This window comes from Ferriphaselus sp. R-1, assembly GCF_000746095.1.
Lineage (GTDB): Bacteria > Pseudomonadota > Gammaproteobacteria > Burkholderiales > Gallionellaceae > Ferriphaselus.
The window spans coordinates 1-40,785 of record NZ_JQKP01000019.1 but is presented as its reverse complement, the minus strand read 5'-3'; the positions used below and the strand labels follow the sequence as shown (position 1 = coordinate 40,785).

General features: G+C 61.1%; 35 protein-coding genes, 3 tRNA genes and 3 rRNA genes. 16 read left to right on the top strand and 25 right to left on the bottom strand.

What is annotated here, in order from left to right:
- From DM08_RS10565 to DM08_RS10505, 13 genes are all read left to right on the top strand, one after another.
- Nucleotides 1–1,446: MBOAT family O-acyltransferase (locus DM08_RS10565; RefSeq protein ID WP_237560274.1), on the top strand; the 1,446-nt coding region annotated here is incomplete at its 5' end.
- 1 nt (nucleotide 1,447) lies between these two features.
- Entirely contained in the window at nucleotides 1,448–2,488 is a 1,041-nt protein-coding gene (locus DM08_RS10560) for a hypothetical protein (RefSeq protein WP_051938137.1), read from the top strand.
- A 5-nt stretch (nucleotides 2,489–2,493) separates the two neighbouring features.
- The gene (gene thiL / locus DM08_RS10555; protein WP_035384623.1) at nucleotides 2,494–3,447 is read left to right on the top strand and encodes a thiamine-phosphate kinase; all 954 of its coding nucleotides are present in this window, start codon (nucleotides 2,494–2,496) and stop codon (nucleotides 3,445–3,447) included.
- Complete coding sequence (locus DM08_RS10550; RefSeq protein WP_035384622.1) at nucleotides 3,431–3,931, top strand: phosphatidylglycerophosphatase A family protein; 501 nt, start codon at nucleotides 3,431–3,433, stop codon at nucleotides 3,929–3,931. Before thiL ends, DM08_RS10550 begins: the two co-directional genes overlap by 17 nt.
- Nucleotides 3,928–4,671, top strand: a complete 744-nt coding sequence (locus DM08_RS10545; RefSeq protein WP_237560273.1) for a thermonuclease family protein — start codon at nucleotides 3,928–3,930, stop codon at nucleotides 4,669–4,671. The genes DM08_RS10550 and DM08_RS10545 overlap by 4 nt, the downstream gene beginning before the upstream one ends.
- A gap of 58 nt (nucleotides 4,672–4,729) precedes the next feature.
- Nucleotides 4,730–5,563, top strand: coding sequence for a pantoate--beta-alanine ligase (panC, locus tag DM08_RS10540; protein ID WP_035384621.1), 834 nt, complete (start codon nucleotides 4,730–4,732; stop codon nucleotides 5,561–5,563).
- A 41-nt stretch (nucleotides 5,564–5,604) separates the two neighbouring features.
- Nucleotides 5,605–5,985 (top strand): aspartate 1-decarboxylase, encoded by a 381-nt coding sequence (gene panD / locus DM08_RS10535; protein ID WP_035384630.1) that lies wholly within the window; start codon nucleotides 5,605–5,607, stop codon nucleotides 5,983–5,985.
- Nucleotides 5,982–6,944 (top strand): glycosyltransferase, encoded by a 963-nt coding sequence (locus DM08_RS10530; protein ID WP_035384620.1) that lies wholly within the window; start codon nucleotides 5,982–5,984, stop codon nucleotides 6,942–6,944. The genes panD and DM08_RS10530 overlap by 4 nt, the downstream gene beginning before the upstream one ends.
- Nucleotides 6,945–7,129: 185 nt before the next feature.
- Complete coding sequence (locus DM08_RS10525) at nucleotides 7,130–8,152, top strand: formyltransferase (protein ID WP_035384619.1); 1,023 nt, start codon at nucleotides 7,130–7,132, stop codon at nucleotides 8,150–8,152.
- Nucleotides 8,153–8,161: 9 nt separating this feature from the next.
- Nucleotides 8,162–9,202 (top strand): bifunctional UDP-4-keto-pentose/UDP-xylose synthase, encoded by a 1,041-nt coding sequence (locus DM08_RS10520; RefSeq protein WP_035384618.1) that lies wholly within the window; start codon nucleotides 8,162–8,164, stop codon nucleotides 9,200–9,202.
- 146 nt (nucleotides 9,203–9,348) lie between these two features.
- Nucleotides 9,349–10,260 (top strand): polysaccharide deacetylase family protein, encoded by a 912-nt coding sequence (locus DM08_RS10515; RefSeq protein WP_035384617.1) that lies wholly within the window; start codon nucleotides 9,349–9,351, stop codon nucleotides 10,258–10,260.
- A gap of 48 nt (nucleotides 10,261–10,308) precedes the next feature.
- A complete protein-coding gene (gene crcB, locus DM08_RS10510; RefSeq protein ID WP_035384616.1) occupies nucleotides 10,309–10,692 on the top strand; it encodes a fluoride efflux transporter CrcB in 384 nt (127 codons plus the stop codon).
- A gap of 8 nt (nucleotides 10,693–10,700) precedes the next feature.
- Nucleotides 10,701–11,006: a DUF190 domain-containing protein gene (locus DM08_RS10505; protein WP_035384615.1), complete on the top strand. Its 306-nt coding sequence runs from the start codon at nucleotides 10,701–10,703 to the stop codon at nucleotides 11,004–11,006.
- Nucleotides 11,007–11,066: 60 nt separating this feature from the next.
- Here DM08_RS10505 and DM08_RS13270 read toward each other — a convergent pair whose 3' ends face one another.
- From DM08_RS13270 to queF, 3 genes are all read right to left on the bottom strand, one after another.
- On the bottom strand, nucleotides 11,067–11,567 hold the full coding sequence (locus tag DM08_RS13270; protein WP_051938135.1) for an outer membrane lipoprotein: 501 nt from the start codon (nucleotides 11,565–11,567) through the stop codon (nucleotides 11,067–11,069).
- Nucleotides 11,568–11,645: 78 nt separating this feature from the next.
- On the bottom strand, nucleotides 11,646–13,454 hold the full coding sequence (locus DM08_RS10495; RefSeq protein ID WP_081908867.1) for a GIY-YIG nuclease family protein: 1,809 nt from the start codon (nucleotides 13,452–13,454) through the stop codon (nucleotides 11,646–11,648).
- A 27-nt stretch (nucleotides 13,455–13,481) separates the two neighbouring features.
- A complete protein-coding gene (gene queF / locus DM08_RS10485) occupies nucleotides 13,482–13,901 on the bottom strand; it encodes a preQ(1) synthase (protein WP_035384628.1) in 420 nt (139 codons plus the stop codon).
- 49 nt (nucleotides 13,902–13,950) lie between these two features.
- Here queF and smc point away from each other — a divergent pair, with 49 nt between their 5' ends.
- Nucleotides 13,951–17,445 (top strand): chromosome segregation protein SMC, encoded by a 3,495-nt coding sequence (gene smc / locus DM08_RS10480; RefSeq protein WP_035384612.1) that lies wholly within the window; start codon nucleotides 13,951–13,953, stop codon nucleotides 17,443–17,445.
- 28 nt (nucleotides 17,446–17,473) lie between these two features.
- On the opposite strand, the gene DM08_RS12360 is transcribed toward smc, so the two are convergent.
- The 10 genes from DM08_RS12360 to DM08_RS10430 form a co-directional block, all read right to left on the bottom strand.
- Nucleotides 17,474–18,901: an HD-GYP domain-containing protein gene (locus DM08_RS12360; protein ID WP_051938134.1), complete on the bottom strand. Its 1,428-nt coding sequence runs from the start codon at nucleotides 18,899–18,901 to the stop codon at nucleotides 17,474–17,476.
- Between the two features lie 143 nt (nucleotides 18,902–19,044).
- Nucleotides 19,045–19,233, bottom strand: coding sequence for a hypothetical protein (locus DM08_RS10470; RefSeq protein WP_035384611.1), 189 nt, complete (start codon nucleotides 19,231–19,233; stop codon nucleotides 19,045–19,047).
- 102 nt (nucleotides 19,234–19,335) lie between these two features.
- The gene (gene panB / locus DM08_RS10465) at nucleotides 19,336–20,127 is read right to left on the bottom strand and encodes a 3-methyl-2-oxobutanoate hydroxymethyltransferase (RefSeq protein ID WP_035384610.1); all 792 of its coding nucleotides are present in this window, start codon (nucleotides 20,125–20,127) and stop codon (nucleotides 19,336–19,338) included.
- A 25-nt stretch (nucleotides 20,128–20,152) separates the two neighbouring features.
- On the bottom strand, nucleotides 20,153–20,791 hold the full coding sequence (locus tag DM08_RS10460; protein WP_035384609.1) for a deoxynucleoside kinase: 639 nt from the start codon (nucleotides 20,789–20,791) through the stop codon (nucleotides 20,153–20,155).
- Nucleotides 20,778–21,278, bottom strand: a complete 501-nt coding sequence (gene folK, locus DM08_RS10455) for a 2-amino-4-hydroxy-6-hydroxymethyldihydropteridine diphosphokinase (protein WP_035384608.1) — start codon at nucleotides 21,276–21,278, stop codon at nucleotides 20,778–20,780. The genes DM08_RS10460 and folK overlap by 14 nt, the downstream gene beginning before the upstream one ends.
- Nucleotides 21,275–22,630, bottom strand: coding sequence for a polynucleotide adenylyltransferase PcnB (gene pcnB / locus DM08_RS10450; RefSeq protein WP_035384607.1), 1,356 nt, complete (start codon nucleotides 22,628–22,630; stop codon nucleotides 21,275–21,277). Before pcnB ends, folK begins: the two co-directional genes overlap by 4 nt.
- A gap of 43 nt (nucleotides 22,631–22,673) precedes the next feature.
- On the bottom strand, nucleotides 22,674–23,432 hold the full coding sequence (locus tag DM08_RS10445) for an ABC transporter ATP-binding protein (RefSeq protein ID WP_035384606.1): 759 nt from the start codon (nucleotides 23,430–23,432) through the stop codon (nucleotides 22,674–22,676).
- Nucleotides 23,429–24,388, bottom strand: a complete 960-nt coding sequence (locus DM08_RS10440) for a FecCD family ABC transporter permease (RefSeq protein WP_035384605.1) — start codon at nucleotides 24,386–24,388, stop codon at nucleotides 23,429–23,431. Before DM08_RS10440 ends, DM08_RS10445 begins: the two co-directional genes overlap by 4 nt.
- A 55-nt stretch (nucleotides 24,389–24,443) precedes the next feature.
- Nucleotides 24,444–24,737, bottom strand: a complete 294-nt coding sequence (locus DM08_RS10435) for a PsiF family protein (RefSeq protein WP_035384604.1) — start codon at nucleotides 24,735–24,737, stop codon at nucleotides 24,444–24,446.
- A gap of 130 nt (nucleotides 24,738–24,867) precedes the next feature.
- Complete coding sequence (locus DM08_RS10430; RefSeq protein ID WP_035384603.1) at nucleotides 24,868–25,527, bottom strand: histidinol-phosphatase; 660 nt, start codon at nucleotides 25,525–25,527, stop codon at nucleotides 24,868–24,870.
- A gap of 177 nt (nucleotides 25,528–25,704) precedes the next feature.
- Here DM08_RS10430 and DM08_RS12355 point away from each other — a divergent pair, with 177 nt between their 5' ends.
- A complete protein-coding gene (locus tag DM08_RS12355; protein ID WP_051938130.1) occupies nucleotides 25,705–27,462 on the top strand; it encodes a type IV pilus assembly protein FimV in 1,758 nt (585 codons plus the stop codon).
- Between the two features lie 12 nt (nucleotides 27,463–27,474).
- On the opposite strand, the gene hda is transcribed toward DM08_RS12355, so the two are convergent.
- Both hda and DM08_RS10405 read right to left on the bottom strand, forming a co-directional pair.
- Nucleotides 27,475–28,131 carry a DnaA regulatory inactivator Hda gene (hda, locus tag DM08_RS10410; protein WP_035384599.1) on the bottom strand — a complete coding sequence of 219 codons (657 nt, stop codon included), beginning with the start codon at nucleotides 28,129–28,131 and terminating at the stop codon, nucleotides 27,475–27,477.
- A 3-nt stretch (nucleotides 28,132–28,134) separates the two neighbouring features.
- Complete coding sequence (locus DM08_RS10405; RefSeq protein WP_035384598.1) at nucleotides 28,135–29,184, bottom strand: AI-2E family transporter; 1,050 nt, start codon at nucleotides 29,182–29,184, stop codon at nucleotides 28,135–28,137.
- A gap of 60 nt (nucleotides 29,185–29,244) precedes the next feature.
- Between DM08_RS10405 and purM the strand changes: the two genes are divergently transcribed.
- Complete coding sequence (purM, locus tag DM08_RS10400) at nucleotides 29,245–30,285, top strand: phosphoribosylformylglycinamidine cyclo-ligase (RefSeq protein ID WP_035384597.1); 1,041 nt, start codon at nucleotides 29,245–29,247, stop codon at nucleotides 30,283–30,285.
- 237 nt (nucleotides 30,286–30,522) lie between these two features.
- On the opposite strand, the gene DM08_RS10395 is transcribed toward purM, so the two are convergent.
- The 10 genes from DM08_RS10395 to DM08_RS10350 form a co-directional block, all read right to left on the bottom strand.
- Nucleotides 30,523–30,601 (bottom strand) — tRNA-Ile (locus tag DM08_RS10395).
- Between the two features lie 8 nt (nucleotides 30,602–30,609).
- The gene (rpoD, locus tag DM08_RS10390; protein WP_081908866.1) at nucleotides 30,610–32,556 is read right to left on the bottom strand and encodes an RNA polymerase sigma factor RpoD; all 1,947 of its coding nucleotides are present in this window, start codon (nucleotides 32,554–32,556) and stop codon (nucleotides 30,610–30,612) included.
- Nucleotides 32,557–32,619: 63 nt separating this feature from the next.
- Nucleotides 32,620–34,353 (bottom strand): DNA primase, encoded by a 1,734-nt coding sequence (gene dnaG, locus DM08_RS10385; protein WP_035384596.1) that lies wholly within the window; start codon nucleotides 34,351–34,353, stop codon nucleotides 32,620–32,622.
- A gap of 59 nt (nucleotides 34,354–34,412) precedes the next feature.
- On the bottom strand, nucleotides 34,413–34,859 hold the full coding sequence (locus tag DM08_RS10380; RefSeq protein WP_035384595.1) for a GatB/YqeY domain-containing protein: 447 nt from the start codon (nucleotides 34,857–34,859) through the stop codon (nucleotides 34,413–34,415).
- Nucleotides 34,860–34,896: 37 nt separating this feature from the next.
- Nucleotides 34,897–35,109, bottom strand: a complete 213-nt coding sequence (gene rpsU, locus DM08_RS10375) for a 30S ribosomal protein S21 (RefSeq protein WP_035384625.1) — start codon at nucleotides 35,107–35,109, stop codon at nucleotides 34,897–34,899.
- Between the two features lie 170 nt (nucleotides 35,110–35,279).
- A 5S ribosomal RNA gene (rrf, locus tag DM08_RS10370) occupies nucleotides 35,280–35,393 on the bottom strand.
- Nucleotides 35,394–35,506: 113 nt separating this feature from the next.
- Nucleotides 35,507–38,392: ribosomal RNA gene (locus DM08_RS10365) — 23S ribosomal RNA — on the bottom strand.
- Between the two features lie 274 nt (nucleotides 38,393–38,666).
- Nucleotides 38,667–38,742, bottom strand: a tRNA-Ala gene (locus DM08_RS10360).
- Between the two features lie 7 nt (nucleotides 38,743–38,749).
- Nucleotides 38,750–38,826 (bottom strand) — tRNA-Ile (locus DM08_RS10355).
- 132 nt (nucleotides 38,827–38,958) lie between these two features.
- Nucleotides 38,959–40,496: ribosomal RNA gene (locus DM08_RS10350) — 16S ribosomal RNA — on the bottom strand.
- Together the 16S, 23S and 5S rRNA genes with 2 tRNA genes alongside form the textbook arrangement of a ribosomal RNA operon.
- Nucleotides 40,497–40,785 lie beyond the last annotated feature (289 nt).

Sequence of the window (40,785 nt, the reverse complement as noted above, 5' to 3'; positions counted from 1 at the left end):
CTGTACCTGCCGGTGGTGCTGGCGGGGTTCTTCTGGCTGGCGCGATGGAGCGAGCGGTATGCCGCCGGGTGGCTGGCCCTCGCCTCGCTGTTCTTCTATGGCTACTGGAACCCAGCCTACGTCGGCCTCCTGCTCGGCTCCATCGCCTTCAATTACACCCTCGGGGTCTGGATCGCCCAGGCCGGAGCTCGGCAACAGCACCGGCGACAGCGCCATCTGCTGGTCTTCGCCATCGCTGCCGACCTCGCCCTGCTCGCCTATTTCAAGTACGCGAACTTCTTCCTGGACAGCCTGAACGCCGTCGCCGGGTCGAAACTCTCGCTCGGCGAAATCATCCTCCCGCTCGGCATCTCCTTCTTCACCTTCACACAGATCGCCTTCCTCGTCGACACCTTTCAGTCCAAGGTCAAAGAGTTCAACTTCGTCCACTACACCCTCTTCGTCACCTATTTCCCTCACCTCATCGCCGGACCCGTGCTACACCACAAGGAAATGATGCCCCAGTTCGCCCCGGCGGCGGCCTACCGGGTCAACTGGGAGAACGTCGCACACGGCCTGATGCTGTTCACCGTAGGTTTGTGCAAGAAGACGCTGGGTGCGGATGCGCTGGCACCCTACGCCAATGGTGTGTTCGACGGCGTGCAATCGGGCATGATCCCGACCAGTTACGAAGCCTGGGCAGGTGCTCTGGCCTACACGCTGCAACTCTATTTCGACTTCTCCGGCTACACCGACATGGCGCTCGGTATCGCCCTGCTGTTCAACATCCGCCTGCCCGTCAACTTCGATTCCCCCTACAAGGCGACCAGCATCATCGACTTCTGGCGGCGCTGGCACATGACCTTGTCGCGCTTCCTGCGCGATTATCTGTACATCCCGCTGGGCGGCAACCGCAAGGGCAAGCTGTGGCGGCACATCAACCTGATGACCACCATGCTGCTGGGTGGACTGTGGCACGGCGCGGGCTGGACCTATGTCGTGTGGGGCGGACTGCACGGCCTGTTCCTGATGGTCAATCACCTGTGGCGCGAGCTATTGCAGGGCATGAACACCCGCTGGGTACCGGGCTGGCTGTCCGGCTTGCTCGGTTTCGCGCTCACCTTCATCGCCGTGGTCTCCGCCTGGGTGGTGTTCCGCTCCCCCGACATCAGCCATGCCAAAGTGATGCTGGAAGCGATGTTCGGCATCCACGCCAAGCCGATAGCGCTGGATGCGGTGTTGCATGGTCACCTGCTGCTGACCACCGACCTGTCGGGGCGCGAACTGGTAAAGCTGCTGATACCGGCCCTCGCCTGGGTCTGGCTGCTGCCCAACTCGAACCGGCTAAAATTCCTCAAAGGCAGCTACCTGCTGGCCTTGCTGCAAGCCGCTGTCGTGCTCTATTTGCTGCATCAGGCCCTGGACCACTTCGGCAATTACAGCCCGTTCCTCTATTTCCAGTTTTGATATGAAGCACGCCAAACTCTTCTCCATTCTGGTCTTCGCCGTAGCGGCGATCTACGGCATCGTGGGATACGCTTTCCTGCCGCTGGCCAGATTCCACGGCGACCTGACCCGGGTCGGGCGTTTGCCTGAGTCCATGTTCGGCTGGACCCAACCTCAGCCCGCCATCCCTCCCGAACTGATGCGGCAATCCTCCTGGCAGGAAGCCGACGTACTGGTGATCGGCGACAGCTTCTCGGGTAGCCGGGTATGGCAAACGAAACTGACCCAGCAGGGACTCAAGGTACACACCGAGCACTGGAACAGTGTGCGCAACATCTGCAAGGATTTCGAGCCGTGGGTGCGTGGCATGGGGTTCAAAGGTCGCTATATCGTGCTGGAATCCATCGAACGTGGATTCCATGAGATACGCCACTCGCTGGAGTGTCACAGCATGGATTTCCATTCGAGCATCGAAGCAAGCAGACCCAAGCCGCCGCCCCTCACTTCGTTCGACCCGGACCAGATCGACTTCTCCGGCAGAATGACGATAGGTATGCAGGCAAAACTGAACACCCTCAAGTATCAGGAACTCAGCGCGAAACCAGAGTTCAGCAGCTGGAGTCTGGATGGCGGAGCCAAGGTCGTGCGCACACCTAATGGCTGCCGACTGTTCAGCCATCACCAATGCCAGGATGCGCTGTACATGGGCGAGGACCGCGCGCAGGACATCGACCCCACGCTGATCGATGTGATGATGCAACTGAACCAGCGCATGCCCGGCCTCACGCCGATCTGGGTAGTGGTTCCCAACAAGTCGACCACGTATCTTTACCCTGACAAGAAGTTCTGGGAAGTGGCCTCTGGCCGCATGGATACGCCCAATGTGCTCGCCCGCTTCCGCCAAGCCCTCGCCACAGGAACCGTAGACCTGTATCCCGGCAATGAGTCCCACCTTTCGACCACCGGCTACCTGATGCTGGGCGATTTGATCCTGCACGAACTCGAACAGCGCCGGAACAGCCAGCAACCCACCACCCACGATTTTCACCCGGGTATCAGGTGACGCACATGAGCGAATTCGACCTGATCCGTCGCCATTTCACCCGCCCCACGCCCGGTGCGATGCTGGGCGTGGGGGACGACTGCGCCCTGCTCGCGCCCTCCGCCGGACAGATCCTGGCGGTTTCGACCGACATGCTGGTGTCCGGCACCCATTTCTTCCCCGAGGCGGATCCTTTCCTGCTGGGACACAAGACGCTGGCGGTGAACCTCTCCGACCTCGCCGCGATGGGCGCGCAACCACGCTGGGCAACTTTGGCGATCGCGCTGCCGCAGGCCGATGACGCATGGCTGGAGCGTTTCGCCGCCGGCTTGTTCGCCCTGGCCGAGCAGCATGGCGTGGAGCTGATAGGCGGCGACACCACGCGCGGCCCGCTCACCCTGAGCGTCACCATCATGGGCGAAGTGCCGCCACACGCCGCCTTGCGGCGCGACGGAGCCAGGCAGGGCGATGACCTCTGGGTGTCCGGCACGCTCGGTGATGCTGCGCTGGCGCTGGCACATCTGCAAGGCCGCATCGTGTTGGATGCGGCGGCTGTGGCGGCCTGTTCCACCCGCTTGCACCAGCCCTGGCCGCGCGTGGCACTGGGCTTGGCGTTGCGCGGTCTGGCACACAGCGCCATCGACATCTCCGACGGACTGCTGGCCGACCTCGGCCACATCCTGGACCGCTCCGGTCTGGGCGCGGAGATCGATCTCGCCCGCCTGCCCCTGTCCGCGACACTGTCGGGCTGCGGCGACGAAACACTGCTACAGCGCTGCGCCTTGGCCGGCGGCGATGACTATGAGTTATGCTTCAGCGCCCCCGCAGCGCGGCGCAGCGAGATCGAACGGCTGGCGGCCAGCCTGGACCTGCCGCTCACCCGCATCGGCCAGACCACGGCCCGACCGGGATGCACGGTGCGCGATGCCTTGGGCAATGAGATGAGAATGGAGGCTAGCGGTTATGACCACTTCGCATGAGTTACGCGTACAGCCGGACTGGAGTTTCGTATTCAGCCATCCGGCGCACTTCCTGTCGTTCGGCTTCGGCAGCGGCCTGTTCCCCAAGTCACCGGGCACCGCCGGAACGCTGGTCGCCTTTCCGCTGTATATCTGGCTGGCCCCGAAGTTCACCGAGGCAGGCTTCATCCTGTTGCTGATCTGGCTGTTCTCCATCGGCGTGTGGGCCTGCCAGCGCACCGGGCGCGCGCTGGGCGCGGCGGACTACGGCGGCATGGTGTGGGACGAGATCGTAGCCTTCATGCTGGTGCTGTTCTTCACCCCCTCCGGCCTGATCTGGAACCTGCTCGCCTTTTCGCTGTTCCGCTTCTTCGACATCGTCAAGCCGCCCCCCATCCGCCACTTCGACCAGCACTGGCACGGCGGACTGGGCGTGATGTTCGACGACATCCTCGCGGCGGGCTACACCCTGCTGTGCCTAGCCGTGGTCAAGAGCCTGTTGTGACGGTCGGTCGTATCGCCCGGGTGGCACACATCTGGTTGCTGCCGGTTTGCCTCGGCCTCATACCCGGCAGCCTGTGGACTACGGCCTCACGCGCCGAGACCTTCAACGCCAAAGTGATCGCCGTGCTCGATGGCGACACCGTGCTGGTCGCGCGCTCGGGGAAACGGCCCGCCAAGGTACGCCTGGCCGGTATCGACGCGCCGGAGAAAGCACAGCCGTTCGGTGCCCGATCCCGTCAGGCACTGGTCGAACTGGTGCTGGGTCACGAGGTGCGCGTGGACACGGTGGCGACCGACAAATACGGACGCTGGGTGGCGCAACTCACCTGGGACGGCCATAGCGTGAACCAACAGCAAGTCCGCAGCGGCATGGCCTGGGAATATTCCTACTTTCACCGCGACCGGGAGTACACCGCCCTGCAACACGAAGCACAGCAGGCCGGGCGCGGCCTGTGGGCGCAATCCGATCCCGTCCCGCCCTGGGAATGGCGCAAGAGTCATCCCGGTACCGGAGCGGCACCCCGAGACAGATCGCCGTATTCCGCAGCAGCCGATTTCAGTTGTGGCCGCAAACGACATTGCAGCCAGATGCGCAGCTGCGACGAGGCACACTTCTTCCTCAGCCACTGCGGCCTGTCCAGCCTGGACAAGGACGGTGACGGCATTCCCTGCCCGGCACTGTGCCTGCCGCCGGAGCCGCATCGCCACGGCTACGACGATCGTCAAGGTCGACAGCTCTGATACACTCCACCCCGTCCCCAGCGCGGGACTACCCGTCCATCATCAGGAAACCTTGAGCATGCAACTGATCCACTCCGTCGCCGAATTGCGCGCCCGCCTGGCCAGTGAGCCGCCCGTCGCCTTCGTGCCCACCATGGGCAATCTGCACGCGGGGCATCTGGACTTGGTACGCATCGCCCGCCAGCACGGGCGCTGCGTGGTGGTGAGCATCTTCGTGAACCCCTTGCAGTTCGGCGTGGGCGAGGATTTCGACCAGTATCCGCGCACGCTGGAGGCGGACTGTGCTCAGCTCGACGGACTGGCGGACGTGGTGTTCGCGCCGTCGGTGGCGGAGATGTATCCCGCGCCACAGACCATGACGGTCACCCCGCCGCCCATCGCCAGCGAGCTGTGCGGCGCGGCCCGGCCCGGCCATTTCAGCGGGGTGGCGACGGTGGTGCTGAAACTGTTCAACCTGGTCCAGCCGCAGGTGGCGGTGTTCGGCAAGAAGGATTACCAGCAGCTGCACGTCATCCGCCAGCTGGTGGCGCAGTTCAACCTGCCCATCACCATCATCGGTGGCGAGACGGTGCGGGCAGCAGACGGGTTGGCGCTGTCTTCGCGCAATCAGTACCTGAGTGCCGCCGAGCGTGGCGCAGCGGTGTTCTTGTCGCAAACCTTGCAGACCGTGAAACAAAATCTGTGTGCCGGTGTCCGAGACACCGCCGCGTTGGAGCAGCAAGCGCTTGAATCCTTGGCGCAACGCGGTTGGCAGGTGGATTATGTGGCGATACGCTCGCAAGCCACGCTCGCCGCTCCGGCACCGGGCGAACGCGCACTGGTGGTGCTGGCGGCGGCCCGGCTGGGCCACACCCGCCTGATCGATAACCTTGAAATTTGTCTTGAGGGGTAAGCGCTTATATAATGCGCGCCTCTTTTCCGGAAGGTCTGTCCATGCAACGTACCATGCTCAAGTCGAAACTGCACCGCGTGACCGTCACGCAGTCGGAACTTCATTACGAAGGCTCCTGTGCGATCGACGACGATCTGCTGGACGCCGCCGACATCCGTGAATATCAGCAGATCGACATCTACAACGTCAGCAATGGCGAGCGTTTCACCACCTACGCCATCCGCGCCCAGCGCGGTTCGGGCACCATTTCGGTGAACGGAGCGGCGGCGCACAAGGCCGAGCCCGGCGATCTGCTCATCATTGCGACCTACGCCCAATACACGGAGCTGGAGCTGGAGCGCTTCCATCCGCAACTCGTGTACGTGGACGCGCAGAACCGCATCGTGATGCAGCGCGACTTCATCCCGGCACAAGCCGCATGAGCGTCGAACTCTCGGTCGTCATTCCCGTTTACAACGAAGAGCAGGGCCTGCAAGCCCTGTTCGACCGCCTGTATCCGGCGCTGGACCAGCTCGCCATCAGCTACGAGATCGTGTTCGTCAACGATGGCAGCCGTGACCGCTCCGCCGCCATCCTGCGCGAACAGTTCCAGAATCGCCCAGACGTGACCCGCGTAGTGCTGTTCAACGGCAACTTTGGCCAGCACATGGCCATCATGGCGGGGTTCGAGCGCACACGTGGTCGACGCGTGGTGACGCTGGATGCCGACCTGCAGAACCCACCCGAAGACACCGGCTTGCTGTTGGCCAAGATGGACGAAGGTCACGATTACGTCGGCTCCATCCGTCGCCAGCGCAACGACAGCACTTGGCGCCATTACGCCTCGCGCGCCATGAACGGCCTGCGCGAAAAGATCACCCGCATCAAGATGACGGACCAGGGCTGCATGTTCCGCGCCTACGACCGCGCCATCATCGACGCCATCAACGCCAGCCGCGAAGTGAACACCTTCATTCCGGCGCTGGCCTACACCTTCGCGCGCAACCCCGCCGAAGTGGTGGTCGGCCACGAAGAACGCGCGGCGGGCGAATCCAAATATTCGCTGTATAGCCTGATCCGCCTGAATTTCGATTTGGTGACGGGCTTTTCCGTGGTGCCGCTGCAATGGTTCTCGATGGCGGGGATCGGCATCTCGCTGCTGTCGGCGGTCTTCTTCGTGTTTTTGGTGTTACGCCGTTTGTGGATCGGCCCGGAAGCCGAAGGCCTGTTCACCCTGTTCGCGCTGATGTTCTTCCTCATCGGCATCGCCCTGTTCGGCATCGGCCTGTTGGGCGAATACGTGGGGCGTATCTACCAGCAAGTGCGGCATCGGCCACGCTATCTGGTGGAAGCAGTGCTGGAACAAGCAACCTCGTCCCCTCTCCCGCCGGGAGAGGGTTAGGGTGAGGGCGCATCCGTTGAACGCGAATTCCCTCACCCCCATCCCCTCTCCCAATGGGCGAGGGGAGTCGTCGGCCGTTGTCTTCGCCTATCACAACGGAGGTATAGCCGTCATGCCACGGTGGGCGAAGCCGGGGTGCGGGCATGACCGGCAGGACGCCGTAAACGGATTCCGGGAGCCTAATTATGCGTAGCGCAGTCGTGTTTGCGTACCATAATGTCGGCGTCCGCTGCCTCTCGGTGCTGCTGGCGCACGGGGTGGAGGTGAAACTGGTGGTGACACACCGCGACAACCCGAACGAGAACATCTGGTTCGACAGCGTGCAAAAGCTGGCTGAACTGCACGGCATTCCGACCATCACGCCGGACGATCCGAACGCGCCGGAAGTCGTAGCGCAGATCCGCGCCCTCGCGCCGGATTTCTACTTCTCCTTCTACTACCGCGAGATGCTGAAAGCGCCGCTGCTGGCGATCCCGAACCTGGGTGCGCTCAATATGCACGGCTCGCTGCTGCCCAAGTACCGTGGCCGGGTGCCGGTGAACTGGGCCATCATCAAGGGCGAGACCGAGACCGGCTCGACCTTGCACTACATGACCGAGAAGCCAGACAACGGCGACATCGTGGCGCAGCAGGCGATCCCCATTCTGCCCAACGACACCGCGCATGAAGTATTCCAGAAGGTGACGGTCGCTGCCGAGCTGGCGCTGGACGGCGTGTTGCCTGCCTTGCTGGCCGGAACCGCGCCGCGCCTGAAACAGGATTTGAGCTTGGGCGGCTACTTCGGTGGTCGCAAACCGCAGGACGGCGAAATTGACTGGGCGCAGTCCGCGCAAACCATCCATAATCTCGTCCGCGCCGTCGCCCCGCCCTATCCGGGCGCGACCACGACGCTGCTGGGACACCCGATGCGCATCCTGCAAACGCTGGTGACTAGGTGCGGCTCTGACACGGTGGTGCGGAGCACTCTGGTGCGGGAAGAGCCGCAATGTGGTTGCTCCCGCGAGTGGCAGGCTGCGCCAGTAACGTGTTGCAACCACACGGCGGCAGGCAAAGAAGCCCCCGCCTTCTATGTGAAGGACGGCAAGGCTTATGCCATCTGCGGCAGCGGCGTGCTGCGCGTGCTGCGTTTCGAGCTGACGGGTACGGAGCTGAGCGCGGCGGAGTTCGCGGCCAAGTTTGGCGACGCAAGATACGAATTTAATACTTGAGGAAGTGAAATGAAAAAAGTCCTGATTCTCGGCGTGAACGGCTTCATCGGCCATCACCTGTCCAACCGCATCCTGGCCACCACCGACTGGGAAGTCTATGGCATGGACATGAGCACCGACCGCATCTCTGACCTGATCGGCAAGCCGCGCTTTCACTTCTTCGAGGGGGATATCACCATTAACAAGGAGTGGGTCGAGTACCACGTCAAGAAGTGCGATGTGATCCTGCCGCTGGTGGCTATCGCCACGCCGTCGACCTACGTGAAGCAGCCGCTGCGCGTGTTCGAGCTGGACTTCGAGGCCAACCTGCCCATCGTGCGTGCCGCCGTGAAGTACAACAAGCATCTGGTGTTCCCGTCCACCTCCGAGGTCTACGGCATGTGCCACGACGAGGAATTCGATCCGGACAACTCCGAGCTGATCTGCGGCCCGATCAACAAGCCGCGCTGGATCTATTCCAACTCCAAGCAGCTGATGGATCGCGTGATCTGGGGCTACGGCATGGAAGGCCTGAACTTCACCCTGTTCCGCCCGTTCAACTGGATCGGTGCGGGTCTGGACTCCATCCACACCCCCAAGGAAGGCAGCTCGCGCGTGGTGACTCAGTTCCTCGGCCACATCGCCCGTGGCGAGAACATCAGCCTGGTCGATGGCGGCCATCAGAAGCGCGCCTTCACCCACATCGGCGACGGCATCGACGCGCTGATGAAGATCATCGCGAACAAGGATGGCGTGGCCACCGGCAAGATCTACAACATCGGCAACCCGACCAACAACTACTCCATCCGTGATCTGGCTGACATGATGATGAAGCTGGCGAATGAATACGTGGAGTACCGCGACACCGCCGCCAAGGTCAAGATCGTCGAGACCACTTCCGCTGCGTATTACGGCAAAGGCTATCAGGACGTGCAGAACCGCGTGCCCAAGATCACCAACACCTGCGAAGATCTGAACTGGAAGCCAACCACCAGCATGGCCGACACCCTGCGCAGCATCTTCGAAGCCTACCGCAGCCAGATCGCCGAAGCGAAGGGGCTGGTAGACTAAGCTTCTCCGAAACTCCGTTCGCACTGAGCGTAGGGGGCAATGCCCCCGGAGTCGAAGTGGCCTGCTTGATTTGCGCGCGCCTTCGACTTCAGCCGCTACGCGCCTTACGCTCAGTCCGAACGGTTATTGTTATCTCAGCAAGTAGGATGCCCAAATACCTCGCCCTCAAAATCGACGTAGACACGTATCGCGGCACCCGTGAGGGCGTGCCGCGCCTGATCGAGACGCTGAAGAAGCACGGTGCGAACGCCACCTTCTTCTTCACCCTCGGCCCCGATCACATGGGGCGGGCCATCAAGCGCGTGTTCCGCCCCGGCTACCTCGGCAAAGTGTCGCGCATGTCGGTGCGCGAGCATTACGGCATCAAGACCTTGCTCTATGGCACGCTGTTGCCTGCGCCGGACATCGGCAAGCGTTGCGGCGACATCATGCGCCGAGTGCGCGACGAAGGTTTCGAGGTCGGCATCCATTGCTACGACCACATCCGCTGGCAGGATCATGTGGTGGACAAGGACGCAGAGTGGACGGCGCGCGAGTTACAGCGCGCGGTGGATCGTTACGTGCAGATCTTCGGCGACGCACCGACCTGCCACGCCGCCGCCGGTTGGCAGATGAACCGCGAAGCGCTGCGGCTGATGCAGCGCCACGGCTTCGCCTACAGCTCGGACACGCGCGGCAGCCATCCATTCCTGCCGACCTGGAACGGCGAGATCATCAACTGCCCGCAACTGCCCACTACCCTGCCGACGCTGGATGAGCTCGTCAATCGCGACGGCCTGACGCTGGACAACCTCGCCCATTACATCCTGCACCTGACCGAGCACCAGCCGGAACAGTCGCAGGTGTTTACCCTGCATGCCGAGCTGGAAGGCGGCAAATGGCTGCCTATCCTGGAGCAACTGCTGGAAGGTTGGAAGGCACAGGGCTTCGAGCTGGTCTCGCTGGCGCAATACCGCGCCTCGCTGGATGTAGCCGAACTGCCGATGCACGAAGTCGAGCTGCGCGAAGTGGACGGTCGCATCGGCGCACTGGCAGTGCAAGGTGAGTTGTACTACTAAGCACCGCCGCGCTGCTACAATGCGCGCGGTCCTTTCCATTTTGTTGCCATGAACTTGCTCCCCTTCCTCGCCATCGGACTCGGCGCCGCCCTCGGTGCCTGGCTGCGTTGGGGACTGGGCCTCTGGCTCAATCCAGCGCTGCCCGAGTTGCCGCTGGGCACGCTGGCAGCGAATCTGGTCGGCGGCTATCTGATCGGCCTGGCCATCGCCTTCTTCATGCAGCACCCCGGCCTGACCCCGGAATGGCGCTTGTTCGCCATCACCGGCTTCCTCGGCGGGCTGACCACTTTCTCTACCTTTTCCGCCGAAACCGTCACCCTGCTGATGCGCGGCCAGTACGCCTGGGGCACGGCCATCATCGCCACCCATCTGGGCGGCTCCCTGCTGATGACGGTGCTCGGCATCCAGTCGTTCAAATGGCTGCAAGCCTAGGAGGCGCGATGGAAACCCTGAAGTTCTACGTCAGCGAAGGACAGCACCACGAAGGTGTCCTGCTCTATGAGTGGCTGCTGGAGACCGCCCGCCGTCTGGACATCCCCGGCGGCACCGCCTTCCGCGCCCTGGCCGGCTACGGACGGCATGGCCGTTTGCACGAGGAGATGTTCTTCGAGCTGGGTGGCGAGTTGCCGGTGGTAGTGGAGTTCGTGCTGGAAGCGCCCCAGACGGGGCGGCTGCTGGACGAGTTGCGACCGCATGGACTCGACCTGCGCTACGTCAGGCAGGCAAGTGAGTCCGGCATAGTCTGAAAACGACATTCCCGCTTGCGCGGGAATGTCATGGTCTTACTGGAGCAAGAGCAGCGGCGATCAGCGCACGAGCTTACCGTCCACCACCTTGACCTTGTCACCCACAGCCAGCGCCGGCTTCTTGTCTTCGGTGATGGTCGCCTCGCTACCGTCTTCCATCTTCACCACCACATTGAACTGCACCGTGGTGCGCACCTTCTTCTCGACCTGATGGCCGACGTAGGCTCCACCTACGGCACCGGCGATGGTGGCGATGTCGTTCCCCGTACCACCACCGACCTGGTTGCCCAGCAGACCACCGACCACGCCGCCGCCTATCGCTCCCAGCCCGGTACCCTCACCCTGCTTCTCGACCTCAGTGATGGCGCTCACCGTCCCGCATTCCTTGCATACCGCGACGGGCTGGGCCGGCGCCGCTTTGGGCTTCTTCACCTTCTTCGCTTTCTTGACCACCTTGTCTGGAGTCGGCTGAGCGGCGGCATCCAAGGCAAAACTGGCGGGCGAACCGGCGAGCAAGGCAGTGGCGGCCAGCGCCAGAACGAGGGATTTGATGTGGGACATGGTCATTCTCCTGATGGGTTGTGGAGCGGAACACGACGATCGTGCACACTCGCCAGCCACCAACGCCTGAACGCGAGGTTAAGTTGACGGCAGCCCCGACTTGGCCAGCAATGCCGCGCCATACGCCGCCTCCCCGTGTACGGCCCTCGTCACCGGCACGGCCAGCAAACGCTGGCGCATGGTTTGCCAGACTGCATTCTTCGCCCCGCCGCCTGCCGTGACCACGGCGCACAACGGTGTCGCGCCGAGTTCCGCCAGTTTCGCGTAGCCCGCTGCTTCGATGCGGGCGAGTCCTTGCAGCAGACCGTGCAGGAATTCGGCATCATCGGGAGCCTGCCCTGAGTTCGACCGAAGGGGCCGGGGCGACAAGCGCGGTGCGAGCGTCGGATCGTTGATCGGGAAGCGTTCGCCGGGACGCGGCAGCGGGTAGTAATCCAGCGGGCTGTCGGTCGCCGGGTCGATGCGGGCAGAGAGTTCGGCCAGTTGGGCGTCGTCGAAGAATTGCCGCAGCACGCCGCCGCCCGCGTTGGACGCGCCGCCCGCCAGCCAGAGATCGCCGTAGCGATGGCTGTAGACGCCGAATTCCGCCGCCTCGACGCGCCGCGCCGAGAGCAGCTTCAGCACCAGCGTGGTACCGAGCGAGGTCACCGCCTCGCCGGGCCGGGTCACGCCCGCCGCGATGAAGGCCGCGATGCTGTCGGTAGTGCCCGCGTGTACTTGACACTCCGGCGCGATGCCGAAGCGCCGCACCACCGCCGCCGACACCGGGGCCAGCGCCTCGCCCGGCGCGACCACAGCAGGCAGCAATGCCGCGTGCGGCAACGCCCTCACCCACTCCGGCCAGCACAGGCGTTCCACGTCGTAGCCGGTTTTCAGCGCGTTGTGATAATCGGAAATGCCGCCCAGCCCGGTGAGCAACGCCGCCAGCCAGTCGGCCTGATGCAGGAAATACGCGGCACGGGAAAGGTCTGCGTGGCGTGTCAGCCAGAGGAATTTCGCCAGCCCGGAGGTGGCACTGGCCACCGTGCTGCCGGACGGCGCGAGAGCCTTGAGCTCCGCCGCCTCGGCCGTGGCGCGGGCATCGTGGTACAGCAAGGCAGGCGCAACGGGCTCCAGTGCCGCGTCGCACAACAACACCGTGGCTGAGGTCGCGTCCACGCAAATACTCGCCAGCCGCCCGGCCAAGTCCTGCGGCAAGCCAGACAGTAACTCATGCAAAGCCGTGCGCCAGCCCTCTGGAGTCTGCCCGGAAGTAAACCCGCAGCGCGCCTCGTAGACGATGCTCCCCGCGCTATCCACCACACACGCCCGCGCGCCGGAAGTACCGAAGTCGAGGCCGAGGTGCAACTTTTCTGCGTGAGAAAACTGGGGGAAGTCCTTCGACTTCGCTACGCTACGCTCAGGACGAACGGGGTTCGGTGAAGAGTGGTTTTGTGTGAGGTGATAGGCTGCCCAGGGAGCGGCAGGCTGATATGTTCTCTGAGACTCAACCACCCCGTTCGCCCTGAGCGTAGGGGGCGTAGCCCCCGAAGTCGAAGGGTTCGCACTGCCCTCACGGGGCATCGCCAAGATCATGGTATCCACTCGCCCAAGTCGTTGATGGCGATGTTTGCCGCGCCCCAGGCGGTTCACCTCTCCCCAGTCGCCACGCATCAAGGCTTCTTTCTTTTTACGGCTCCAGCCTTTGAGTTGCATCTCGGCACCCAGCGCCTCCTCCCGGGTCGCGCATTCCTGCGCCCAGACCAGTTCCACCGGGCGACGGCTGTAGGTGTAGCTCCCAGCCATGCCCTCCTGATGCTCACTGATGCGCCGCTCCAGATCATCGGTGTGGCCGGTGTAATAACTGCCGTCGGCACAGCGCAGGAGGTAGACCCAGAAGGGCTGCATGGCTCGCTGCACTATGGGTGAGGGGAATTACCCCCGCGTATTCGACTGCGTGCTGAACTGGCTCAGTTCCACGAACGGCGCGGGTTGCCAGCCTGGTTTGCGGTGTTCGGCAACGACGTTGGTGAAGATGCCGCCACGGACGTAGAACTTGGCGGTGAGGCGCATGAACTTGGGGTCGGTTGCGGCAACCAGGTCGTCGAGGATACGGTTGGTGACATCTTCGTGGAAATGGCCCTCGTTGCGGAAGCCCCACATGTAGAGCTTCAGGCTCTTCAACTCGACGCATTGCTGGTCGGCGATGTAATCCAGGATCAGCGTAGCGAAGTCCGGCTGGCCGGTTTTCGGGCACAGACAGGTGAATTCCGGCACTTCCATGTGGATGTGGTAATCGCGGCCCGGATGCGGGTTGGGGAAGGTTTCCAAAGACTTGCTGGGTTGTGTGCTCATGGTGGTGTACTCGGTTAGAATGGCGCGAATTATAACCGCGTCCACACCCATGCGGCTTTCCCACATCAAACTCGCCGGATTCAAATCCTTCGTCGACCCAACGCACATTGCGCTGCCGGGGCAGCTGGTGGGCGTGGTCGGTCCGAACGGCTGCGGCAAATCCAACGTGATCGACGCGCTGCGCTGGGTACTGGGCGAATCCAAGGCCTCCGCCCTGCGCGGCGAATCCATGCAGGACGTGATCTTCAACGGCTCCGTGCAACGCAAGCCGGTAGCGCGCGCCAGCGTCGAACTGGTGTTTGACAACACGCTGGGCAAGGCCGCCGGACAGTGGGCCAGCTACGCCGAGATCTCGATCAAGCGCATATTGAAGCGCGACGGCGATTCCTCTTACTACATCAACAACCAGCACGTGCGCCGCAAGGACGTGACCGACATTTTCCTCGGCACCGGGCTGGGCGCGCGCGCCTACGCCATCATCGAGCAGGGCATGATCTCGCGCATCATCGAGGCCAAGCCGGAAGAGCTGCGCGTGTTCCTGGAAGAGGCGGCGGGCGTGTCGCGTTACCGCGACCGGAGGCGCGAGACCGAGAACCGTCTGGCCGACACCCGCGACAACCTGCTGCGGGTGGACGACGTGTTGCAGGAATTGGACGCACAGCTGCTGCGACTGGCGGAGCAGGCGGAAGTCGCCCGGCGGTACCGCGCACTGGAGCATCAACGAGACACCGCCCAGCAACTGCTGTGGCTGGTGAAGCGGCAGGAAGCTGCGCTGCAGCGGGCGAAGTTCGCTCAAGGCGTGGAGCAAGCCCAGCTTGCGCTGGAGGCCGAGACGGCTAGGCTGCGCGCAAGCGAGGCGCAACTCGAAACGGCGCGGGCGGCCCATTACCGTCAGGCCGACGAGGTGCATGCGCGCCAGGGCGCGCTGTACGAAGCCAATGCCGAAGTGCTGCGGCTGGAGCAGCAGATCGCCCATCTGGCAGCACAGCGCCAGCGCATCGGACAGCAGATTGCCAGCAACGAACGGCTGATCGCCCAGCAGCAGGCACAGCTGCAGGCGGTGAAGCAGAAGCAGTCGCACTGGACGCAGGAACAGTCGGCAGCGGGTGGTCGATTGGGTGATGCCGAGCAAAATGCCGCCGCTGAAGCCGCGCGGCTGCCCGAGTTCGAGACGGCGGCCGCCAACGCGCAGAACCAGTTCAGCGCCGTGCAGCGCGAACGGCTGTTGCGCCAGCAGCAGGTGGAGCTGGCCGAGTCGCAGCGCGGCCTATTGCAGCGCGCCACCCAGCAACTGGAGTCGCGCCGCTCTCGCTTGCTGCTGGAACAGGCCAACTTGCCTAGACCGGACACAGCCACGCTGGAGCACGTCCAACTCGAACTGGCGGCGCTGGAAACGACGCGCAGCAAACAGCAGAAGGATTTGGCCGAGTTGCAGGCGCAACTGCCGCAGGCCGACATCGCTCGTCGCCACTTGCGCACTGCCGCCGTACAGCAGGAGCGGGTGTTGGCGCAGACCGAGGCACGGCTGGCCGCCTTGCAGCAGTTGCAACAGAAACTGGACACTCACCAGGCGCTGAACAGCTGGCTGGCGAAACATGGCCTGCAAACCGCACCGCGCCTGTGGCAAGCGCTGCGCGTGGCGGCAGGCTGGGATAATGCACTGGAAGCCGTGCTGCGCGAGCGCCTCAATGCTATCCAGCTGGAAGCGGGGGCCGCGTTGCCGCCACCTGCGCCAGCGCGGGTGGCGATGTATCAGGCCGGGCGAGAGGCGAGAGTCCATGCCGCTCCAGAAGGGTTGCGCCCTTTGCGTTCACTTATCGAATGCGGCGATACGATGGCACAGCTTGCGCTGAATGACTGGCTGGCGGCGGTGTACGTGGCGGACAGCCTGGAACAGGCGCTGGCGCACCGGGACGAACTGCCGACGGGCGGCAGCTTCGTCACCCCGCAGGGGCATCAGGTCAGCGCACACGGGGTGGCGTTCCACGCGCCGGACAACGTGCTGCACGGCGTACTGGCGCGGCAACGCGAGATCGAGCAGCTGGATGGCGAAGCGCAGGAGCAACGCGCCCATCTGGAGGCGGCGCGCCAGCAGGCATCGGCAGCCGAGCGCACTCACGCCGACACCGAGGCGCAAATCGCGCCGTTACGCCAGCAGGTGAACGAGGCGCAGCAGCATCTGCACGGTCTGCAGATGCAGGCCTTGAAACTGGCGCAGGCCAACGAGCGCAGCATCGAGCGAGCCGGACAGATCGACCGCGAGTTGCAAGAGATCGCTGACAGTCTGACTGGCGAACTGGAGCAACAACAGGCGGTCGCCGTGCAACTGGAAGCGGCGCGTCATGCGCTGACCGGGTTCGAGGCACAAGCAGCGCAGGCACAGCGTTATCTGGGCGAGCAGGACAGCGCGTTACGCCAGCAGCGGGCGCGCTCGCAACAGGCGCAGCAAGCCTTGCAGGAGGCGCGTTACTACGCCAAGACCTGCGCCGACAAGCTGACCGACGTGGCGCAGGAACGCCAGCGCGTCGAGGTTTCGCTTGCGCAGATCGAGCACGACATCGGCCTGTTTCGCGCCGAGCTGACTGCCCTGCCCGAGGCGCAGACACAGACGCAAGTGCAGCAGGCCCTGACGGTCAGGACGCAACGCGAAGCGGCACTGGCCGAGGCGCGCAACGCGCTGGAACAGGCGACGCAGGCGCTGAATCGGCTCGACAGCGAGCGCCTGAGCTGCGCGCAGCGTCTGCCGCCATTGCGCGACAAAGTGGCCGAACTGACGTTGAAGGAACAAGAGGCGCGACTGCATTTCGAGCAATGGGCGGAGCAGTTGCAAGGCGTGGACGAGACGGCCTTGCAGCCCTTGCTGGACAACGCCCGCCCCGCCGCCTTGCAGGGCGAGCTGATTCGGCTGGGCAGCGAGATCGAAGCGCTGGGCGCAGTCAACCTGGCCGCACTCGAAGAGCTGCAAGCGGCACAGCAGCGCAAGACCTATCTGGATGCCCAAGCCGCCGACCTGCGCGTAGCGATGGATACACTGGAAACTGCCATCCGCCGCATCGACCGCGAGTCGCGCGAGTTGCTGATGGCCACCTACGAGGCGGTGAACCGCAATCTGGCCGAGCTGTTCCCGGTGCTGTTCGCGGGCGGCGAGGCGCGGCTGGTGCTGACCGGCGAGGAGATCCTCGACAGCGGCGTGCAGGTGATGGCGCAGCCGCCGGGCAAGAAGAACTCCAGCATCCACCTGCTCTCCGGCGGCGAAAAGGCGCTCACCGCCATCTCGCTGGTGTTCGCCCTGTTCCAGTTGAACCCCGCGCCGTTCTGCCTGCTGGACGAGGTAGATGCGCCGCTGGACGACACCAACACCGAGCGCCTGTGCCAGCTCATCCGAAAAATGGCGCCGCACACCCAGTTCGTATTCATCAGCCACAACAAGATCACCATGGAGCTGGCACAGCAACTGGTCGGTGTCACCATGCAGGAAAAAGGCGTGTCCAAGGTGGTGGCGGTGGACATCGAAGAGGCGCTGCGGATGCGGGAAGAAGCCTAGCGCCCGCCTTGCTCCAGGCGGCGGGGCATCAATCCTGAAATTCCGTTGCGATCGCCTGAAACTCTGGTTGCAGATCGAGGAAGGCTTCGACGATGTCTGGGTCGAAATGCGTGCCCTTGCCATCGAGGATGATGGCGCACGCCTGCTCATGACTGAACGGCGGCTTGTAGACCCTGCGGGTGGTCAACGCATCATAGACATCGGCCAGCGCCATCAGGCGCGCAGGAATCGGAATGGCCTCTCCCGACAGCCCATGCGGGTAGCCGCTGCCGTCCCATTTCTCATGGTGTGAGGTGGCTATCTGGCGGGCGACCTGGAGAAAGCTGCTGTTCACCTCCAGCCTCGCTTCAGCCGCAGCGATGGCTTCACCCCCCAACAGGGCATGCGTCTTCATGATCTCGAACTCTTCCGGCGTAAGTTTGTCGGGCTTGAGCAGGATGCGGTCCGGGATGCCGACCTTGCCGATGTCGTGCAGCGGAGCGACCTTGGGCAGGAGTTCGACGACCTCGTCCGTCAAGAAACCCTGGAAGCGTGGATGCCGCTGCAAGTGCCGCGCCAATCTGTGTACATAGTGCTGGGTGCGGCGGATATGGTTGCCCGTCTCGTTGTCCCGTGTGCTGGCGAGGGAGACATAGGCAAGCAGCGTGGCTTCCTTGATCTGATTCAGCTCGTCCATCCGCCGGGAAAGCTCAGTGGTGCCCTCCTCGACCTTCTGCATGAGCACGTCGCCGTCCTGGCGCAGCAATTCGTTGGCTTGTTGCAGTTGCAGCTGCGTCGCGGACAGTTGCTGCTTCTGCTCGGTGAGCGTCTGCACCAGTCGGATGTTCTCGGCATCCTGTCGTAACGAGGCATAGATGGCTCCACTCAAATGATGGCCCGCGCTGAGCACGATGCACATGAAGAACAGGAGCATGGCCGCCAGCAGCTGATGGTCCAACCCACCCGACCAGGCCAGACGGATGATCAGCGGCGGCAGCACCATGAACGGGAAGATGTACAGGGACGGCGGGTGGCTGGGATTGGAGTCGGTCGAGCCGGCCACCAACCCCAGCATGATGCTGATCAGGAAGGCGAGATTCGTCTCGGAATCGGAAAAGAACAGGATCGCCCCCAAGCCCCACATGCCACCGACCGCCAGTGAAAGGAAAGTAAAGTGCCGACTGATGTAGCGCAGGTCTTTCAGTTCGCGCGAACGAGCCTTTACCTGGCGCCAGAAGACGATCTCGCGTGCATGGAGTAACCAGAAGACTCCGAGCCAGGTCAGCAAGGTCTGATGCGGGACCGTGCCCCAGAACAGCCAAACAACCAGCGGCTCCAGTCCCATCTGGCCGAACACCATGACGGGAAATATCTTCAGGCGTTGTTCTAGCTGTGCTTCACGGACAGGGCGATTGTTTGCGTTGATGCGAAACCTGAGTTGCCCGAGCAGGTCATGGAGAGTAGCGGTTTGCAGCACGACGTTCCTTGGATGCAGACGGTGATGTGAGCATCCTCCAAACCGCAACCGGACGCAAGGTGGACGAGAAGGTGAGGTTACAAACCAAAGCGCATCTCATGGCCCAAAGGCAAGCATGAAGCCAAGCCCCACCGGTGCGGAGGCTACTTGCGCAGTTCCTTCAGTTGCTTCTGGATGGCCTCGATTTCGGTCCGGCTCAGGATGGCAGTGTCGAGTTTCTTCTCCAGCGCCTTGATCCGTTCCTCCTTGCCGCCGGGCAGATTCTTGCCGCGCGCGCTCACCAGAGCGTCATGCACCACTTTATCGAAACCGATGTAGTTCTCTTTGCTCATAGTTTGCCATTCCGATGTGTAACGAAAGTATTACAACATAATCCGTAGTTTATGGAAACCGGGTGATGCATGCCGCAAACGGAGGGGCTGCTCGGCACAGCTCTAGAACGCCTGCCCCGCACCGGGGAAAGTGCCTGCCTTCACCTCGGCCACGTAGGCTTGCACCGCTGCGGCGATGGAGCTCGCACCGGCCATGAAGTTCTGCACGAATCGGGGTTTCTTGCCGGGGTAGATGTCCAGCATATCGTGCAGCACCAGCACCTGCCCCGAGCAACCCGCACCGGCACCGATGCCGATGGTGGGGATGTTCAGATTGGCGGTAATCTCGGTGGCGAGCACGGCAGGAACCAGTTCGAGCACCAGCATCCCGGCCCCGGCCTGCTCCAGTGCACGGGCAGCTTCGATGAGTTGCAAAGCCTGTTTCTGCTCCCTGCCCTGCACCCGGTAACCGCCCATCTGGTGGACAGATTGCGGGGTGAGGCCGAGATGGGCGCAGACCGGGATGCCATGCCGGGTAAGGAATTCGACGGTGGCGACCATCTCGCTGCCGCCTTCCAGCTTGACCATCTGCGCGCCCGCCGCCATCAGCCGGGCAGCATTCTCGAAGGTCTTTTCCGGGCTGACCTGCGAGGTGCCGAAGGGCAGATCGGCGACGATGAAGGCCTGCTTCGCGCCGCGTGACACGCAGCCGGTGTGGTAGACCATATCGTCCAGCGTTACCGGCAAGGTAGTTTCGTGGCCTTGCAGCACCATGCCTAGGGAATCGCCCACCAGCAACACGTCCACGCCCTGCGCTTCGAGCAGCGCGGCGAAACTGGCATCGTAACAAGTGAGCACGGCAACCTTTTCGCCTTTGTCGCGCAGGGCTTGCAGTTGGGTCAGAGTGGTACGCATAGGGCTCTCCTCAGTCGCGGCGCGCTCAGCCGACGTTGAAATATTCGCGCGCCCCGCGCATCTGGCGGATGCGTTCCAGCAAGATGACGAAATCGTCCGGGCTGTCCACGAAGTTGAGGTTCTCGCTATTGATCACCAGCACCGGCGCGGCATCGTAATGATAGAAGAAGTCGCTGTAAGCCTGCGACAGACGAGCGAGATAGCTGTCCGAGATGGGGCGTTCGTAAGGATGGGCACGGCGATGGACGCGCTCGATCAGCGTTTCGGGCGTGGCTTGCAGGTAGATCACCAGATCGGGCGCAGGCACTTGCGGTGACAGGTGACGGAACATCTGCTGATAGAGCAGGAATTCGTCGTCCGGCAGGTTCAGGCGGGCGAACAACTCGTCCTTGGCGAACAGGTAATCGGACACCGTGCTGATCTCGAACAGGCCGGACTGGTCCATCTGCTTCATCTCGGCGACGCGCTGGAACAAAAAGGACAACTGGGCAGGCAAGGCATAGCGTGCCGGATCAAGATAGAAGCGCTCCAGAAACGGGTTGGCTTCCGGTTTCTCGAACAAGGTGGTCGCACCGGTGTGCGCGGCCAGCTTGCGCGCCAGGCTGGTCTTGCCCACACCGATGGGGCCTTCGACGACGATGTGGCGATACTTATCCAGCGACATGTTCCATCCGCTCCAGTGATTGATCGGTGCAGCCCTGCATGGCCTGCGCCGCCCGCCCGATGCCGGGAATGACGCACTCCGGCGCGATCTCCAGCAGCGGCAGCAGCACGAAGGCCCGCTTGTGCATCTCGGGATGCGGCACGGTCAGGCCGTGTTCGTGATGTTGCAGGTCGTCGTACAGCAGCACATCGAGATCGAGGGTGCGTGGCGAGTTAAGGAACTCGCGCGTACGGCCATTGACCTGCTCCAGCGCCAGCAAGGCATCCAGCAAGGCATGTGCGCCCAGCCCGGTCTCGACCTTGGCCACCGCATTGACGAAATCCGGCTGATCGAGGTAACCCACCGGCGCACTGCGATACAGCGAGGACTGGGCCAGCAAGCGCGTCTGCGGCAAGCTATCGAGGGCGCGCAACGCGCCGCGAACCTGCGCTGCCGGGTCAGCCAGATTGCTGCCCAGCCCGATGTAGGCGATGTGGGCCACGCTCATTCCCCGACCGGAGTCTCGGCGGCGGGTGCGCCGTTGGCCGGTTTCTTGCGGCGACGACGGCGTTTCTTTTGTCCGCCGTCGCTGTCCGGCACCAGCATCTCGGCGCGGCGCTCGTCCGTAGCATCCTGAAACTCGGTCCACCACTCGCCCAGCTCGGGATCGGCCTCCCCGCTCTCGCAACGCAGCAGCAGGAAATCGTAGGCGGCGCGGAAACGCGGCTGCTCCAGCAAACGGAACGGGCGCTGCCCGGCACGCTGCTCCAGTCGCGGTTGCAACAGCCACAGTTCTTTCATCGTCACATCGTAGCGGCGCGGGATGGCCAGCTTCTTGCGCTGGCGCTCCAGCACAATCTCCATCGCCTCGTTCAGCGCGGGTAGCGGACGTTCGCCGGTGGCCATGCGCTTGCTCCACACCGTCAACACCTCGTGCCACAGCAACGCGGCGAACAGGAAGGCGGGCGAAGTCGGCTTGTCGTCGCGAATGCGCCGATCAGTGTTTTCCAGCGCCAGCATGACGAAACGCTCGCCCAGCGGCTGCTCCAGAATCACGTCCAGCATCGGCAGCAGGCCGTGATGCAGATGCATGGCGCGCAGTTGCTTGACACACTCGACCGCATGGCCGGACAACAGCAGCTTGAGCATCTCGTCCAGCAGCCGCGCCTCGGGCACGTTGCTCAACAGCTCCTTCATGCCGAAGATGGGCTGCGCGGTGGCAGGGGCGATGGTCATGCCCAGCTTGGCCGACAGGCGCACCGCGCGCAACATGCGCACCGGGTCTTCGCGGTAGCGCGTGGCGGGATCGCCGATCATGCGCAGCACCTTGGCCTGAACATCGGCCACGCCCTGGTGATAGTCGAATATCTCCTGCGTGGTCGGGTCGTAGAACAGCGCATTGGCGGTGAAGTCGCGCCGGGCCGCGTCCTGTTCCATGTTGCCGAACTCGTTGTCGCGCAGGATGCGGCCATGCGCGTCGGTCTGCGCCTCCTCAGCCTCCAGCGCACGACGGAAGGTAGAGACCTCGACCGTCTCCTGGCCGAACATCACGTGTACCAGGCGGAAACGGCGACCGATGATGTGGGCGCGGCGGAACACGCGGCGCACCTCCTCCGGCGTGGCATCCGTCGCCACATCGAAATCCTTGGGTTCGCGCTGGAGCAACAGATCGCGCACCGCACCGCCCACCACGTAGGCCTTGAACCCGGCAGCCTGCAAACCATCCGTGACGCGCTTCGCGCCATAGCTGATACCGTCGCGGCTGACACCGTGCTGCTCGAACGGGATCGCCGCGCCGCTCACCGCCGACCTGGCCCTGGCCGACCGGCCAAATACGCGCTTGAACAGTTTTCTAATCATGGGTTTCGTGGGTTGAGGAATACGGCATCAAAATGACGCGCGATTATACACCGGGAAGAAAACAGCGTTCCCCTTCCACCGCGACCTCGCGCAATCGGCACTGGTAGAGGGTTTCCAGATGTTCGCGGGTCAGCAGTTCGGCGGCGGGGCCGGTCAGTGCGCGGCCATCCGGGAACAGTAGCAAGAGATGATCGCAGTTGCGCTGCGCCCACAGCAGATCGTGCAGCACCATGAGCACGGCGCGCTCTTGCAGGCCGGAAAGCAGCTTCATCACCTGCGCTTGATGGCGCAGGTCGAGATGCTGCAAAGGCTCGTCCAGCAACAGGCAGTGCGCTTGCTGGGCCAGTAACTGGGCGATGGAGGCGCGCTGGCGTTCGCCGCCAGAGAGTTGGTTGAGCGGGCGCTGCGCCAAGGCCGTCAGTTCCATGGCGGCCAGCGCCTGTTGTGCGATGGCTTCGTCCTCGGCGCTATAGCCGAATAACGCCCGGCGATGCGGGAAGCGTCCCAGCAGCACGTAGTCCTGCACCGTGCCCCAGAATTCGCCGCCTTCGTTTTGCAACAACACACCCAACTGTTGCGCCAGGTCGCGGCGCGGCATGGCAGAGATGGCAGCTTCGCCGCAGCGCACCTCGCCCGCGTCCGGCGCGTACAAACCGGCCAAGGTGCGCAGCAAGGTGGATTTGCCTGCGCCGTTCTGCCCCAGCACGCCCCAGCATTGGCCAGGCTGTACGGCAAAACTCAGGTCGCGGCAGACGGTCTTGCCGCCTATGCTCACGGTGAGGTTGCACGCTTCCAGCCTCACGCCCGCCTCCCCAGCAGCCACAGCAGCACCGGCACGCCGAGCAGGGCGGTGAAGATGCCCACCGGCAGTTGCAGTGGCGACCACAGCGTGCGCGCCAGCATGTCGGCCAGCACCAGAAAACTGCCGCCCAACAGCACGGCGCAAGGAATCAGCCAGCGGTGTGCTGTCACGCCGAGCAAGCGAATGGCGTGCGGTACCAGCAGGCCGACGAAGCCGATGCTGCCGCCCAGTTGCAGCGCCGCCACGGTGAGCAAGGCGGCTGCGAAATACAGCGCCGCCTGCCAGCGTCCGACCGCCAGCCCCAGCGCGGCGGCTTTGTCGCGCCCGCCCGCCAGCACATCCAGTCCACCCGCCGCCAGCGTCGCCGCCACGCTGACAGCGAACAACACCAGCCAGGCCGCGCCCAAGCCTTGCGGCTGCGACAGGTCGCCCATCAGCCAGAACAACATGCCTTTCACTTGCTCGGCCTGCGCCAGTGTCAGCAACAGGCTGACCAGTGCACCGCATCCGGCGGACAGCACCACGCCCGTCAACAACAAGCGATAGAGATTACGTTCACCGTGGCGAAAACCCAGGCCGAACACGACCAGAATGGCTAGCAGCGCCCCGCCCAGCGAGGTGCCCTGCTCCGCCAGCAGCCCTGCGCCCAGCAACATCGCCGCCAGCGCGCCCACTGCCGCCCCGCCGGACACGCCCAGAATGTAGGGATCGGCTAGCGGGTTGCGCAACAGTGATTGCAACAACACGCCCGCCAGGCTCAGCAAGCCGCCGCAGGCGAATGCCGCCAGCACGCGCGGCAGGCGCAATTCGCGCACGACCTGCACAGCTTCGCCCTGCCCCAGCAAGCCCTGCCACACGTCGCCCAGCGCCAGTGGCAACGCGCCGCTCACCAGCGCGCCGCCCACGGACAGGGCGGCGGCAAACAGCAGCGACAGGAACAGCCAGCGTGGATTCATCGTTCGCATAAAGAAAAGGGCGCTCACCGCGCCCTTAGTCCTGAAAAATCAGGGATCAGCCCTTCAGGCATTGGCTCATGAACGTCTTGCGCTCATCGCCCTTCTTGCCTTCGGCCTGCTTGTTGCAGTCCTTCATCTTGTTCTGCTGCTTGGCCTTGCCGTCCTCAGCCGCCGCACCGCCGCCGCTCAGACACGACTTCATGAACGCCTTACGCTCGTCACCCTTGAGCGCCTTTTCCTTGGCATCCTTGTTGCAGGTCTTCATTCTTTCCTGCTGTGCGCCTGCGAACGCGGCGGGGGCCGCGATCAAGCTCAAACCCATCACTACCAATGCGATCAATCGTTTCATGTTCGTCTCCTTGAGGGTAGGTTCAGTTCAAATCGGACTGGCACTTTGCAGTGCCGCGCCCATTATAGAGAGGTCGCCGAAAAAAGCATTAAACCTGCGCGCCTATATCCTGCACCGTCCCTCTTCGCCCTTACCACGCCAGCACTGGCCAACCGGCCTGCTCGGCATGCGCACGCAGGGTAGCATCGGGTTTCACCGCCACGGGATGCTTGACCTGTTGCAACAAGGGAAGATCGTTGAGGGAATCGCTATAGAAGGTGGATTCCGCGAAGCTCGCCCAGTTCCAGCCACGCTCCGCCAGCCACTGCTCCAGCCGGGTGATCTTGCCTTCGCGGAAGCTGGGTACACCCGCCACGCCGCCGGTGAATTCTCCATCCTTTTGCTCCGGATCGGTGGCGATCAGATGCTCGATGCCGAACTCACGGGCGATGGGTGCGGTGACGAAGCTGTTGGTGGCGGTAATGATCACGCACACATCACCCGCATCGCGGTGCCTGGCCACCAGCGCGCGCGCCTGCGGCGTGATCATCGGCATGATCTTGTCGCGCATGAATTGCTGATGCCAGCCGTCCAGCACGTGGCGCGCATGACGCGACAAGGGCTTGAGCTGAAAGTCGAGGAACTCGTGGATGTCCAGCGTGCCCGCCTTGTACTGTTCGTAGAAACGCAGGTTCTTCGCTTCGAACAACTCGCGGTCGAGCACACCGATAGAAATGAGGAATTGCGACCACTCGAAGTCGCTATCGCCATCCAAAAGGGTGTTATCCAGGTCAAACAGGGCAAGATTCACTTCAAAACTCCGATATCCGGTCGATAAGGCACAAGCGGCTTGGCAATGCGTGCGGGCATCGGGCTATAATGCCGCGCGCAAGGGGGCTGTCTCCGCGAGGGCGCAACGATACCAGATTCGCGCCACGACGGAGCAGATCGGCGCAGGACTAGGCCGCAGAATAAGTAAAGGGATGGCATGGATTCCGTTCAAAGTCAGCACACCATTCGGGCGCATACGGTGCCCACCTGGGTGCTTCGTCACTCGACCCCGCTGGGATTGGCACTGGCGCTAGCGCTGCCTTGCCTCGCCCAGGCCATCGGCATCGGCGACATCGTGCTGCAAAGTCACCTGGGTGAGCCGCTCAAGGCCAAGGTCTCGCTGTCTCTGGGAGACAATGAGGCGATCAGTGCAGACTGCTTGGCGCTAACCACCCCTGACACCGGCTCGCCCGATGACTTTCTCACCCAGGCCAGCGTGTCACTGCAACAGGACAAGGGCACGACGGTACTGATCCGGGGCCACCAGCCACTCAACCAGATGTTCGTCCGCTTGCAACTGCAAGTGCGCTGCCCCGGCCAGGGCAGCGTCAGCCGAACGTTCACGGTACTTCCCAGTCCGGAAGCTGCGCCTGGTGCACTCCCGACCGTAGATACTAGCCCCATCCAGAGCCCGACCACCGGCACCGCCACGCCGATCAAGGCCAGACCCGCGAGCCGACCGGTCAGCGCACCCAGCCCCCGTCAGTCCAACCGTAACCCACGGGCTGCCACGAAACTGGCGCAAGCCTCCGATGACCGATCCGCGCCCATCACTCGGAAGGCGCCCGAAATCGGAGAGTTCCACCTGCGCTTATCCACCAGCGTGATCGACACCAGCCGCATCGGAAAGCTGGATGAGGCGGAACGCAACAAGATACTGGCTCAGCAACGCCAACTTGATCAGGACGATCAGACAGCTAGCTTCCTCGCCTTGCAGCACCAGGTGGTAGAGCTACAGGAAGAGCTCAAGCTCATGCGCTTGCAGATGGCACAGGGTATAACGCCTGCCGCAGGGTCGGCTCCAGCGCCCGCCCGCCCGGCCTCGGCTCCCGCCGCCGCTGCCCCGGCCAAACCTGCCGCTCCGGCTGCGCCTCCCCCCCCGGAACCCGACACCGGGCTGGTCGGCAACCTCACTCTGGCACTGGTCGCCATCCTGCTGTTGCTGCTGGGCCTGCGCCAATACAACAAACGGTTGAAGTCACAATGGACGGGCGCAAGCATCGTGCTGGAAGATGGTGAGGTCGACCCGGTGCCAGCACCGGTTCAGCCCGCCCAGCCCAGCCCGCTGACCGAGGCCACTCCCCCCCAGTCCGACAAGGTGCCTGCTCCCGCCGCCGCCCCCGAGTCCGTACCGGTGCCGGTGCCGCCGACACAAGCTGCCGTAACCGAGCCTCAACAGGAATCGGACTGGGTGATCGAAGAGGCTGAGCTGTACGCGGTACACGGCCACCCCGAACTGGCCATCCAGATTCTGGAGAAGTTACTCGAACAGTCGCCGGACAAACCGCAAGCCTGGCTACTGCTGCTTTCCATCCTGAGTTCGCTGGACCGTCGCGAGGATTTCGAGCAGGCGGCCCACCGCTTCGCCACCCTCGATACCGAGCAGACCTACTGGAAAGAGGTGCAGGCTTTGGGACAGCGCATAGACAGGGACAACCCGCTGTACTTCGGCGAGGTCACCGAAGTCCATGAGCCGGTACTGCTGAGCAAGGCCAACCGCCGCCCTCTGGGCGCGATACTGCTGGATATCGGTGCGCTGTCGGAAGAGCAGCTGATGGACGCACTGGCACAGTTCAATCCCAGGCGCGATGGACGCATCGGCGCGTTCCTCATCAAGCACGAGCTGATCGACAACGAGCAACTGGAGGAGGCTTTGCGCATCCAGCGTGCTGAACGGGAAGCGGACGCAGCCTGAACCCGTGGCAGACTACCGCTCTGCCACCTGCATCACTTCCTTCAACAGCGGTATCGAAGGCCAGCGCTTCAGGCGCAGACATAGTTGGTCGAGCGCATCCAGCGTCGCCAGCAAGGCAGGCAGATCGCGTCGACCATAACGCAGCAGGTATTGAATGACCTCCACCGGTAACTCCAATCCGCGCGCGCTGGCGTGACGTTGCAGCGCCTGCGCCTTCTCTTCCTCGCTCAGGCCGTGAACCTGATAGACCAAGCCCCAACCCAGACGAGTACGCAGATCGTCGCGCAGCTCCAGCTGCAGCGGCGCCGCCGGACCGCTCACCAGCAGCAGTCCGCCACTCTCGCGCATCCGGTTGTACAAGGCGAACAGTGCGATCTGCGCCTCCCCGTCCAGCGCCTGCACATCATCGACCGCAATCACGCTGGCCGCTGACGGGACGCGGGCAACAGCATATTCCGCATCCAGTCCCAGCTCGCGCGCCGCGCCCACCAGAGCCTGCAACAAATGGGACTTGCCGCAACCGGTTTCGCCCCACAGGTAAATGCTGCGCTCGCCCTCACCCAGCAAGGCCTGGCGCAACAGGGTCTGCAACTCGATGTTATGTCCGGGCACGAAGTTGTCCAGCGTCGGCGTATGGTCGGGCGCGATACCCAGCAACAGTTGGTTCATCGCTCAGTCCCGGTACAGGGCGCTGGCCAGATAGCCGTTACGCGCATGACGCAGGCCGACCAGCAGTACAGCGGAGAGCGGCAGCGCCAGCAATACGCCGAAAAAGCCGAACAACTGGCCGAATGCCAGCAAGGCGAAGATCACCGCCAGCGGATGCAGACCGATGCGCTCACCCACCAGCCAGGGCGTGACCACCATGCCTTCCAGCAACTGACCGATGCCGAACGCCGCCCACACAATGACCACGCGGGTGAAGTCGTCAAACTGCATGGCAGCCGCCAGCGTGGCCAGAGCCAATCCGGAGACCATGCCCAGATAGGGCACGAATACCAGCATCCCCGCCAGCAAGCCTATGGGCAGCGAGAACTCTAGGCCGGTGAGACTGAGTGCGAGCACGTAATAGACAGACATCAGCGCCATCACCGAGAGTTGGCCGCGCAGGAATTCGGCCAGCACGCCGTCCACTTCGCCGGAGATCTGGCTGACCTGGTCTTTCAGGCGCAAAGGCACCAACTCGTTCAGTTTGCCCAGTAATAGCTCCCAGTCGCGCAACAGGTAGAACAGCACCACGGGAATCAGCAACAGATTCATCAGCAAGGCGAACAGCGCCGCACTACCGCCGCCCAGCCAAGGCAGCAGCTTGCCCGCCACGCCGCCCGCGTTCTGCCAGTGCGACACCAGCCAACTGCGCAAACCGGCGGCGCTGGCATCGTCGCCCAGCACTTGCTGCAACTGTGGCAACCAGCGCTGGCGCAGTTGCTCATACCAACCCGGCACCTGCTCCACCAACAGCGCCGATTCCTGCTGCAACAGGGGCAGCATGATGAGCAACAGTCCGGCCAATAGCGCAACCAGCCCCAGCATCACCACGATGGTAGCCAGCGTGCGCGAGCAACCCCAGCGGCACAGCCGCGCCGCCAGGGGATTGGCGATGTAGGCGAGGATGGTCGCGGCGACGAAGGGGGTCAGGATGGGGCTCAACAGATAGAGCAGCGCCAGCGCAGCCAAAAGAACGGCCAGCCATTGCAGTGCAGCGAAGCGTTGCGGGGTCATTTAAGGTAAAATCCGGCGAAATTTTGCCGCACTTTATCCTGAAGAAAGCGAGAACTCAACTTGAACCAGAACGCCTCCCTCTCCTACCGCGACGCCGGTGTAGACATCGACGCCGGTGACCAGCTGGTCGAAAACATCAAACCTTACGCTAAACGCACCATGCGCCCCGAAGTGTTGAGCGGTATCGGCGGCTTCGGCGGCTTGGTCGAGATCTCCAAGAAGTACAAGGAACCGGTGCTGGTGTCCGGCACCGACGGCGTGGGCACCAAGCTGAAACTGGCTTTCGAGTTGAACCGCCACGACACCGTCGGCATCGACCTCGTGGCCATGAGCGTCAACGACATCTTGGTGCAGGGCGCGGAACCGCTGTTCTTCCTCGACTACTTCGCCTGCGGCAAGCTCGACGTGCCCGCCGCCACCGAAGTCATCAAGGGCATCGCCAAGGGCTGTGAGGATTCCGGCTGTGCCCTGATCGGCGGCGAGACCGCCGAGATGCCCGGCATGTACCCGGTGGGCGAATACGACCTCGCGGGCTTCGCCGTCGGCGTGGTGGAAAAGAGCAAGATCATCACCGGCGATACCATCGTCCCCGGCGACGTGGTGCTCGGCCTCGCCTCCAACGGCGCGCACTCCAACGGCTATTCGCTGGTACGCAAGATCATCGCTCGCTCAGCCCCCGACCTGAACGCGCCTTTTGACGGCGAACGCAGCCTGGCCGACTGCATCATGGCTCCTACCCGCCTCTACGTGAAGCCGCTGCTCAGCCTGATGCAAGCCATCACCGTCAAAGGCATGGCCCACATCACCGGCGGCGGCATCACCGAAAACGTGCCGCGTGTGCTGCCCGAGAACGTCGTCGCCGACATCGATGCGGCGAGCTGGCAAATGCCCAAACTATTCCGCTGGCTGCAAGAAGGCGGCAACGTCGAAGCCCAAGAGATGTACCGCACCTTCAACTGCGGCATCGGCATGGTCGTCGTCGTCGCAGCCGCCGATGCCGAAGTCGCCATCGCCCACCTGCGCGCCACAGGCGAAACCGTCTCCCAGATCGGCGTGGTTCGCCCGCGCAGCGGCGACGAACATCAGACACAAGTAAAGTAACTCTCGTCACGGGTGCTGGCCAGCCCAGCACCTAATCTACCGCCAGACTGCGCACGGCACACAACACCCAGGGGGGCGCCTTCAGCCTGTCCTCTGGTTGCTTTGACACGCGCGGCACAGATTCAACAACCTCAACGTGCTGAAAACTCAGAACGGGTCGCAAATCTGCTCAATGGCACAAATATGACACAGCAGGAAAACAAAAGGGGCCAAGCAATAGCTTGGCCCCTTGATTGTTGGTGGGCCTCCCGTGAGTCGAACACGGCACCAACGGATTATGAGTCCGCTGCTCTAACCAAGCATGAGCTAGAGGCCCTTTGAAGATCAGCCCTCGCCGTCGAGGAAGCTCTTTAGCTTCTCGGAGCGGGACGGGTGACGTAGTTTGCGCAGCGCCTTGGCTTCGATCTGGCGAATACGCTCGCGAGTCACGTCGAATTGCTTACCGACTTCTTCCAGCGTGTGGTCGGTGTTCATTTCGATGCCGAAGCGCATGCGCAGCACTTTAGCTTCGCGCGGCGTCAAGGAATCGAGGATGTCCTTGGTGACGGTGCGCAGGCTCTCGTAGACCGCCGCATCCACCGGCACGGTGGTGTTCTGGTCTTCGATGAAGTCGCCCAGATGGGAGTCGTCGTCGTCGCCCACCGGGGTCTCCATCGAGATCGGTTCCTTGGCGATTTTGAGGATCTTGCGGATCTTGTCTTCCGGCATCTCCATCTTCTCGGCCAGCGTCGCCGCATCCGGCTCGTTGCCGGTCTCTTGCAAGATCTGGCGCGAGATGCGGTTCATCTTGTTGATGGTCTCGATCATGTGCACCGGGATACGGATGGTGCGCGCCTGATCCGCGATGGAGCGGGTGATCGCCTGGCGGATCCACCAGGTAGCGTAGGTCGAGAACTTGTAGCCGCGACGATATTCGAATTTGTCCACGGCCTTCATCAGGCCGATGTTGCCTTCCTGGATCAGGTCGAGGAACTGCAGGCCACGGTTGGTGTATTTCTTGGCGATGGAGATCACCAGACGCAGGTTGGCCTCGATCATGTCGCGCTTGGCGCGGCGTGCCTTGGCTTCGCCGTTGGTCATCTGCTTGTTGATCTCCTTGAGATCCTTGATCGGCAGACCGATGCGCTTCTGCACGTCCAGCAGCTTCTGCTGGTGCTCCATGATGTCGTACTTGAAGCGATCCAGCGTCGGGCTATACGCCTTGCCGGCGGCGATCTCGCCGGGGATCCATTCCAGATTGTCCTCGTTGCCGACGAACATCTTGATGAAATGCGGGCGTGGCATCTTGGCCTTGCTCACGCAATACTCTTGGATACCGCGCTCGTGGCCGCGCACTTCGTCGACGAGATTGCGCATGGTGTCGCACAGCGCGTCCACTTGCTTGGCCGAGAAGCGGAACTGCATCAATTCGGTAGATATCTGTTCCTGGAACTGGTTGTACTGTTTGCTGCGGTAGCCGTGCTTGTCCGTGGCCTTGTTGAGCTTGTCGAACAGATCGGAGATGATGGCGAAGCGCTCCAGCGCATCCACCTTGAGTTGAGCCAGGTTAGCGGCAGAGACGGCCTCACCGTCCTCCTCTTCCTCCTCCAGTTCGTCCGCCTCATCTTCGGTCTCTTCCGGCTCATCCTCGGCGACGACCTCTTCCTCCGCATCGCCATCGATGAAGCCATCGATCACTTCATCGATGCGCAACTCGTCCTTGGAGACTTTTTCAACCAGCGTCAGGATCTCGATGATGGTGGCGGGACAGGCGGAAATCGCCTGGATCATGTGCTTAAGGCCATCTTCGATGCGGCGGGCGATCTCGATCTCGTCTTCGCGGGTAAGCAGCTCGACCGTACCCATCTCGCGCATGTACATACGCACCGGATCGGTGGTGCGACCGAACTCGGAATCGACCGTCGAGGACAGCGCCGCCTCGGCCTCTTCGACGGCATCTTCATCCGCCACGGGTGCCGTCGCTTCGGACATGATCAGGGCTTCAGCATCCGGTGCCTCGTCGCACACGGTGATGCCCATATCGTTGATCATGCTGACCACACCCTCGATCTGCTCGGCTTCGAGCATCTCGGGCAAGTGGTCGTTGATCTCGGCATACGTCAGGTAGCCACGCTCCTTGCCCAGAGCGATCAGTGCCTTGAGGCGCGTGCGTCGCTCTTCGACATCCTGCACGGCGTCCACGCCGTCCGTGCCGGCCTGCAGTGCCTGCTGCTTGGCAAGTGCTGCCTGTTTGGCGCTGACCGCCTGTTTCTTGTCCTGTTTAGCCGCCATATCCGAGTTCCGTGGTAAGAGTGCCGCTGAAAAGCGGCGAATTATAGCAGAATCCTCAGCGAATCACCCTTGCTGCAACAGCTGCAGATACAGTGCCCGCTCCTGCTCAGAAAGGCCGCTCAAACCTGCCTCCCGAATGCGCGCATGAAATTCATGTAGCTGCTGCTTGCGCGCGTCCTTGCGCAGTTTTTCGAGCACGCCGTGGAACTCGGCAACGACATCGAAGCTCTCGCCCCAGCCGAGTATGTCAGCCTCGGCTGCGACCAGCGCCGACTCGTGCTCCGTCCCTTGAAAGCGCTGAATCACCGCCGCCGTGCTCGGGCGAAACTCGTGCTCCCCGAGATAGGCCACCACCGCCATCACAGCTTCGGCACCAGCCCCTTCCACCTCCCAGCTTTCCGGCAGCTCATGTGCCAGCTCCGGCCTGATCAACAGGCAACGCAACAAAGCATTCAAACCTCCCGAGGGAGCCGCCCTGTGCGCCTTGGCGGGTGTCGGGCGACGCGGCCTAACCAGCGACTTGATGCCATACAGCGCTTCCAACTCGTCCAGGGCGATACCTGCCAGGGCAGCAACCTCCTTGCGGAGCAAGAGCGCCGTGCTCGGTGCGGAGATTGCGACCAGCAGAGGTTTGGCATATTCCAGCAACGCGCTCCTGCCTTCTTGGGTCGCCAAATCCACCCGCGAACCCAGCTCCCGCAACAGGTAGCCAGACAGAGGCAACGCTTCATCGCCGAGCAAATGCTCGAACGCTTCTTTGCCAAACTCCCGTACATAGCTATCCGGATCATGCTCAGGCGACAAGAACAGAAAGCGCAACTGTTTGCCATCCTGCAAGTGCGGCAGCGCATTCTCCAGCGCACGCCAGGCGGCACGCCGCCCCGCCGCGTCGCCATCGAAACAGAACACGACCTGATCGGTCATGCGCAGCAGTTTCTGGATGTGATACGGAGTGGTCGCAGTCCCCAGCGTCGCCACGGCATATTCGATGCCGTGCTGCGCCAGTGCGACCACATCCATGTAGCCCTCGACTACCAGCGCCATACCCTCGGCGCGTATCGACTTTTGCGCCTGGAACAGGCCATACAGCTCACGCCCCTTTTCGAACAGCGGGGTTTCCGGCGAATTCAGATATTTCGGTTCGCCCTTGTCCAGTACCCGGCCACCAAAACCGATGACCTGGCCTCGACCGCCGACGATGGGAAACATGATGCGATCACGAAAACGGTCATATTTCTTGCCGCCGTCCGACTCGATGACCAAACCAACCTCGGTCAGGGATTTACTCGGGTAATCAGGAAACACCGCCGCCAGACTCTGCCAGCCATCTGGCGCATAGCCCACGCCAAAGCGCTTGGCGATCTCGCCTGACATGCCGCGCGTTTTGAGGTACTCGACCGCACGTGGCGATTGCTTGAGCTGTTCGATGTAATACCTGGTCGCCGTCTGCATCACATCGAACAGGTCTGGCTCCACTCTGGGGCGCTGTGCCGCATCGGCACGTTCTTCGCGGGGCACCTCAAGACCGATGCTCTTTGCCAGCTCCTCGACCGCATCGACAAAGCCCAGCCCCACATGCTCCATGACGAAGTTGACCGCCGAGCCATGGGCTCCGCAACCAAAGCAGTGATAGAACTGCTTACTGGGACTTACCGAGAACGAGGGGGATTTTTCATTGTGGAACGGACAGCAAGCGACGTAATTCGCACCGGCCTTTTTGAGCGGGACATAGCGCTCAACCACCTCGACGATGTCCAGCCGATTCAGCAGCTCTTGAATGAAACTCTGGGGAATCATCTCAAATCAGCTCCTGAGCCTAGCCCGTCAACCCTGACGAGCCGTACGCTTGAACGAGGTTATTTGGCGAGGTGGGCCTTGAGCAGTACAGAGACCTTGCCCATATCGGCACGACCGGCCAGCTTAGGCTTGAGCACAGCCATCACCTTGCCCATGTCCTGCGGGCCTGCAGCTGCAACAGCCGCGACACATTCAGCCACGACACCGGCAATCTCAGACTCGTCCAGCTGCTGCGGCATGTAGGTTTGCAACACCGACACTTCGGCCTGCTCAACCTCCACCAGATCTTGGCGAGCTGCCCCCTGATACTGGGAGATCGAATCGCGACGCTGCTTGAGCATCTTCTCGATCACGGCAACCACAGCGACATCGTCCAGCTCGATACGCTCGTCCACCTCCCACTGTTTGATAGCGGCAAGCAAGAGACGGATCGTACCCAAGCGGGCCGAGTCTTTGGCGCGCATGGCCGACTTCATGTCGTCACTGATCTGTGTTTTCAGGCTCATAAATGAATCACGCCACCTTGCGGTGGCGCGTACCGTCTTAGTACAGCTTAGGCGGCAGCATCTGGCTACGCAGACGCTTGTAGTGACGCTTGACAGCAGCGGCGAGCTTGCGCTTGCGCTCGGTGGTGGGCTTCTCGTAGAACTCGCGGGCGCGCAGTTCGGTCAGCAGACCAGTCTTTTCCACAGAACGCTTGAAGCGACGCATTGCGACTTCAAACGGCTCGTTTTCCTTAACACGTACTGTTGTCATGAACAAACTACCTTTGATTGGGTAAAAAATTGAGGGCGCGATTCTAACAAACCAACCCAGATTCCACAACTACATTTTTCAGCTTAACTATCAGAGCACTAGGGCGTTTTTGGTACGGCGTTCTACCAAAGCAAAAAGCCCAGATAACTCTGGGCTTTAGCTTATAAGGAGTCTGACGATGACCTACTTTCACATGGGTAATCCACACTATCATTGGCGCGAAGTCGTTTCACTGTCCTGTTCGGTATGGGAAGGAGTGGGACCAACTTGCTATGGTCGTCAGACATAACTGTCGGCTGACTGGAGTCTCGTGGGAGAGGCCAGTCGGCCATTGTTCTGGTCGAAGTAAAGAAGGTTTCGATTGTTGCGAGCAACACTTGCAACTGCTTAATGTTATAGGATCAAGCCTCACGAGCAATTAGTATCAGTTAGCTTAACGCATTACTGCGCTTCCACACCTGACCTATCAACGTCCTGGTCTCGAACGACTCTTTAGGGGCATCTAGTGCCCAGGGAAGTCTCATCTTGAGGCGAGTTTCCCGCTTAGATGCTTTCAGCGGTTATCTCTTCCGAATTTAGCTACCCGGCAATGCCATTGGCATGACAACCGGTACACCAGAGATTCGTCCACTCCGGTCCTCTCGTACTAGGAGCAGGTCCCCTCAAACTTCCAACGCCCACGGCAGATAGGGACCAAACTGTCTCACGACGTTTTAAACCCAGCTCACGTACCACTTTAAATGGCGAACAGCCATACCCTTGGGACCGGCTACAGCCCCAGGATGTGATGAGCCGACATCGAGGTGCCAAACTCCCCCGTCGATATGAACTCTTGGGAGGAATCAGCCTGTTATCCCCAGAGTACCTTTTATCCGTTGAGCGATGGCCCTTCCATACAGAACCACCGGATCACTATGACCTGCTTTCGCACCTGCTCGACTTGTCAGTCTCGCAGTTAAGCTCTCTTTTGCCATTGCACTATCAGTACGATGTCCGACCGTACCTAGAGAACCTTCGTACTCCTCCGTTACAATTTGGGAGGAGACCGCCCCAGTCAAACTGCCTACCATGCACGGTCCCCGATCCGGATTACGGACCTAGGTTAGAACCTCAAACACATCAGGGTGGTATTTCAAGGATGGCTCCATAAGGACTGGCGTCCCTACTTCAATGCCTCCCACCTATCCTACACAGATCTGTTCAAAGTCCAATGCAAAGCTACAGTAAAGGTTCATGGGGTCTTTCCGTCTAGCCGCGGGGAGATTGCATCTTCACAAACATTTCAACTTCGCTGAGTCCCGGGTGGAGACAGTGTGGCCATCGTTACGCCATTCGTGCAGGTCGGAACTTACCCGACAAGGAATTTCGCTACCTTAGGACCGTTATAGTTACGGCCGCCGTTTACTGGGGCTTCGATCAAGAGCTTGCACCCCATCACTTAACCTTCCAGCACCGGGCAGGCGTCACACTCTATACGTCCACTTTCGTGTTTGCAGAGTGCTGTGTTTTTATTAAACAGTCGCAGCCACCATTTCACTGCAACCCCATCGACCTTCGAGAGCAAGTCTCTACAATCTACCGGGGCGCACCTTATCCCGAAGTTACGGTGCTAATTTGCCGAGTTCCTTCACCCGAGTTCTCTCAAGCGCCTTAGAATTCTCATCCTACCCACCTGTGTCGGTTTGCGGTACGGTCTCAATATAACTGAAGCTTAGTGGCTTTTCTTGGAAGCTTGGTATCAGCAACTTCGCGCCTCAAGGGCACTCGTCATTACGCCTCAGAATTGACCTCCCGGATTTGCCTAAGAGATCTCCCTACACGCTTAAACTGCCTATTCCAACAGACAGCTTGCTTAACCTTCTCCGTCCCCACATCGCATTACATTGAGGTACAGGAATATTAACCTGTTTCCCATCGACTACGCTTTTCAGCCTCGCCTTAGGGGCCGACTCACCCTGCTCCGATGAACGTTGAACAGGAAACCTTGGGTTTTCGGCGAGGGAGCCTTTCACTCCCTTTATCGCTACTCATGTCAGCATTCGCACTTCTGATACCTCCAGCATTCTTCACAGAACACCTTCGCAGGCCTACAGAACGCTCTCCTACCATATGTGTAAACACATATCCGCGATTTCGGTGCATAGTTTGAGCCCCGTTACATCTTCCGCGCAGGACGACTCGATCAGTGAGCTATTACGCTTTCTTTAAATGATGGCTGCTTCTAAGCCAACATCCTGACTGTTTTAGCCTTCCCACTTCGTTTTCCACTTAACTATGTCTTGGGGACCTTAATCGGCGGTCTGGGTTGTTTCCCTTTTGACACCGGACGTTAGCACCCGATGTCTGTCTCCCATGCTCGCACTTCTCGGTATTCGGAGTTTGCAATGGTTTGGTAATCAGCAATAGACCCCTAGCCATAACAGTGCTCTACCCCCGAGAGTGATACATGAGGCACTACCTAAATAGTTTTCGGAGAGAACCAGCTATTTCCAAGTTTGTTTAGCCTTTCACCCCTATCCACAGCTCATCCCCTAACTTTTCAACGTTAGTGGGTTCGGACCTCCAGTTGGTTTTACCCAACCTTCATCCTGGCCATGGATAGATCACTTGGTTTCGGGTCTACACCCAGCAACTATCGCCCTTATCAGACTCGGTTTCCCTACGCCTCCCCTATTCGGTTAAGCTCGCTACTGAATGTAAGTCGCTGACCCATTATACAAAAGGTACGCAGTCACGGAACAAGTCCGCTCCCACTGTTTGTATGCATACGATTTCAGGTTCTATTTCACTCCCCTTCCGGGGTTCTTTTCGCCTTTCCCTCACGGTACTGGTTCACTATCGGTCGATTACGAGTATTTAGCCTTGGAGGATGGTCCCCCCATGTTCAGACAGGATTTCTCGTGTCCCGCCCTACTTGTTCCAAACCTATTTCCACTCCTGAGTTTTCGTATACGGGGCTATCACCCACTATGGCCAGCTTTTCCAAGCTGTTCTACTAACTGTGAAGCTAAAGTTTGCAGGCTGCTCCGCGTTCGCTCGCCACTACTTGCGGAATCTCGGTTGATTTCTTTTCCTTCAGCTACTTAGATGTTTCAGTTCGCTGAGTTCGCTTTACCCTGCCTATGTATTCAGCAGGGAATGACCCAAAGGGCCGGGTTTCCCCATTCAGAGATCTGCGGATCAAAGCTTTATTGCCAGCTCCCCGCAGCTTTTCGCAGGCTTACACGTCTTTCATCGCCTGTAATCGCCAAGGCATCCATCATATGCACTTATTCGCTTGACCCTATAACGTTAAGCCCTCCTAAGAGGTCAACGTTACAAGTGTTGTTTGTCTCGCGTTTGTGACCGCATCGATACGACTAGCATCAATACGGCTTGATACAATCAAAACCCATTTAGTTTTTCCACTCACATGCGCACAGTTACCTGTACCCACGTCAGTGAGAATCACTTTCTTTACTTCTTCCAGATTTTTAAAGAACTACTTGCGTCATAAGACTCAAGACATAAATCATCATTTCGATAATCATTTATGTCTTGTGACTCGTACCAGGTAATGGTGGAGGTTGACGGGATCGAACCGACGACCCCCTGCTTGCAAAGCAGGTGCTCTCCCAGCTGAGCTAAACCCCCTTTTACTTGGTGGGTCTAGTTGGACTCGAACCAACGACCCCCGCGTTATCAACACGGTGCTCTAACCAGCTGAGCTACAGACCCAAACGCAGTCGTTCGCCACTCGCCTTCGCTGTCAGTTAAAGCATTCACTGTTTTAACTAACGGCTAACGACTCATAACTAACAACTTCTTAAACAACCGATGAGTGTAGGCACTCGGATCAAGATACTCTAGAAAGGAGGTGATCCAGCCGCACCTTCCGATACGGCTACCTTGTTACGACTTCACCCCAGTCATGAAACCCAGCGTGGTAAGCGCCCCCCTTGCGGTTAGGCTACCTACTTCTGCCAGATTCCACTCCCATGGTGTGACGGGCGGTGTGTACAAGACCCGGGAACGTATTCACCGCGACATGCTGATCCGCGATTACTAGCGATTCCGACTTCATGGAGTCGAGTTGCAGACTCCAATCCGGACTACGATCGGCTTTCTGGGATTGGCTCCACCTCGCGGCTTGGCAACCCTCTGTACCGACCATTGTATTACGTGTGAAGCCCTACCCATAAGGGCCATGAGGACTTGACGTCATCCCCACCTTCCTCCGGTTTATCACCGGCAGTCTCATTAAAGTGCCCAACTAAATGATGGCAATTAATGACAAGGGTTGCGCTCGTTGCGGGACTTAACCCAACATCTCACGACACGAGCTGACGACAGCCATGCAGCACCTGTGTCCAAGTTCCCTTTCGGGCACTCCCAAATCTCTTCAGGATTCTCGGCATGTCAAGGGTAGGTAAGGTTTTTCGCGTTGCATCGAATTAATCCACATAATCCACCGCTTGTGCGGGTCCCCGTCAATTCCTTTGAGTTTTAATCTTGCGACCGTACTCCCCAGGCGGTCAACTTCACGCGTTAGCTGCGGTACTAAGGAAGTCTCCTCCCCCAACACCTAGTTGACATCGTTTAGGGCGTGGACTACCAGGGTATCTAATCCTGTTTGCTCCCCACGCTTTCGTGCATGAGCGTCAGTATTGACCCAGGGGGCTGCCTTCGCCATCGGTATTCCTCCACATCTCTACGCATTTCACTGCTACACGTGGAATTCTACCCCCCTCTGCCATACTCTAGTCTTGCAGTCACAAACGCCGTTCCCAGGTTAAGCCCGGGGCTTTCACGTCTGTCTTACAAAACCGCCTGCGCACGCTTTACGCCCAGTAATTCCGATTAACGCTCGCACCCTACGTATTACCGCGGCTGCTGGCACGTAGTTAGCCGGTGCTTCTTCTGATGGTACCGTCATCAGCTGCAGGTATTATCCGCAACCTTTTCTTTCCACCTGAAAGAGCTTTACAACCCGAAGGCCTTCTTCACTCACGCGGCATGGCTGGATCAGGGTTTCCCCCATTGTCCAAAATTCCCCACTGCTGCCTCCCGTAGGAGTCTGGGCCGTGTCTCAGTCCCAGTGTGGCGGATCATCCTCTCAGACCCGCTACGGATCGTCGCCTTGGTGAGCCTTTACCTCACCAACTAGCTAATCCGATATCGGCCGCTCCGACAACGCAAGGCCATTGCTGGTCCCCTGCTTTCCCCCTCAGGGCATATGCGGTATTAGCGTAACTTTCGCTACGTTATCCCCCATTGCCGGGTACGTTCCGATATATTACTCACCCGTTCGCCACTAACTAGAGAGCAAGCTCTCTAATCCGTTCGACTTGCATGTGTAAAGCATGCCGCCAGCGTTCAATCTGAGCCAGGATCAAACTCTTCAGTTCAATCCAACTTTTGATCGGCTTTCGCCAATCGGTCTCACTCAAAATAAATCGACTTGCGTCTTTTCATATATAAGCGAGGTACTTCAGTATTTATATAGTATGCATCCATGACCTAAGCCATCGATACTCCTCAACCCAAGCACCTACACTCATCAGTTGTTTCTTCTATCTTTTAAGGAACTTAACCACTCCGCTTTCGCTTCGTAGTCGCTGCCTCAGCAGCGAAGAGGTGCGCATTATAGGGACTAAAAATTTCTTGTCAACTTAATTTCGCACTTCGTTTTTTCTT

What these genes read in the sequence shown, in the direction of transcription:
- rpsU (WP_035384625.1), bottom strand. Translation starts at nt 35,109, where the DNA reads ATGACAACAGTACGTGTTAAGGAAAACGAGCCGTTTGAAGTCGCAATG.
- DM08_RS10405 (WP_035384598.1), bottom strand. Translation starts at nt 29,184, where the DNA reads ATGACCCCGCAACGCTTCGCTGCACTGCAATGGCTGGCCGTTCTTTTG.
- DM08_RS13270 (WP_051938135.1), bottom strand. Translation starts at nt 11,567, where the DNA reads ATGTCCCACATCAAATCCCTCGTTCTGGCGCTGGCCGCCACTGCCTTG.
- DM08_RS10470 (WP_035384611.1), bottom strand. Translation starts at nt 19,233, where the DNA reads ATGAGCAAAGAGAACTACATCGGTTTCGATAAAGTGGTGCATGACGCT.
- crcB (WP_035384616.1), top strand. Translation starts at nt 10,309, where the DNA reads ATGAACTTGCTCCCCTTCCTCGCCATCGGACTCGGCGCCGCCCTCGGT.
- panB (WP_035384610.1), bottom strand. Translation starts at nt 20,127, where the DNA reads ATGCGTACCACTCTGACCCAACTGCAAGCCCTGCGCGACAAAGGCGAA.
- pcnB (WP_035384607.1), bottom strand. Translation starts at nt 22,630, where the DNA reads ATGATTAGAAAACTGTTCAAGCGCGTATTTGGCCGGTCGGCCAGGGCC.
- DM08_RS10440 (WP_035384605.1), bottom strand. Translation starts at nt 24,388, where the DNA reads ATGAATCCACGCTGGCTGTTCCTGTCGCTGCTGTTTGCCGCCGCCCTG.
- rpoD (WP_081908866.1), bottom strand. Translation starts at nt 32,556, where the DNA reads ATGGCGGCTAAACAGGACAAGAAACAGGCGGTCAGCGCCAAACAGGCA.
- DM08_RS10550 (WP_035384622.1), top strand. Translation starts at nt 3,431, where the DNA reads ATGACCACTTCGCATGAGTTACGCGTACAGCCGGACTGGAGTTTCGTA.
- DM08_RS12355 (WP_051938130.1), top strand. Translation starts at nt 25,705, where the DNA reads ATGGATTCCGTTCAAAGTCAGCACACCATTCGGGCGCATACGGTGCCC.
- folK (WP_035384608.1), bottom strand. Translation starts at nt 21,278, where the DNA reads ATGAGCGTGGCCCACATCGCCTACATCGGGCTGGGCAGCAATCTGGCT.
- hda (WP_035384599.1), bottom strand. Translation starts at nt 28,131, where the DNA reads ATGAACCAACTGTTGCTGGGTATCGCGCCCGACCATACGCCGACGCTG.
- DM08_RS10530 (WP_035384620.1), top strand. Translation starts at nt 5,982, where the DNA reads ATGAGCGTCGAACTCTCGGTCGTCATTCCCGTTTACAACGAAGAGCAG.
- DM08_RS10520 (WP_035384618.1), top strand. Translation starts at nt 8,162, where the DNA reads ATGAAAAAAGTCCTGATTCTCGGCGTGAACGGCTTCATCGGCCATCAC.
- DM08_RS10435 (WP_035384604.1), bottom strand. Translation starts at nt 24,737, where the DNA reads ATGAAACGATTGATCGCATTGGTAGTGATGGGTTTGAGCTTGATCGCG.
- DM08_RS10525 (WP_035384619.1), top strand. Translation starts at nt 7,130, where the DNA reads ATGCGTAGCGCAGTCGTGTTTGCGTACCATAATGTCGGCGTCCGCTGC.
- DM08_RS10380 (WP_035384595.1), bottom strand. Translation starts at nt 34,859, where the DNA reads ATGAGCCTGAAAACACAGATCAGTGACGACATGAAGTCGGCCATGCGC.
- panD (WP_035384630.1), top strand. Translation starts at nt 5,605, where the DNA reads ATGCAACGTACCATGCTCAAGTCGAAACTGCACCGCGTGACCGTCACG.
- DM08_RS10560 (WP_051938137.1), top strand. Translation starts at nt 1,448, where the DNA reads ATGAAGCACGCCAAACTCTTCTCCATTCTGGTCTTCGCCGTAGCGGCG.
- smc (WP_035384612.1), top strand. Translation starts at nt 13,951, where the DNA reads ATGCGGCTTTCCCACATCAAACTCGCCGGATTCAAATCCTTCGTCGAC.
- panC (WP_035384621.1), top strand. Translation starts at nt 4,730, where the DNA reads ATGCAACTGATCCACTCCGTCGCCGAATTGCGCGCCCGCCTGGCCAGT.
- thiL (WP_035384623.1), top strand. Translation starts at nt 2,494, where the DNA reads ATGAGCGAATTCGACCTGATCCGTCGCCATTTCACCCGCCCCACGCCC.
- DM08_RS10505 (WP_035384615.1), top strand. Translation starts at nt 10,701, where the DNA reads ATGGAAACCCTGAAGTTCTACGTCAGCGAAGGACAGCACCACGAAGGT.
- DM08_RS10515 (WP_035384617.1), top strand. Translation starts at nt 9,349, where the DNA reads ATGCCCAAATACCTCGCCCTCAAAATCGACGTAGACACGTATCGCGGC.
- DM08_RS10460 (WP_035384609.1), bottom strand. Translation starts at nt 20,791, where the DNA reads ATGTCGCTGGATAAGTATCGCCACATCGTCGTCGAAGGCCCCATCGGT.
- DM08_RS10495 (WP_081908867.1), bottom strand. Translation starts at nt 13,454, where the DNA reads ATGCAGCCCTTCTGGGTCTACCTCCTGCGCTGTGCCGACGGCAGTTAT.
- queF (WP_035384628.1), bottom strand. Translation starts at nt 13,901, where the DNA reads ATGAGCACACAACCCAGCAAGTCTTTGGAAACCTTCCCCAACCCGCAT.
- dnaG (WP_035384596.1), bottom strand. Translation starts at nt 34,353, where the DNA reads ATGATTCCCCAGAGTTTCATTCAAGAGCTGCTGAATCGGCTGGACATC.